We start from the raw sequence: 43,646 nt of genomic DNA on the forward strand, positions 1-43,646 counted from the left end.
ATATTTATTGACAGAATAAAGAATGCACAATACAATCGCGAACCTTTAGAAAAGATCAATTTTGGAGTTTCGATATGAAACGTACATTCCAACCATCTGAATTAAAGCGCAAGCGTGTTCATGGTTTCCGTGCTCGTATGGCTACTAAGGCTGGTCGTCAAGTATTAGCTCGCCGTCGTGCAAAAGGCCGTCATAGTTTAACTGTTTAATTTTTTAGACAGTTGATAGACGACTTGGGTGTTATGTCTCTTTATAGTTTCAGTCCAGAGGTGAGAATCCACTGCGCTGCTGATTACAAAGATGTATTTGATGGTGCGCTTTTTAAAGTGCATCAACCCCATTTTATATTCTTAGCAAAAGTTACCGAACAGCCTAAAAGCCGTTTGGGTATTGTTGTTGCAAAGAAGAAAGTGCGCCGTGCGCATGAAAGAAATCGAATAAAACGTTTAACGCGTGAAAGTTTTCGCTTAAACCAGCAAAATATAGATTTATTGGATATTGTGGTGATGCCTAAAGTTGGTATAGAAGCAGTTCCAAATGCTGAGCTTTTTCAGCAATTACAATTTGCTTGGTTGAAATTGCAGCGCATCGTTAAAAAGCACCATAAAATAGCTCAATCTTCCCCTCAAAAATAGAGGATACCAATGATTCGTTTATTGCATTGGTTGATTCGTTTCTATCAAATTGCGATTAGTCCTCTCATTGGACCTCGTTGTCGTTATATTCCGACTTGTTCTCAATATTCGTTAGAAGCGATCCATACGCACGGCGCATTAAAAGGTAGCTGGTTAGCGACCAAACGCGTGTGTCGTTGTCATCCTTGGGGTGAGTATGGTTATGATCCTGTGCCAAAAAAAACAATTCGTTTTATTTCATTTCAGCAAATAGATTCTCAAACGCTTCATGTTCCTGTACCCTTGCGTGAACGTTTATTGAACCAAAATCACTCTAACCACTTGGGGTAATAGATATGCAACAATGGGCCAGGTTTGCAATCCTTGGGGCCATGTTAGTCACCGCATATTTGCTCATTTTGGCTTGGCAAAAAGACTATGGTCATGACAATACATCGAAGGCTGCGACACCGCAGGCTGTTGTAGCGCATGATGTGTCTGCCGATCTGCCAAAAGGTCAAGCAACTGCGGCCACTAGCGATGTTCCACAAGCAAATATAGCTGCTGCACAACAGAATACAGCTGCACCAGCCACAGCAAATCAACAATTGATTTCAGTACAAACTGACCTTTATCATCTTTGGATTAGTCCTAAAGGTGGTGATATTGTTCGTATTGAATTACTGAATCATGACAAGAGCAAAGACAGTGATCAGCCTTTTGTTATGCTTGAAAGTGATGCAAAACGTACCTATGTTGCGCAATCTGGGTTAATTGGATTGAATGGTCCGGACAGTAAGCCAGATCGTCCAAACTATGCGTTTGAAAAAACTGCTTATACTATTGCAGATGCCAAAGCAGCCAAAGACAAAGATGGAAAAACATCGCAAGTTTTAGCTGTACCAATGGTATTTAAAACAGCAGATGGCGTTGAAATCATCAAAACATTTACCTTTAAACAAGGTCAATATCCAATCGATGTGAGCTATCAGGTTGTCAACCGTAGTGCGCAAAATTGGCAAGGACAAATGTTTGGTCAAATTAAGCGTGATAACTCAGATGATCCAGGAAAAACCTCTCAAGGGATTTTTACACTTGGAACATATTTGGGTGGCGCTTGGGGTACACCTGATGAGCATTATAACAAGCTAAAATTTGCAAATTTTACTGATGAAAAACTCAACACTGAAGCAAAAGGCGGATGGGTTGCGATTGTTCAGCATTATTTTGTAAGTGCTTGGATGCCTGGTCATTTTGGCGGTCAAGAATACACAGCAAAATTGGAATCTCGTAAATCTGCAGATGGTATGAATATCATCGGATTTACTTCTCCAACCATCAATGTTCCAGCTGGAAAAGCAATGAGCATTGATGCAACGTTCTACTCAGGTCCAAAAATTCAATCTGAATTAAAAGACTTGGCTGTTGGTTTAAACCAAACTGTAGACTATGGTTGGTTATGGCCAATTGCAAAATTATTATTTGCTGGTTTACAGTTCTTCCATAATCTTGTAGGTAACTGGGGCTGGTCAATTATATTATTGACTGTATTGGTTAAGCTTATTCTTTGGCCTTTGTCGTCTAAGAGCTATCGCTCTATGGCGAAAATGCGTGTGATTGCACCTGAAATGCAACGCATGAAAGAAGAGTTTGGTGAAGACCGCATGCGTTTCTCACAAGAAATGATGGCGCTTTACAAACGTGAGCAAGTCAATCCACTTGCGGGTTGTTTACCATTGTTGTTGCAAATGCCAATCTTCTTAGCATTGTATTGGGTATTGATGGAATCTGTAGAGCTTCGTCATGCACCATGGATGCTTTGGATTCAAGATTTATCTGCAATGGATCCTTGGTTTATACTGCCGTTGATCATGGGTGTAACGATGTTTGTTCAACAAATGTTGAACCCACAACCTACTGATCCAATGCAAGCTAAAGTCTTCAAAATCATGCCGATCATGTTTACAGTATTTATGCTGTTCTTCCCTTCTGGCTTGGTTTTATACTGGATTGTGAACAACTCGATCACGATTCTGCAACAATGGTTTATCAACAAAAATGTTGCTAAAGCCAAAGTCGCAAGCGAAGTGGTTTAATCTTCATAGATTAAGCAATAGCTGAAAAAATCCGCTTAAGATGGTAATCTTAGGCGGATTTTTTTATTGTCAAAGTTTGAGTAATTTAGATGAGTAACCCTGTAAGCCAAACCACAATTGCAGCAATTGCGACTCCACCTGGACGTGGTGGTGTAGGTGTGATTCGTCTATCTGGTCCTAAGGCTTATGCGATTGCACAAGCTTTAACTCAAAAAGCGCTTCCCCAAGCGCGCTTTGCTGGCTTTCGTCAGTTTTTTGATGAAAAAGGTGAAGTGATGGATGAGGGGCTAGCAATTTGCTTTCCAAATCCAAACTCGTTTACGGGTGAAGATGTGGTGGAATTGCAGGGACATGGTGGTCCTGTAATTCAAAATGCACTTCTTGCACGATTGTTCGAGCTGGGTGCTATTGCCGCCAAAGCAGGCGAGTTTTCCATGCGAGCCTTTGAAAATGGCAAAATGGACTTGGTTCAAGCTGAAGCGATTGCAGATTTAATTGATGCAACTTCACAAGCCGCTGCGCGTTCTGCAGTACGTTCTTTGCAAGGTGCATTTTCCAATAAAGTGAATACTGTATTGGAAAAACTGATTCATTTACGTTTGCATGTTGAAGCGGCGATTGATTTTCCTGAAGAGGAAATCGACTTTTTGGCAGATGGAAAAATTCTTCATCTACTTGAAGATGTGCAGGCTTCAGTCTCTGCTGTACAACACTCTGCGCGTCAGGGGCAGTTATTACGTGAAGGTCTGCAAGTGGTGATTGCAGGTAAGCCCAATGCGGGTAAATCTTCGTTATTGAATGCCTTGGCGGGAAATGACCGTGCCATTGTTACGGATATTGCAGGAACGACGCGTGATGTACTGCATGAGAAAATTACTTTAAATGGCTTGCCTATCACACTGACCGATACTGCGGGCTTACGTGAAACAGGTGATGTGGTCGAAAAAGAAGGCATTCGCCGAGCAATCAAAGAAATTGAGCAAGCGGATTTATTACTTTTGGTTTATGACCTGAGCCAAGGCGAAAATCCTTTAGCATTGGCTCAGCGCTATTTTGAAGATCATTTAGAAACTAAACGTTTGATGTTGATTGGTAATAAGTGTGATTTAACTGCGCAATCACCTGAATTAAGTGATTTTCAAGGTTTTCGCCATATTAGCGTGTCGGCCAAACAGGAAATGGGCGTACAAGCGCTTATAGATGCGATTACAGCGCATGCTGGCTTCCATCCTGAAGAAGATACCTTTATTGCACGGACACGCCATTTAGACGCAATGAAGCGTACTCAGCACTATCTTGCAGAAGCACATGAGCAACTTGAGGTCTATCATGCGGGTGAACTGGTCGCTGAATCGTTACGTTTAGCACAGAATGCCTTAGCTGAGATCACAGGCGATTTTAGTGCAGATGATCTATTAGGGGTAATTTTTGGCTCGTTCTGTATTGGAAAATAATCCTTTACTCTAAAAGCTTAAAAGAGGATATAAGTCCGCTTTTTTTGATGAAAAGTTGTGCTTTTGTAAGCTGAATTTACATCAATCTTAGAATTGTTTACTGTAAGATCAATTACATATTCAACAAAGGCTTCTTTTCATGAAAAAAACTCCTTTATTGCTTGCGATTGCTGTTTTAGTGATGACGTCAAATGTTTGGGCGGGTAAAGATGATCATGTGATTATTCAAGAAGCTGCCAAAAACAAGATCACCATTGGACAAGCAATACGTGCCAATGATGAAACAGCTGTCACCTTGACGGGGACAATTGTTCGTCAAATAAAACATGAACATTATGAGCTAAAAGACAGCACAGGAACTATTGGGATCGAAGTGGATGATGATCTTATCGATTTAAAAAAATTAAAACCGGGTACCAAAGTTAAAGTTGTGGGGGAAGTCGATACTCACCGCTATAAACCCACTGATATAGAAGTGGTTAAAATTGAGATTATTCAATAATTGCTTTTAACCAATATCTAGGCGCTGTGCGCCTAGATATTTGATCAAGCTTTAATTTTTAAATGACTGATCAATAAATAAATACATAAGATACCGATTCCTGCACAAAAGCCTAAAACACCAACCATTAAACCAAAATGATCAGATAAAAAGCCTGCGCTAATGATCGGCACAATGGTGCCAAAATAGGCAATAAACAAATAAGTAGAAACCACAGCTGCCCGATTTTCAACATTGGTCATGTGGTGAATCAATGCAAAAGCACTCAGTAACGTTAAACCATGCCCCATTCCGACCAAAACCACACTCAAAAAGAATAAGAAACTCCAATGCATGGTCATACAGATCGATAAAATAATATAGCTGGAAATCAATAAGACTAAGCCTGTATTCAATGCTTTATGCATATCAAAAGACTTTGCTATAAATTGGACGATCGCAGAAACCATTAAGATACTGGCAATGGTTGCACCACTGACCAATGGTCCATGCCAAGGAATCACATCTCGAATAAAGGAAGGTGCTAATGAAGCAAATAAACTAAATGAGCCAAAAGCACAGAATGCGGTAAAACTGGCGATATAAAACAGTTTTTTAAATTGAGCTTCTGGCAGTTGTAAGTGGGGTGCAATAGAAAATGGCTGCCTTTCAAACCTCATGGTTTTAATCGTAAATAAACTCATCAAACTGATGATTGCTGCAACAATTACGGGTAAATAAGGTGTGACAAGTGGGCGATCAGAAAATTGTGCGATTGCGCCACCAATAAACGGGCCCAGTCCAAAGCCAATCACGGTAATAATTGAACTTAACTGTGCGGCATTCTGTTTATGTGAGTCAGGAATGGTATAAATTAAACCTAACATTGCGGAGGTGCTGATCAATCCAGAGGCAATACCAATGATAAAGCGCCCAAATCCAAGCAAATAGGTGGTTGATGCAAACACCGACAGTGTTAAGCCAACCACAGCAAACAATAGCCCGATTTGTAAGGTACGAATAAAACCAAAACTATTACTGCTACGTCCTAAAAATAATAATGTGGTTAAGCAACCAAACATATAGGCCACGAAAATATAGGTGATCTGGCTTGGGAGTAATTGCCAAAGTTGTTGATAAATTGGATATAAGGGGCTAGCAAGCGCTGTACCAATCGTACCAATACATAAGGCTAGGCTGATCATTAAAAATGAACGCCATGATTGTTGATTCATAAATATAGGACTTCAAATGCAAATGTTTTGCAGATAAAAATGCCAAACCTGTTCAATACAAAGTTCGGCATGGAAGGAATTGAGTATGGAAAGATTAAAACTTAATCAGTAAAGGGTCAATGGAAACTTGAACATTCAAGCATAGATGACTGTGAATTGAGTTATGAATAGCGTTTTAGCAGCTTTAAAAATTCTTGTAATTCAGCTTCATCTACGGCTTGAGTGTCTTTAATCACATGCTCAGTTAAATGCTGCTCAATCAATTCATTCATTAAACCATTCACGGCACCTTTAATTGCCGCAACTTGCTGTAAAACGCTGATACATGAGCTGCTTTGATCATTCAAAGCTTCTTCAATCGCATGAATTTGTCCTTTTAGTCGTTTCACACGATTGAGGACTTTTTTATCTTGATGTAAATGACTCATAAATTAATCCGCTATTTTATATACTCCCTTATAGTATATTTTAAATTGAAATTATATACTCAGGGAGAGTATATAGGATCATGCCTCATGCAATTCAAAACCATTCAGCGAAAGCATAGCCATCAATTTGATCAAGGTAATCCTTTAGCACAAAAGAAAATCTTATGGGCGACCATTTTGACTGGATTGATGATGATTTTTGAGATTGCGGGAGGCTGGATTTTTAATTCCATGGCCTTACTCGCAGATGGTTGGCATATGAGTTCGCATATGCTGGCATTAGGTTTGGCTTATGCTGCTTATCGAGCTGCTCGTTATTATGCGCAGGATTCTCGTTTTAGTTTTGGCACATGGAAAATTGAAATTCTTGCTGGCTATAGCAGTGCAATTCTATTGATGGTGGTGGCCTTATTTATGGCCTTCCAGTCGCTAGTGCGTTTATTCCATCCTGTACAGATTCATTATAATGAAGCGATTTTGATTGCTATTTTAGGCTTATTGGTCAATTTGGTTTGTGCATGGTTATTACACGATCATGCTGACCATCACCATCACCATCACCATCATTCACATACGCATAATGACCATCATGGACATGATTTAAATCAAAAAGCTGCGTTTTTACATGTGGTTGCAGATGCACTGACCTCTGTCTTGGCGATTATTGCTCTTTTTGCTGCAAAGTATTTGGGGTGGGACTTTTTGGATGCTGTATTGGGTATTGTTGGGGCAATTTTAGTCGGACGTTGGTTATATGGTTTAATCAAAGAAACGGCGCAAACATTATTAGATGCGGAAATGGATCATCCTGTAGTCGATGAAGTACGTGAAGTGATTGAGCATCTAAATGCTGAAGCAAAAATAACCGATATTCATGTATGGAAAGTCGCTAAAGCCAAATTTTCAGTGATTTTAGCGCTTGAATCCAATGATAAAAATTTAAATGCTGATCAGGTACGCCACGCTTTATCTATTCATAAACAATTGGTGCATATTTCTGTTGAAATCAACAAAACCGCGATGTTTAGCTGGGTTTCACGTGAAACCTGAGCAAGAATAAAGTACAGTTTTTTTAACAGTTCAAGGTACTGTGATCGGTAGAGAACAATTGCGAACAGAGATAAGGATCAATCACAGTTTTTAAACAAGTCAGCTGATGAATTATGCTTTAATGCATCTCAATATTTATTTTGATTTTATCGATTTATGTTAAAGCAATTTATCGCATTGAGCTTAAGTCTGGCTTTTTGTACAGCTGGTTTTGCCAGTGTTGAGACTGTGAAAGCAAAATTAGCACAGCAGTATCCCAATGTAAAAATTAATAACCTGCAAACAACAGAAATGCAGGGTTTATATAGTGGGACCTTGGATAGTCAAATTGTTTATGTCAATGAGGATGCTCAGCATTTATTTATTGGTTCAATGATTCGTTTGAAAGATCAGCATAATTTAACCAAAGATTTAGCAGTTAAAGGAAATACGATAGATTTTAAAGCATTACCTTTGAATGATGCTGTAAAAACAGTCAGGGGGAATGGTAAGCGTCAGCTTGCAATCTTTTCTGACCCAAATTGCCCATATTGCAAGACGCTTGAAGGGAATTTAGCCAAGCTCAATGATGTGACAATTTATACATTTATCTATTCCATCAAAGCACAATCGATTTTGCCATCTAAGCAAGTATGGTGTTCTGCAAATAAAGAATATGCATGGAAAAATTTGATTCAAAATGGGATCAAACCAACTGCACCAGCAAATTGTGCAACACCCATCGAGCGTAATTTGGAATTGGGTAAAAAATTAGGTTTGCATGGAACACCTGCAATTATTTTCTCAAATGGTTATAAGGTGATGGGTGCCTACCCTGCCGAAGAAATTGAGAAAATATGGAAAAATTTTGGATTATAAACAGCGCTTAGAAACTGATAGCGTAAAAAAGCACCCATCGAGGGTGCTTTTTATATTGAGGAGAAAATTTAAGTACGTTTGGCAATCATGTTATAGATAAAGAGTACCACTATTGCACCAATGACTGAGGCAATAAATCCAGCTGATGCACCTTTTGGATATAGGCCGAGTAATTGACCTCCATAGGTTGCAACCAATGAACCTACAATACCGAGTGCTGTTGTTACAATGAAGCCAGCTTTATCATCACCTGGGTGAATTGCACGTGCAATCAAACCTGCAATAAAACCAATCACAATTGCACTAATCAGTGACATCATAATCTTTCTCCTTTTTCTTTATTTTGTCGTGAGTTACTGCATCGAATTAGTTTAATAATCAAATATTCTCTAGTGAAGTAAAAGCGCTTATTTGCTACAAGTTGTTGCATTTTTGTTCACTACAACAGCTAAAAAAATAAAAAAAGCGACCGAAGTCGCTTAACTCATTTTAGTTAAAATGATGTGATGAGGTCTCAATTAAAGACCAATTTCTCCAATAAATGGAATGTGACGATATTTTTGATCATAGTCTAAGCCATAGCCCACAATGAATTTATCTTCAACTTCAAAGCCAAGAAATTTCACATCTAAGTCGATTTCACGGCGAGACGGTTTGCTGACTAAAGTACACAGCTCGATCGAGTTGGGGTGACGTGTACTTAAAATTTCCAATACTTTGCTTAAGGTATTGCCAGAGTCAATAATATCTTCTACGACTAAGATATCTTTACCGCGAATTTCGCCGTCTAAATCTTTGAGGATTCTGACATCACGAGAAGATGTTGTACTGCCACCATAGCTTGAAACGGTCATAAAATCGAGTTCATGAGTCTTACTGATTGCACGACATAAATCAGCCATAAAAATCACTGAACCACGCAATAAACCAATTAAGACAAGCTCTTTATCGCTATTGGCATAATGCGCATCAATTTTTTTACCAAGTTCCTGAACTTTTGCATGAATTTCTTCAGCAGAAATCATCACTTTCATTTCAATAGTCATGGGAAATACCTAAAAACCTAAACATCAAATTCTAAAATTAAAAAAGGTGTTGACTAGCAACACCCTAAAAGATGGCATAATTTTAAAACATATCAGATCAAGATGCATCTTTTTTGACATTTGAAAATGTAAATGCCCTAATTTAAGCCGAAATGATCAATGTGCATCACGTTTTAAAACGAACGCACAGATCACAAAAACTGTACCAATCAAAATCAGTTTTTTCTTTGATTTACGCGGTTTTTGTTTGGTTTTGCTCATAGGCTTTTTGTCCATAAATATAGGTGGCTTGAATATTGCGATCATCCCCCATGGTAAATAAGGCAAATAATGCATCGTCTATGTTTTTAGCACGTTCCTGACGCAGTTGTTGTAGCGCCGTTGCTTTTAAATCTAGCACAACAAAATCGGCTTCTTTACCGATATTGAAATTGCCCAATTGCGCATCCAAATGCAGCGCTTTCGCTCCACCAAGCGTTGCATGGTAAAGTGATTCCATTGCCGAAAGTTTATCACCTTGGAGTTGTTGCACTTTGTAGGCTTCATTGAGGGTTTGTAATTGGCAAAAGGCTGTTCCTGCACCAATATCAGTTCCTAAGCCGACTTTGACCTGTTTTTCCCAAGATTTTTTTAATGGGAATAAACCACTTCCCAAAAATAAGTTTGATGTCGGGCAAAATGCAATCGCTGAATCAGTTGCATGCATGCAATCCCACTCATGCTCTTCTAAATGAACACAATGTGCAAAAACAGAACGCTCTCCTGTTAAACCATAGTGGTGATAGACATCCAGATAACCTTTCTGCTCTGGGAATAAGTCTTTGACCCATGCAATTTCATTTTTATTTTCACTAAGATGGGTATGCACATATACCGTTGGATACTCTGCTTTTAACTGCCCTGCTTTTGCCAATTGCGCAGGTGTAGAGGTTGGAGCAAAACGCGGAGTAATGGCATATAGGTTACGACCTTTACCATGCCATTTTTCAATCAGTGCTTTAGAGTCAATATATGCGCTTTCAGCAGTATCTGTCAGTGCTTCAGGTGCATGACGGTCCATCATGACTTTACCTGCGATTAAACGCATCTGATGCTGTTCTGCCGCTTCAAATAAGGCATCGACTGATTGGGGATGTACCGTACAAAAAACCAGTGCTGTCGTGGTGCCATTTTTAAGTAATTCTTGGACAAAAAACTGTGCGATTTTGTCGGCATAGGTTTTATCTGCAAACTGAATTTCTGTTGGAAAAGTATAGGTATTTAACCATTCTAAAAGTTGTTCACCATATGCACCCACCATTTCTGTTTGTGGAAAATGAATATGGGTGTCAATAAAACCAGGCACAATCAGTTGTTCTGGGTAGTGATCAATTTGAATATCATCTGTCAGGTGAGACTGTGCATCTTCCCAAGGGCCAAACCATGTGATTTTGCCTTGCTCTGTGATCAGTAAACCATCTTCGATATAACGAACTTGATCTAATATTTGAGCTGCTTGAGAAACGGTATTTTTAATATCAAGAAAACGCCCACGAACCGCTGTTTTCTGTACAACACAAGACATGTAGAACCTGCAATTTATCCTTTTTTCGATTGATTGTACCTGAAATTTGTATCAGATGCTGTATGCAGTTTTGCACGAAAGCATACTAAAAAATTGAATAACGTTATTTTTTATTGTTTTAGCACAGTGACGTTTTTATCGAAATATAACTAAAATTAGTGGCTAAAGGCATATTCTATATTGTGAGTTTATCTTGATAGCAACAATCACTACAGTCTTGGAAAATGGTGAAATAAGACAACAATGGATCATACCCGACAGTTAAAACAGATCATCTATTCATGTCCTGAATTGATGCTTCGGTTACAGTATTTGCGAGATATTCATGCACATGCATACTTGAGTGCAGGTGTAATTCGTAACTTGGTATGGTCTATTTTACATCATCAGAGTTATGGATTTGATCAGATTGAAATCGATGTCATTTTCTATGATTTAAATGATCAACAAGGCCTTAAAGAACAACATTTGACTGAATTGTTAAAGCAAAAATTTCCTAATAATGAATGGGATGTGGTCAATCAAGCCTATGTGCATTTGTGGTATAAAACAGATGATGCAAACTCTATCCCTCAATACCAATCCTTATTCGATGCTTTATCCGTATGGGTTGAAACGGCAACCGCAATTGCAGTACGTTTACTTGAAAATGATGATATCGAAATTATTGCGCCGTTTGGGCTAAATGATTTGTTTGAATTAAAATTGAGATGGAATAAACGTTTGGTCAGTTATCCAGTTTTTTTAGCACGGATTCAGGCTAAACAGTTTTTAACCAGATGGGAAAAGCTGCTTGTTGTGGATGATTAGGGGATCAGATTTAAATTAATCAAACCATAGTGAAGATCATACTCCAAGACAACAGATGACCATGGGGTGTCTAAAATTGAAATCTTCGTTTGATGTTGTATTTGGAGATTGAGTTGATGTTTATTTTTCAGTTTCTTAACAATATCAGAATCCAATAAATGACCATCATGTGTCGCTAAAATAATTGAAAATGCTAAACCTCGCCTATACTGATGGATAAAGATTTCATTTCCATAATGTCCAAATAATGTAAATCCTAAAGTTATTTTCCACTCTGTTTTTTGTTGATCAAATTGTGCATGAAATTCACCTTGCTGCACCATTACTAGACCAATGACTTTGCCGTCTATACAGACACGTTTTGTTTTAAAATTGATGGTTAAACATGCATTGCTCATTTTGGTCCTTTTAATCTGATTTAAATCGTTGAGTATTATTGGTCATAAAAAAGCCTTCCAATTGGAAGGCTTTATCTAGTGTTTACAAGGTTGTTTCATGGTGCTTTTTGCTATGGCGAATAGAGAGCCAAGCGGTAATTGCCAAGACAATCACAATGAAACCTAACGAAATCCAAATCGGCATATGGAAGACATCCAGCATTAACATTTTAAAGCCAATGAAGACTAAGATGATGCCTAGGCCATAAGGCAAATAATGCATCTTAGACGCGGCACCCGACAACAAGAAGAACATTGCACGTAGACCTAAGATCGCCATTAAATTTGCAGTTAAGACAATAAATGGGTCACTGGTCACCGCAAAAATCGCTGGAATAGAATCGACCGCGAAGATCACATCGGAAGCTTCAACTAAAATTAAGACTAGGAATAACGGGGTTGCCCACAACACGCCATTTTGACGAACAAAGAATTGAGCACCTTCTAATTTTGGGGTGATTCGCATGTGTTTACGCAACCACTTTAGAATAGCCATATCTTCGATATTGGTTTCTTCTTCATCCTGTCCTTTAAGGAATTTGTAGCCTGTATAAACCAAGAAAGCACCAAAGAGATAAAGCACCCAAGAGAATTCTTGAACGAACCATGCGCCAATAAAAATAAAGATGGTACGTAAAATAATTGCACCTAATACACCATAGAGCAGAATTTTACGTTGTAAGCCTTGTGGAATCGCAAATGCAGCAAAGATCATCAACCAGACAAAGACATTGTCGATCGCTAATGATTTTTCAAGTAGATAACCTGCAAAGTATTCCATGACTTTGCTATTGGCAATTGAAACACCCGCGGTTTGTTGTAGATACAGCCATAAACCACCACCAAATAACGCTGCAACACTGACCCATGCAATGCTCCAGTAGGCAGCAGTTTTAATTTTGACTTCTTGCCCTTCTTTTTGTTTAAAGCCTAAAAAGTCGATCAGTAGCATGACAATAACAATAGCGAAGAACGCTAGATACAGCCATGGATTGCCAATAGTTTCCATAAAACTCTCCGAATCTGGCAATCAGGCATAAAAAAACCTTGACCTGTTGCCAGATGATTAAACATCTGTGTCAACATGATCAAGGTCTTGCCTACATTTGAGTTATGTACATCAATCTCAAATGCTCAGATACCGGCTTTTTTCAAAGCGTAATGACGATATTCTGATAAAGGAGGCTACTCCCCTTGTTCAATATACTGTGTAAGAAATCTTTCATTTCTTAATATCTAGTGAGAATCGCATATTTATTAAAAATGTGCAAATTTTGAATGTATTTTTATGTAGTTTATTTTATGTACAAAATTCAGCGCTGGTTTTTAGTGCAACAAAAGCTTGATTGAGCGTTGAATTATGATGCTGAATAATACGGTCAGCATTGAGAACCTTTGAATCTATTGTGCTGTGCGCATCTGAAATTAATGTCACTTTATAATTTAAGTCTTTTGCTGCACGGCTTGTGCTATCGATACAAAATTCAGTTTTTAAACCACAGATGATCACTTCTTCAACATTTAAAGATTCTAGTTGTTGTGATAAATCTGTTTGGAAAAAGCAATTTGGCCGTGTTTTTTCTAAGATGTAATCTGTATTGGGATCAATATTTAATTCAGCAATGAGTTGAGTCATTGGACTATTTGGTGCGAGTCCTGTGCCAGCTAAACCAACATGACGTATCGCAAAAATCGGAATGTGTTTAACACGCGCATATTCAATGAGCTGATTGACGTTTTTCAACAATTGATCAGCTTGAAATGGAGGATGCTGTGCATGAAATAGGCCATTTTGTAGATCAATAACGAGTAAGGCTTGTTTATTGTGATACTCAGACATGAGTTTCTCCGTAAATATTGACCAAATCACGGAGCAAAAAATAACCCCGCTCATTGGCAGGGTTGGTTTCTACATTTTATTTTAATGTATACGTCCACACTGCCGATGCAGTGTGGTGGTTAATAATTTAAATAAAATGATTGGTTGCATTGCAGTTATTGCCTATATCGGACTTTACGTCCGCACTGGGTTAATTGTGTCGACGGCGCAGTTCAGCTTGTGCCCACGCAATTGACTGCTTCATGTCTTGTCGTAGTGCTGTGATCTCAGATTGGGTCAAGACTCGAGGCTTTTCTGAAGTATTCGGTTTTTCCTTGGGTGAGGTGGTCAATGCCATCGAATTGCTCCTTAATACTTACATACACCTTTACTGTTCGCACGATGTCTTTTTTGACCTTAAAGCAAAGCCAAGTTAACTTTTATCAAATTAAAGTTTTTAACTCAGCATGTCACTTTAAAACTTGTAAAAAGATATTTAGGGTCTGTTGGCATTTCATAAATGGCTTGCGTTGTAGGTTAAAATTGAGCAGGCAAGGCATTAAACGAAGAGAATAGTGGGTCTATTTTCGAGTTTCATAACGAAGGCTGAGATAATTTTAACCACAACCCTTCGGGACTAGTGTTTTTTTTGCCGCTACGTGTTACCTTGCGAAACGATGTTTCTCATTATTTAGAATGACTAAATTTCGTATTTCGCGCCTAGTATCGCCTAAAAAACACGCGTAGTCGCAAACGTAGACGAATTGTCAACAGACCCTATTTTTTTGAATAAAATCTTTACGTTGTACAAGCACTAAAGCTAACAGGGTCCCAAGAACAGCGATTATACCGCCAACGATGCCGATATGATTGAGCCCATAACTGGTGGTCACTAGGCCACCAAGCAAAGCGCCGCCACCAATACCCACATTATAGAGCCCTGAATAAATCGCCATTGCGACATCAGTGGCATCAGAAGCTAAAGCTAAGGTTTTGGCTTGTTGAGCTAAGCTAAAGCAAATAATCGCCATGCCCCAAAATAAACTCAGTAGACTAAAACTGGTAAAATCAGTACTCAGTGAAGTCAACAATAACATCGAAACAGCCAATATCGCACTACTTAACGGTATCGGAAATTTTGGATATTTTTTGGCAAATTTACCGAATAAATAAGAGCCAAAGAAACCCGCTGCGCCATAGATCAATAATAAGGTTGTGGTCTGTGTCGAGCTAAAATGCGCAACATTCAAAGCAAAAGGTTCGATATAACTGTATGCGGTAAATTGCGCGGTAATCACAATAATGGTTAGAGCAAAAACAATCATCAGGCTTGGGCGTTTTAAAAATACCTTTAAACTACTCAGAGAGCCTGAATTGACGCTCGGTAAGCGTGGCAATGTTTTGGCTAAGATGACGCAAACTATAGCCGCACCAATTGCAATTAAAGCGAAAGTATTACGCCAACCATAAGATTCACCAATCATTCGTCCAAATGGAATACCTAAAACCATCGCCAATGCTGTACCTGTGGCCAATAGCCCCAAAGCTTGAAATTCTTTACCTTTGGGTGCGACTCGCACTGCCAGTGATGCAGTGATTGACCAAAATAAAGCATGAGAAAATGCGATACCAATTCGACTGATCAAGAGTACATCGAAACTCCATGCAAAATAAGATAATGCATGACTGGCCACAAAAACCATAAATAGAATGATCAGTAAAAAGCGCCGTTCAATATTTTTGGTCAATAACATGATCGGCAATGAAATGGGTGCAACAACCCATGCATATAGAGTAATCATGATACCAACATCAGTTGCAGGCATCGCAAAGCTTTTTCCAATGTCACTCAGCAAAGCAACAGGAACGAATTCTGTGGTATTGAAAATAAATGCTGCGAAAGCAAGGCTAATCACACTGATCCATTGCTGGGATTCACTGGGGGCAGATTGTGGTGCTGGAGTTTGGGGAGATAAGGCAGACATGGTCAATATTAAAAGAGGTTAGCACTAAATTTTAGGCTGAATTGTGGATAAAGTTAAGCTAAGTTTGTTGTATCAAAAATAAAACTGTCAGACAAAATTTAACAATAATTCAAATATAGTTATGGCATTTTGAATAGGCCTATAAATTTAAACGTATATAAGAGTAAATAAAATGTTAGAAATCAGACATAAAGATGATGGTAAAAAAGGTGAATTTTATATTGGTGAAGAAGGTCACCATTTGGCTGAAATGGCATACACATGGGCGGGTGAAAATATGTTGATTATTGACCATACAGTTGTAGAAGATGAATTGCGTGGTCAAAGTGTAGGTCGGAAATTATTAGATCAAGTTGTAGAGATGGCTCGCTCAAAGAATGTGAAAATTATTCCACTCTGCCCTTTTTCAAAATCAGTGTTTGATAAAGATCAATCGATTCATGATGTTTTGAAATCTTAAGTTTGCTTTGCTACAGTGGAATTGTGTTATAGAAAATCCATGAGAAAGAATATATGCAATTCCAACATGTAGATAATCGACAAAAAGGTGAATTTTACTTCGATAATGAGCAAGGTAAGCGAATTGCTGAGATCAGTTATTTATGGCATGGTGAGCATCAGATCATTGCGAACCATACTTGGGTAGATGACTCCTTGCGTGGTCATGGAATTGCGCGTCAGTTGTTGGATACTTTGGTTGAATTTGCGCGTGAAAAGCAGCTTAAAATTGTACCAACTTGTTCCTATGTCGAAGTCATGTTTAGACGTGATAAAAGTTTTGTTGATGTGAAAGCTTAGCTTTATTATTGTGTGCCCAATGTTCATTGGGCCATTCAGATTCGGTTAGAAGATTAAACATGTTTAAAAAAATGATAATCACTGGATTGTTATTGAGCAGTTCATCGTTCAGTTTAGCAATGAGTTGTTTTGAATTAAATTTGCAAACCTATAAAAAAGAGCAAGAAATACAGCCCAGTTGGGAGTTGTTAGGCAAATCTAAACATCGTATTTATTTTTATTCAGCACCCAAAAACATCTGTAAGATGAATGATACTTTTGTGCTTCAAAATGATAATGTCACGGCTTATTCAATCTATAAAGACAAGAAAAAACAAGACTGGGTTTATGTGATATTTAATGATCCAAATCAAAATATAGAAGATGATCTGATTGAAGGTTGGGTCAAGCTTAAGGATTTTAAATTTATTGAAAGAACACCCTCCGTAAATCAATAAAAAAAACCCACAAATTTTTGTGGGTTTTCTACACTTTATTTCGACTTATTTTGCTTTTAATGCTGCAATCAATTTTTGATGTAATCCACCAAAACCACCATTGGACATAATCACCACAGCATCGCCCTCACCTGCTTGTGTAACAACGGTACTGATAATGTCATCCAGTGTACGAGCCACAACGGCTTTATTGGTTGCAGCGTCAATGACAGGCTGTAAATCCCAGTCCAAACCTTCAGGTTGATACCACATCACTTCATCTGCAAGACGTGCAGAATGTGCCAAGCCATCTTTATGACTGCCCATACGCATGGTGTTTGAACGAGGTTCAATAATCGCCCAAAGCTTACGTTCACCTAAACGTTTACGTGCACCTTCAAGTGTTGTATCAATCGCAGTTGGGTGGTGGGCAAAGTCATCATATACTTCAATACCATTTACCGTATCAAGTAATTCCATTCGACGTTTCACCCCACCAAAATTCGATAAGGCTTCACATGCTGTTTCAATTGAAACACCGACATGTTCAGCAGCTGCAATGGTTGCTAAAGCATTGGCAACACTGTGTTGCCCTGTCATATTCCACTTCACTTCACCTTTTACTATGCCGTGTTGAAGCACTTTAAAATGTGAACCATCCGTAGAAAGCTGTTCAGCATAAACTTCAGCATTGTTATTGGCGTCAAGTGAAGTCCTTACGACAGGTGTCCAACAACCCATTTGCAACACTTCATCAATATTGGTTTCGCTAATTGGGGCAATGATACGACCTTCACTTGGAATGGTACGGACCAAATGATGGAACTGTTTTTGAATCGCTGCTAGATCATCAAAAATATCGGCATGGTCAAATTCAAGATTATTTAAAATCGTAGTTTTTGGATGGTAATGTACGAACTTAGAGCGTTTATCAAAAAAAGCAGAGTCATATTCATCTGCTTCTACACAGAAGTATTTTCCACCCCCTAAACGTGCGCTTTCACTAAAGCCTAAAGGTACACCACCAATTAAAAAGCCAGGATTTAAACCTGCTTGATCCAGTACCCAAGCCAGCATTGTTGTTGTTGTGGTTTTACCATGGGTACCTGCAACACCAAGCACATGTTTGCCTTGTAATACATGGTCAGCAAGGAATTGCGGACCTGAAATATATGCTAAACCTTCATTGAGCATATATTCGACCGCATCTATACCACGCTTCATTGCATTGCCTACAATGACAAGATCTGGATGTGGCTGTAAATGGCTACGGTCATAGCCTTGCATTAAGGTAATGCCAGCATTTTCGAGTTGGGTCGACATCGGTGGATAAACGTTCGCATCTGAACCGGTGACCTTATGTCCTAAATCACGCGCCAATAGCGCCAATGAACCCATAAAGGTGCCGCAAATACCCAAAATATGCAGATGCATTCGTGTTAACTCCAGTGCTTTTATAGACACATCACTTTGTTGTTGTGGTGTAGCCGTTTCATTTGATTTGAAAGCAACGATAGCAAGGGTTAAGGCGAAAAGATAGTTTTTCTTGTTACGATTTTAAAGGTGGGTTTTTATTGAAAATAATGAACTCTCACTTGGTATTTTTATTCTTCTATCAATGCTAATATCGATTGAACACTCTGAATTATCTATTAAAAATGGATATACATGATTTTATCTTTCTGCTGATTAAAAATATCGCGTATTTTATTTTTTTGCTTATTGTTTCTGCTTTGATAGCAGGCATTGCAAAAATAATATCCATACATTTAATGGTCGCAGCTGTAATTTTAATCTTCTTCCAATATTTTGCGTTTATTTGGATGGGATACCTCAATACAAAAGACTCAAAAGATCACAAATTAAAAAATGGATTAATTTTTCATCTCATTTGGGTTGCTTTAATTGGTCTATTGAGCTCATTTTATGATGATCAATCGCTATTGAAACAAGTATTCGATACTGTATTGTTGTTTGGTACTTTGGAAATAGGCTCGCTCATTTATTATTTCAAAAAACGTAAAAAAATTGCCTTAGCGCTTTAATGTTCAGACATTGAATGTTCAAAAATATATCTTGATAATTTAATTGGTATCAATATGGCTTTATCTCTCCCCCTTTTATTACTAATTATCTCCAACTGTTTTATGACCTTGGCTTGGTATGGGCATTTAAAATTCTTACATGATGCACCTCTGTGGCAAGCGATCTTGTTTGGTTGGATCATTGCCTTACTTGAATACAGCTTTATGATTCCCGCAACACGTCTATTGGCGCAACATGGTTGGTCGTTGGGGCAAATGAAAATCACCCAAGAAGTGGTGACACTGTTGGTGTTTGTTCCATTTATGATTTTCTTGTTTAAACAACCATTTAAATTAGATTATTTATGGGCGGGTTTATGTTTAATGGGCTGCGTGTTTTTTGTGTTTAGAAGCCAGTAGATGAGCTGTGATGATGTGAATTAACAAGGATTTTACTCAGACAGCATATTCATCTCATGTCCCAATCTTTAGCAATTTTTCTGTTATTTACGGGGTCGAGACCATATTTATTCTCAAGTCAAACGGCTTTTAGGCTGCTCCTTTAAAAAAAATTGACTTCCTACGTCTGTTAAATTTTCGTGAGATGAAAAATCAGTCTATAATAGCGAGCTTCTTGATATTCATTTAAACACTGATCACCAGTATTTAAACTTCCTTACATTCGTTTATGGAATATATGCAATGAATGCGGCCGCTGTACAAGACGCTCCTCTCGTTGGAATTATTATGGGTTCTCAATCAGACTGGGCAACTCTCGAAAACACTGCCAATATGCTGAAACAGCTTGGTGTTCCTTTTGAAGCCGAAGTTGTTTCTGCGCATCGTACGCCAGACCGCTTATTTGAATATGCTGAAACAGCACGTGAACGTGGTATTCAGGTGATTATTGCTGGTGCTGGTGGTGCAGCACATTTACCAGGAATGTGCGCAGCAAAAACAGATTTGCCTGTATTGGGTGTTCCTGTGAAATCTTCAATTTTAAATGGCGTTGATTCATTGTTGTCTATTGTACAAATGCCTGCAGGTATTGCAGTTGGCACATTGGCAATTGGCCCTGCGGGTGCAACCAATGCAGCAATCATGGCCGCTCAAATTTTAGGTTTAACTCGCCCTGAAATCGCAAAAAATGTTGCAGATTTCCGTGTCGCTCAAACTGATAAAGTGGCAAGTAAAAATATTCCGGGTCAAGCTTAAAAACGGGACACAGGTTATGAATAAAACCATCGGTATCTTTGGTGGTGGTCAACTCGGCCGTATGATGGCGCAAGCTGCGCTCCCATTAAATATCCAATGCACATTTTTTGAAGCTGATGCGGATTGTCCATCTGCAATATTGGGACACGTTTTTAGCACTAAAGCTGAAAATGGGTTACAAGATTTTATTGCCAGTGCAGATGTTTTTAGTCTGGAATTTGAAAATACGCCATTGATTGATGTTGATGTATTAACCAAGCAAAAAGATCTGTATCCGCCACGCCAAGCTTTAGCAATCGCACAACATCGCCTTTCTGAAAAAGCTTTATTTGATGAGCTGGAAATTCCTGTTGCGCCGTATAAAGCAGTCGATTCATTGGAGACGCTTAAGCTTGCAGTAAGCGAATTAGGCTTACCAATCGTACTTAAAACTGCGACAGGTGGTTATGATGGTAAAGGTCAATTTGTACTGCGTTTAGTGGATCAAATTGATCAGGCATGGGCTGAGTTGGGGCCAGCAGGATCATTAATCGCTGAAAGTTTTGTGATTTTTTCTCGTGAAGTGTCAATTATTGCAGTGCGTGGTATTGATGGTGATGTAAAAACTTGGCCTTTGGCTGAAAATCATCATCACAATGGTATTCTCTCGCATTCAATTGTTCCTGCTCCAAACAGTGCTGATTTACAGCCCGTTGCGCAGGAATACATCACCCGTTTGTTAAACCATTTGAACTATGTTGGTGTGTTAACACTTGAATTGTTTGTGACTGAAAAAGGCTTATATGCCAATGAGATGGCACCACGTGTGCATAACTCTGGGCATTGGTCAATTGAAGGCGCAGTATGTTCGCAATTTGAAAATCACATTCGCGCAGTGGCAGGTTTACCACTCGGTTCAACCGAAGTGGTTCGACCAACAGTGATGGTAAATATCATTGGGCAACACCCTAAATCCGAAGATGTTTTAGCGTTAAAAGGTGCACATTTACACCTTTACAATAAAACAGAACGTGAAGGTCGTAAAATTGGTCATATCACCCTGATGCCAAATGATGCTGCTGAATTATCGACTTTATGTCGTCAATTGGCGAAGATTTTACCGAATCCATTGTCATTAAGCGAAGATATGAACATTTAAGCTCGATTTTGTATGTAAAAAAAGCGGTCAAACTATTGCCCGCTTTTTTCTACTCTGCTGTTCTGTATCATGATGCTCCCCCTATTTTATCGCTAAGCAATGACCCAAAAATGGATCATTTTCTGGGGCTATAAAAACAAGAATGATGAAAAAAACAGCTTAAATAAACAGAAAAACAAGCATCTATTTTTAAATTCAAAGTTCAAATTTAAAGGGTTTAGAACATTTGAATTCAAAAGTATTAACAGCAAAACCCAAAAAGTTATCCACTTTGAATTTAAATTAACTTGAGGGTGTTTTTTGAATTTAAAACTTTAAATTTAAACTTTTGGTTGCTCGAAGTGAAAATAACGACTGTGGATAAGTTTTGACTCACCAATCCAAAATCCAAATTGTGGATAAAAATAAACACTTAAGCGAGTTTTGATGGGATTGAGTGGAATTTTAAATTTAAATCTAAGGTTGCTAAAATAATGATGTTTTTGAATTCAAATTTGTGTGAAAGTTTTGAATTTAAAAAATGATAAGTTTACTGGGGTGTGGATAACTATATTTAAATTCAAAACAGTGAACTGTGGGTTATGAATTTAAAATCGAAAAATGAATTCAAAATTTACGTTTTTACATCTGTCATTTTATTCACAGACTGCTATGGTATTCACATAATTTAAATTTAAAACCATTTTGTGGATATTATGCGTCATTTAACTTTGATTTGTGGATCTGTTTTGTTGGCAGCATCGCATGCCAATGCTGAATTAATCATTAACGGTCAGGCTGTATCTAGCTCACCAATCACAACAACACCGAATACAAGCTATACCCCCAATTCTAATTTTCAAAGCTGTATTGCAAATTTACGTTCGCAAGCGATCAGTTCAGGTGTTAGTGGCACAACCTTTGATCGTTATACGCAAAATCTAACGCCTGATTATTCGGTCATCAGTAAACTGGATTATCAACCTGAGTTTTCAACACCGATTTGGGATTATCTTTCAGGTTTGGTCGATGAAGAGCGGGTAGAGAAAGGCCGTCAAATGCTGGCTCAGCATCGTGAAGTTTTAAACCGTGTCTCAGCAGCTTACGGCGTTCCAGCAGAAACGGTTGTTGCTGTTTGGGGCGTGGAAAGTAATTTTGGTGACATTTCAGGAAAATATCCTTTATTACAAGCGTTGGGAACTTTAAGTTGTGAAGGGCGTCGACAAGGTTATTTCCGAGGTGAATTCTTTGCCACAATGCGTATTTTACAACGAGGTGATTTACGCGAAGAACAGTTAAAAGGTTCATGGGCAGGGGCATTTGGTCATACTCAATTTATGCCTTCAACGTATGAAGAGTTGGCCGTAGATTTTGATGGTGATGGTCGACGTGACTTGGTTTCAAGTACTTCAGATGCTTTAGCATCAACAGCAAACTTTTTGAAAAAACGTGGCTGGCAAACGGGAATGCCGTGGGGCTTTGAAGTAAAAATTCCAGCTGGTGCCTCTGTAGGTGGCGAAAGTCGTCGTAATAAAAAATCGTTGAGCACTTGGGTAAATCGTGGTTTTACTCGTGTTGACGGTACTCCAATTATTCAAGGCAATTTATCGGAAGGCACTCAGGCCGGTTTAATGATGCCTGCGGGTGCAAATGGTCCAGCATTCTTGGTGTTTAAAAACTTCGATGCAATTTATTCGTACAATGCTGCGGAAAGTTATGCACTGGCAATTGCACATTTGTCTGATCGTTTACAAGGCAAGGGCGGTTTTCAAACCGCATGGCCTACTGACGATGCAGGAACATCTCGTACAGAACGCCGAGAAATTCAAAATTATTTATTGAAAAAAGGCTATGCGATTGGCGATGCAGATGGCTTGATTGGCGATAAAACGCGTCAGGCCATTCAGCAAGAACAAGTGAAGTTAGGATTGAGTCCAACAGGTCGAGCAGGGCAACAGATTTTAAAAGCTTTTAGAAATGAAGCTGCAAAGAATATGATGCGTTAATCAAACAGTTTTGCATGATTTTTGCGAAAAACCTGATGAATAATCAGGTTTTTCTTTTATGATGTAATTTATAAATTTTAGAAAGTCATAACAATGAATAATGAACTTTTAATCAGAAGATTTAACAAAATCAAGCTTCCACAGGGACAGTCGAGTCAGTCTATTCATAAATTAATCAATTTATTGGCAAACTTTGAAAGAATTGGTTTTAGTTGCTCTGAACAGCTCTGCACTGAAATATTAAAATTGTCTGATACGCAATTTGATGAATTTTATAAAAATACTTTGGGTTGTATTAAAAAGATGTATGGGGCACATGTGAAATATAAACCCATGTATCCAAATTTTCCGCAACAAGTATATGAAATGTCGGAGTCAGAATTATATCAAAATGCATTTGCCCATTATCTTGGTGATTTTTTGGGAATACGCCTCTTACCTGAATATCAAATTGAGCCTAGAAAAGCATTAAACAAAAGGATTCTCAATGTATTGGATCTTGCTGATGGCACTGAATTAACCACATTATTTTCAAACCTGTTAAATACAAAAAAATCGTTAAATCAGCAGGATCATGCAGATCTTATCTACTTAATAAGAGATTTTGGATCTAAAGGGTTGCAATATTTGCCTGAAAAATTTCAACATAAAGAAGTACAGGCGATCGTCAGCGCTCAATATTTGAGTTTGCAATTATGGGCTGTGCAACAGTTACAGCTTCATGTACAGACTTCAACTGATGTCTTACGGATTTATGTTGCATTGTCAGATGGTGATGTCAGTTTAGCAGAACCTTGTAAATTGATTTCTTTGAAAAAGTCTCAACGACGAATATTACTAACTTTGTTGGAAAACAGCCTAAATATTCAGGAAGATTTATTTCGTTATCCAGAACCGTGGAAACGTGTGATTGAGCGGATACATCCGTTTAGTTATCAAAAGCATTTTCCTAAAACCTGTATAGCATTTCAGCATATTCTTGAAAATAAAAAGCCTGAACGGTTCAGCCAAAAGATAGAAATTGCATTACAAAGCCATCAATTTGAAGATGTGGTGAAACTTTTAAAACAAAGACCAGGAGAGTTTGCGCGTAGGCTGCAGCACTGTTTAAAGCAATTTCCTGTACAACAGCAACAATTGCTTGATGCATTTAAAACAGTTATAGATGCAGTGCCGATCGCTTTGCTGTTTCAGATCAAGCACTATTTTCTGCAAAATCGAACTTTAAAATATCGAACCTTTTTCCCAAAAGGTCAGTCTGCCAAAGTATTTGCAATCAAAAATAATTTAGCGCCTTTGTCTGCAGTCATAACGACACAAATAACAACCCTATGTGAGCAAAGTATTATTCAGCGTTTCAGTAAACTCTCACCATTAGGTGCTTGCTATCTGGATGATCAGTTGAAAAATTATAGTGTACCTTTTGCGCAACGAGCAGCAAGTAAAGCATTGAAAACCATTGCAGCAGGGAGCCGTTTAGCTTTGGATATTGGCAATACTGTTCGGTTTTTTATTTATTGGAAAGATACTGACTCAGAAAGGGTGGATATAGACTTATCCGCATTGGTTTTTGATGCAGAACATACAGTAAAAGCAACTATTGCTTTTTATAATTTAAAAGAAAGTTTTGCAGTGCATAGCGGTGATATTACTTCAGCACCACAAGGTGCATCTGAATTTATTGACATTGATATTTCAAAGGCATTATCTCTGGGAGTTCGCTATGTGATGATGAGTATCAATAGTTATACCCAGCAAAATTATTGTGATTTACCTATTTGTTTTGCTGGTTTTATGATGCGAGAGGATGCACAACAAGGTCAGATTTATGAACCAACCACGGTTCAGCATAAATTTGATGTGACTTCAAAAAGCAGTTTTACCATTCCACTGATCATTGACCTAGAAAAGCGTGAAGTGATTTGGACAGATTTGGCGATGACAGCTACGCCAAGTATCGATAACACCGTTTTTGGTCATTTATCCAGTATGTCGCTGATGCAGTATACCATGACAGAAAAAACTTTCCCGAACCTCTATGATCTATTTGATTTACATATTCGAGCTAGAGGGCAACGTGTCACTGAACGAGTTCGAGCAGAACATATTTTTAGTGTAGATGAAGGAATTCGTCCTGTAGATATTGACAATATTTTAGCCAATTATTTATAGTGTTGCTGAGGGCTATTTCGTTGCTTCCTTCTACTCTGAAATTAGTGACAAAGCTTTCCCTCACCAAATGTTAAAAGGTCTGCATAAGCAGACCTTTTTTTATGTGGATTATTCAATTGCGAAAGGATCAATTTTGACTGCTTCTAGGACATCTAAAATGACGGCGGTAACATCCTGCGTATGATCACGATCATTAAAGATTTCATAGGCTGTAATGGTCACATCGGTATCGCTAGGTAACTGTTTTTGTTCTTCTTCAATTAAATGTTGAATTGGCAATAAGGTCTGTTTAATTTCAAGGTGTAGAACATCTTTAAACTCGACATTGTCGTCTTCTAGTTCAATGATTTGTTCGTTGAAATAAGGCAGCAGAATTGAATGGAGATAAGGTTGAAGTTCAGTAATATCAAAAATTTCAATATCACGAGTTTGCTCAATCGTGCTGATATGATCATTTACTTCTAAAATAATATGATAATAGCTCACAGTCATCTCCTCAATTTATTGCTTCAGGGATTCACAATAACATGATTTTGCATAAAACTGATTTAAATACATAAATAAATTATGGATTTAAAATTGATAATCATCGCTAAATTTTGCTTATCGTTGTCTTGAGTTTAGCATGGCTAAATCCGCTGTGGTTAATCTAAAATTTTTCAAATCTTGTTCTTTCATCATTGGGTACATGAGTGCTTTAGGATCATTATTGTGTGCTAAGCCCAAAGCATGCCCAAGTTCATGTGCAATCGTGACACGCAAGTCTGCATCCGAAGCAAATTCATAGATATTAATGGTTTTACCATCGAATACGCCTTTATCAAATTGGCGTGGTTGGAAACGGCTATTAAAGTGATCCACAGATTGATTGTATTGTTGATTGACAGCGTTGAGCTGTCCAACTTGACGGTTTAATTCATAGACTTTTTGATTATAAATATCTAACTGTTGTTTGAGTTGGTTCTGCTCGATGATCAGTTGATTTTTCTGCTGATCTAACTGCAATCTCGCTGAGGCATCTAAATTTTGATGGGATTGATTAAGGGTGTTGATCAACTGATTATACTGGTCAACTTTACTTTGATAATTGGTTTTTTGCAGATCCAATTCATCATTGGTACGATCTAATTCAGCGTGAAGTTGCTGAATTTTTTGTTTTTCACTTTGTGTATATTGTTGAGTATTTTGCAAAATACGCAACTCTTGGTTTCTGGCGCTAGATTCCGCTTGGCGTTCATCATAAATTAAGTTAATCGTCAGTTTGGCATGATCATCATAAACAAAGAGACTTTTCATGGTTCCTAAATGCCAAATATCGGTGGCTTGTTGTGCCAAATTTTGTACTTGCTGTTTACTGACATGAAAACGCGGATCTATTTCGCCAATACGATAACGTAAACGGGTATCTAAAGGATGCGTGATACGATCAATGGCAGAATTATGATTCAATTGCGGATACATCATGCGTTGTATCGCAAAATAAGCAGTAAAGGCAATTACACAGAGTAGAATCCAAAAACGCATGATTGATTTAAAAATAATTGTTGTAGTGGATAATTTATCTGAAAATATAAGAATCGCAAATGCTTAAGCAAGTAAAGCTTGCGTGATCAATACAAATATTGATTTCAATTGATGATGTTTTTAGCAGTCAGCTTTAGGTGGAAAGCAGTAATATGAATGGAACGCTGATTTTAGGCTGGATTTCTCTAATCCTTGGTATCGCTTTTTTGATAAGGGCTTTCTACAGTCTATTTCTTATATTTCGATCACGTTTAGTGCTGGACTTAGCCTTAAATCAAAAAATTAAAAATTTTGAAATCAGCAAAAAGGGTGGCTATGCAATTTGGCAAGAGGGTCCATTATTTAAACTTGCACCTATGCTATTGATTCATCCACAAATCACCAACACAGATCTTCAGCAGATTGTGAAGCTATCACCAAGTATTGCAAGAGCAAGTAAAAATGGTTTTTCTCGTGCTTCAATGCTAATGTTTTATTGTGAGTTGGATGTTGGACACTATTGTTTAGAGGTACTCGACGGTTCGTCATTAAATCCTATCGAAGATAAAATTTCTCAGGCGATCACCGATCATTTATCCATTCAAAAACAACCTGACAGTCTATACAATTTACAGATACGTGAAAGCCTGAGCAAAAAGCAAAGAATCATCATGATCATTTGCATATTTGCAGGATTATTTTTGTTGATGAAAGGATTATTTACCATCATAACGCTGAGTTTGGGCATCGCGATGGAAGGTTCATTCACATAATCAGTTTATTTAAACGTTAAACAGGACTTGGATATCAATAAATAAGAGAATAAAAGCAAAAACACTGAGTAATCGATTCATCCAAACAGATCTTTTTAAATATTCAGGGCTGATATATAAAGCTTTGAATTGTAAAGGATGCAACATGATATAGCTGATTTTCTGTTTAAATACCAGAGTGACAGATTGTTGTTGTTGCTTTAAAACCACTTGGCGCAGAATAAAAGCATTTAGCCACCAGAGTATAAACAGAATGAGTAAAATAATGCTGATACTCAATGTCAAACGAATCCAACCATTCTGTTCAAAATAGGCAATTTCAGTATAGAAATGGCTCATCAATACAATGCTGACCAGTAACATGGTGCGATAAAAAGTTTGCCGTGTAAATTCAAGGTGCAGAGGATGATTGAGCTTTTGTTTATCCGCTTTACTCACGATTTTCCCTGCAAAAAATGCAAAACCATGACATAGAATCTCTAAAAAGAGATATAAGCCAATGCTGATGGCAAGCGTTTTATACATGATTAATCATGTTCAAAAATAGGTCGATATAGTGATGGAGTCACTAAAATCATCAATAGAATTCCAGAACAAACAAAGGCCAGATCGTTAAAAATAGCTGCATAACTGGTCATGTAAATCCAGTGCATAAAGGGCATAAAATAAATCAGAAATATTGGGAAAAATGTATAGAGATAAGCTTTTCTTGCCCATTCTTTTTTTAAACATAAACCAAAAGTGATGATGAGGATGATTAAACCTGCAATCGACATAACTCCCAATTCCCAAGCTTGCGGGTCTTGGTAAAGTGTTTTATCCAGAAGTTCTAACTCGGGTTCAGTACTGTATATATCGATGACTGCTGCAATGATAGGCAATATAAATTGCGCTATGATCAAGCTGTAATACACAGTATTGGATACAGCAGGAGAGTTTTTCATCATTTGACTCATTATTATTGTGATAATTAAGATAAAAGATTTAGTGAAGATTGGCAATTGATCAATAAGAAAAACCACTCAATGACTTGAGTGATTTTTCGAGCTTTTTTATAGCACAATATCACTGACGAAATGTTGCACCACTTCGGTTAAATCTTTGGAAAGATAGTGTTGTGTATAGGGCTGTTTAAAATGGGCATGGTAAGCCTGTTCCGAGTCGAAGCGTTCCCAAAGTAGTAAACGGGTTGGCTCTTCTTGACATTGATGCAGTTGAAATAAGCTACATCCATGTTCTTGTTGAAGAGTGAGCTTACATAATGCTTGTAAGGCTTCACGGGTTTCTAAGATTCTGTCTTTATCTTTAATTTTTAATTCTGCGGTGATGTAAAAACCTGAACTTAACATTGTCTACTCCTAACTCAAATCGTGAGTCAAAAATATTAACTGCTCGAGTTCACTCTAGCTCAAGCATTTTTTGTGCATATATTTCAATTTTATAGTCGACAATACTTTGTTCTTGTTTGAGTCTTTGAATTTCTTGTTTTAATTGAACGGAATGGGCAATAAGAAGTTCTTGTCTTTGTTTTAAGGTTTGTTCTCCTTGTAGCCGAAATTGGGCAAAATCTTGCATTTTTTCTAAAGGCATGCCTGTTGATTTTAAGCGTTTTACCCATTCAAGCCATTCCAGATCAAGTTTGGTATATACACGTCGCCCAGATTGATTACGATGGATATTTTTCAGCAAGCCTATTGTTCATAATAACGCAAGGTATGGATAGAGAGTCTAGTTTTTTTAGAGATATCAGAGATAAACAAAAGTGACTCCATAGCTTTACGGATAAAAATAGATCATATAAAAAAACCGCTCAATCTCTTGAGCGGTTTTTTAAGATTAAAGTGACAAATTATTTTTTGTCATCTTTAACTTCAGTGAATTCAGCATCTACAACGCCATCATCAGCTTTTTGCTGTTGTTGGCCTGCATCACCACCGAATTGGTTAGGATCGAAGCCTTCAGCGCCGCCTTGACCTTGAGCTGCTTCATAAGCACGTTGAGTGATCGGCATAATGATGTTTTGTAAAGCTTCAGTTTTAGCTTTAATTGCATCAACATCATTTTCTTTTGCAGTCACTTCTAACTCAGAAACTGCTGCTTCAATTGCAGTTTTTTCATCAGCAGTGACTTGTTCGCCAAGATCTTTCACAGCTTTGTTTGCAGAAGCAACTAAAGCATCAGCTTCGTTACGTGCTTTTGCAAGCTCTTCAAACTTACGATCTTCTTCAGCATTTGCTTCAGCATCTTTGATCATTGCTTCGATTTCAGCATCAGACAAACCAGAGTTTGCTTTGATCTGGATCGATTGTTCTTTACCAGTGCTCTTGTCTTTTGCTGATACTTTTAAAATACCATCAGCATTGATGTCGAACGATACTTCAATTTGTGGCACACCACGTGGCGCAGGTGGAATGTCGCCTAATTGGAAGTTACCCAACAATTTGTTTTGTTGAGCCATTTTACGTTCACCTTGGTAAACTGAAATATCTACCGCTGGTTGGTTATCTGCTGCTGTAGAAAACACTTGAGATTTCTTCGCAGGAATCGTGGTGTTTTTCTCAATAATAGCAGTTAATACGCCACCCATGGTTTCGATACCAAGTGTTAATGGTGTTACGTCAAGTAAAAGTACGTCAGTTTTGTCACCAGACAATACCGCACCTTGAATTGCAGCACCAATTGCAACAGCTTCATCCGGGTTCACATCTTTACGAGGTTCTTTACCAAAGAACTCTTGTACTTTCTGTTGAACCATTGGCATACGTGATTGACCACCAACCAAGATCACGTCAGAGATGTCAGAAGTCGAAAGACCTGCATCTTTAAGTGCGATACGGCAAGGCTCAATTGTACGCGCAACTAAATCAGCAACTAAACCTTCTAGTTTGGCACGTGTTACATTCATCACTAAGTGTTTAGGACCAGTTGCATCCGCAGTGATGTATGGCAAGTTAATTTCAGTCGAATTAGATGAAGAAAGCTCAATTTTAGCTTTTTCAGCTGCTTCTTTTAAACGTTGTAATGCAAGTGGATCTTGTTTCAAGTTGAAGTTTTGCTCTTTCTTGAACTCTTCAACCAAATAGTCGATCAATGCATTATCAAAGTCTTCACCACCAAGGAATGTATCACCATTGGTTGACAATACTTCGATTTGTTGGTCGCCATCTAAGTCAGCGATTTCAATGATTGATACGTCAAATGTACCACCACCTAAGTCATATACAGCAACTTTACGGTCGCCTTCTTTTTTGTCCATACCGAACGCAAGTGCAGCAGCAGTTGGTTCGTTAATGATACGTTTAACTTCTAGACCAGCAATACGACCAGCATCTTTTGTTGCTTGACGTTGTGCATCATTGAAGTAAGCAGGAACTGTAATAACAGCTTCTGTTACTGTTTCACCTAAATAATCTTCCGCAGTTTTTTTCATTTTTTTCAAAATTTCTGCAGAGATCTGTTGCGGCGCAAGTTTTTTGTCGTTTACTTCAACCCAAGCATCACCATTATCAGCTTTGATGATTTTGAATGGTGCAATACCGATATCTTTTTGTACTGCTTGGTCTTGATACTTACGACCAATTAAACGCTTGATTGCGAATAATGTATTCTTAGGGTTGGTCACTGCTTGACGTTTAGCAGATTGACCCACAAGAATTTCGCCATCTTTATATGCAACGATAGAAGGTGTTGTACGGGTACCTTCAGCATTTTCAATCACTTTAACTTTATCGCCTTCAAGTACAGCAACACATGAATTCGTTGTACCTAAGTCAATACCAATAATTTTAGCCATAAATCAAATTCCTCTAAATTCTTTTGAATCCCTGGTTTCCTCTTTTTGCAAAGGGGAGTTAAAAGGGATTTTCTTGTTATCCGATATGAGAGCCATTCAAAAATTTTCAAGTCATGATTTGTGAAAATTCATGAAAATATTTTTAAAAAGCTCCTATTTATTACGCTTATTGACCAACCATCACCATTGCAGGGCGAAGTAGTCGACCATTTAATGTGTAGCCTTTTTGCAAAACTGTGCCAATTTGGTTGGCTTGTGCATTTGGGTCGATCCCGACAGCTTGATGTAAGTCAGCGTTAAAACCATTGGTTGTGTCTGCTTCAACAACACCGAATTTTTCTAAAGTGGTGAGAAGTGATTTCAAAGTCAGTTTTACGCCTTCGAGTACAGGTGTTTCTTCATCACCACCTGCAAGAATTGCACGTTCAAGGTTGTCGACAGAATTTAATAATTCTTTGGCAAACTTTTCTAACACAATGTCTTTATGCTTTTCAGCATCACGTTGAATACGTTCTACACTTTTTTGTGCTTCATAAACTGCATTTGCAGTACGTGCTTTTTCGAGTTTTAAGCTCTCTTCAAGATGACTGATTTGAGCCTGTAAAGCTTCAACGGTAACTTCAACCTGTTCATTTTCAGCCTGAGTTTGCTGTTCGGCTTGCTCGTTTTGAATATCTTGGGCTTCTTGATTCTGCTCAGTTGCCATTGATTTACTCCGTTTAAATGGGTTCTTAAACATGTACAGTCCTTATCGGCAGCAGTTTTGCACTGTGTTCATTTTTGAACTGCCATGATCGTTTAATTCATTAATGAATAAGAAATGTGGGCGAGCCGCTAAAATTCAAGCAGTTTTAGACATTATTTAATGAAATTCAGTGAAAAAAGCGGATCTAAGAGAGAAATCTTAAAATTTAAAGATATTTTTGTTGGAATAATCATCAAATCAATGATTATTTTTTTAGATTAAAAATTTAAATTTATGAGGAATTGATGCGGTTATTGCTTAAAAATGATGAGTAAATTCAAAAATTAAAATTGAATGAATAGATCAAAATACTTAACTCACATGTAAAACCGATTAAACTTATTGAAAATAAGGCTTTGCGAAAAAGCAATAATTTAATTATCATGCTTCATAGATTCTATGGCTGTAGTTTCTTTTTTTAGTTTGAACAATGTTTTCATCGCTTATCCAATCTTCTTGGGTAAGCTTTTTTTTGTCTTGTAAAAACCATTAACAATGTAAGTAATGCGAAACTTTTATGGTAAAAGTATATCTTTTATTAGATAGACTTTTGCCTAATCGCATTCAATCCCATCAAAAAATCCAGCGAAATGAAACAAGTATAATGAAAAATAAAATCGGTCAATCTAAATCATTGATTTAATAAACTTTGCATAACTTATACGGCAATACCTTAAAAGTCTAACCAAGCTTCAACGAAGTTTGCAGAAAAAATAGCAATCATAGTCAGCACGACAACGCAGTCCTGTGTTGCCGTTTTTTGATAGAGTGATAAAGGAATTTATGATGAAAAAATCAGGTCTTATTTTTATGCTATTGGCTGGTGTTGCGGTCATGAGTACGGCGTGTACATCAAGTGAAACAACACAAGCACCTGAAACGACCCAATCAGCACCAATGAGTTCTACAGATCAACAACAATCGGCACAAACTTCGACGGTAGATCCGACTCAACAAGGTACTGCTGTTGAGGGTGATGCGACGATTCAGCAATCACAACCTGCTCAAGCAACCAATGACCCAAGTTTAGTTGAACAACCTTCAGCTCAGTAAATTTTAAAATAAAAAATCAGGCAATTTATGGATGCCTCCATTGCCTGATTTTTTATCAATAACTTTTGAAGAGATGTTATTCACCCGCCAAAGAACATTCAAAATTGGTTCGATCTACAGTACAACGTGCCCGTTTAAGCACTGACATCATGGTCGGATCGTAAATACCTTGTCGGGTTAAATCCATACGTCCATCTCGTAACAGCTTTTGATATTTTTCAGTATCTACTTTACTTAAATTCAAACGATATTTAGCAGGAATGCCTTCTTCTAAACGTTTGACCATACTGAATTGACGCGGAAGTTGCTTGATAAACCAGGTTCTAGAATCATTGCCAAAAGTAGCTGGGAATTTTTGAGATCTAAACACCAGATCAGCAGTAACATTAAGCACTGGAAAATTGATCAATGCACCTTTAGAGCCAAGCCCTTTTTCCATTTCTAAAGGTTTAAATGCATAGGCTGGTGCCCCCACCATTGGTACTTCACCTGTATTAAACTTCTTAATAAAATTGGAAATATCGGATGGAACAGGAATTGCTCCGACACGTTCAACCATTGCAATCTGTGCTTTGTCATACGCCAATACCGCAAATTTTTTACCTTTACCTTTTTCAATGGTATTGATGGCTCGATCATTCACAAAGATATAGGCAGGGCCAATTTGACCGATTCCACCAATTTCTATTTCTTCATTGTCTATCTTGGTTTTTAAGCGTTTTACATTACGTTTATCCAAGACAAAGGTAATCGCTTTGAGCGCAATGGCATTGGTTGGAACACCACCCAACGCATCAATAGATCCTGCGAATTTATTGTATTGGCGTGCACGCATTGTGGTGATATAGGCAGCATCACATTTGCCATTTTTAAAATCTTTATCAGCAAGCTCTTCATTTTGGTAAGCAATGAGCTGGACATCGGTATTCCATGTTTTTGCAGCGAGTGCCCACTCTTCCATCATTTTATAGGATTCACCAGCTTTCCCTAATAAATCAAAAACACAGATTTCTTGTTTTGCTTGAGAGGTACTTGATATTCCTAATAATACGATTGTAGTAAGGGCAAGAAATTCCTTTTTCATGTTATATCCTTATACTTAAAACGCGTTTTATTTATACTAAATATAGTAATTTTATTTGAATAAAAATAGAGTTTTTACTCTATTTCCGATGAATAAACCATTGAATAGCTTACTTAATGTGATTTATTTATCTTAATAAAATATTATTGTGATGTTGTTATGGTTGTTGGTGTGGGTTTAGTGGCTTAATTAAAATCTTGTTAATTTTGATCGATCTAGAAAAATAAAATAGATTTCAAGTTTTGTTAATCAATAAAACATATAAGTAAATCTAAAAAACGTATTTTTAATAATATACAAAAAAACCGTACCATGAGGCTGATTCCCATCTCTTTTTATTTATTCTAGTCCATACATTGATCATGAAATTTCAGCAACTGATTTTGCTTTGCTCAGCTATAAGTTTATATAGCTATAGTGGTTTGGCAAATGCTCGCCCTATCGTCATTGGTTATCAAACCAACATAGAACCTGCAAAAGTTGCACAGGCTGATGGTGTGTATGACAAAGTGATTGGGGAAAAACTGGATTGGCGCTTATTTAATAGTGGTGCAGAGGTTTTAACTGCATTGGCTTCTGGTTCTGTAGATATCGCACTGATTGGTTCAAGTCCGTTAGGGGCAGCTGTTGCCAATAATTTGCCCATAGAGGTGTTTTTAATTTCTACCGATCTGAAAAGTGCGGAAGCCTTAGTGGTGAGAAATGGCTCAGGAATTAATAGTCCTCAGGACTTGATTGGGAAAAAGGTGGCCACGCCATTTGCTTCGACTTCCCATTACAGTTTATTGGGGGCTTTGCAGCATTGGAATATTAAAACCAATCAAATACGGTTGTTGAACCTAAAACCAGCTGAAATTAATGCAGCATGGCGCAGAGGCGATATAGATGCAGCTTTTGTCTGGTCACCTGCACTTGCCAATATTAAGAAAACCGGCAAGGTCATCACTGATGCAGGGCAGGTTGGGCAATGGGGATCTCCTACATTTGAAGTTTGGGTAGCACGTAAAGATTTTGCACAGAAGCATCCTGAAGTCTTAGCAAAGTTTTCAACAGTGACACTGAACTATTACCAATCTTATAACCAGAATAAAAGTCGTTGGACTGCCAACTCGGCTGAAGTGCAAAAAATTGCCAAAATTACCGGCGTAGATGCTCAAGATGTGCCAGCGCTTCTTGCTGGCGCCGCCTATCCAGATCGTCAGGCGCAATTAAGCACTCAATACCTTGGTGGGCGGACCACACAAAATATTGTCAACTCAGTGAACTTTTTAAAAGCACAAGGTCTGGTGAGAAAGGTTTCTCCAAATTATCAACAGTTTATTAACACGCGTTTTATTCAAACATCGAAATAGAGATCGGAAGTATTCATCATGGCTGTATTGACTGTAGAACATGTACAAGCACAGTATCCGGGTGCTGAACAACCGGTTTTGAAAGATGTGTCATTTCAACTGGGTTCTGAGCAACTGATGGTTGCATTAGGTGCTTCAGGCAGTGGTAAAACATCCTTATTAAATCTGATTGCTGGATTTACTCAACCACAAGCAGGCACTTTAAAACTGGATGGTGAAGCAATCGTTGCACCTAGCCGAGACCGTGGTGTGGTGTTCCAAGATGATGTTTTATTGCCTTGGCAAAATGTAGAAGACAATATTGCTTTTGGTTTAGAGCTTGCAGGGGTTGATAAAAAAACACGTCAAAACCGTGCACAAGCATTACTCAAATTGGTGAATTTAGAAGGCTTTGGTCAACGCCATATCTGGGAACTTTCAGGCGGGCAACGTCAACGGGTTGGTTTAGCGCGTGCTTTGGCTTCTGACCCTAAAATATTATTGATGGATGAACCTTTTGGTGCTTTGGATGCGTTTATTCGTGAACAAATGCAGTGCTTATTATTAGATGTTTGGAAGAGCACGTCCAAACCTACTTTCTTAATTACCCATGACATTGAAGAAGCTGTTTTTCTGGCTACAGATCTGATTATTCTTGCACCAAATCCTGGGCGAATTGTGGAAAAGCTGGAGTTGGATTTTGCTAAACGCTATGCCAATGGCGAGCCAGCACGAAGTATTAAATCAGATCCCAAGTTTATTGAAATGCGAGAGCATGTGTTGAGTTGTGTATTCATTCAAAATAATCAGGATCAATACCATGTTGCTCAGAGCGACCAAGCTCAAGTGGAAAAGGTGGAGTAATGACAGCACAATTAGACCCTAAATTGATCCCTCGTACAGTTGAATCTCAGACTGTGGAGGTGAAGGTTCCACGTGAAGTCAATATTACTTTGATCAGTAGTATCACGATCATTACTTTGATTGCAATTTGGTGGCTGGTCACCACTTTAGGCTGGATTGATGCTTTATTCTTACCATCACCAACCGCCGTGTTGCAGCGTTTCAATGATTTGTTCAGCAATGGCTATATGAGTATTAGCTTGTGGAGTCATATTGGCGCAAGTTTGGGTCGTATCGGCACGGCATTGATTGCTGCGGTTATCACTGCGATTCCAGTGGGGATTGCGATTGGTCGCAATAAAATTGTGCGGGGTATTTTAGATCCTATCATTGAGTTTTATCGTCCGATTCCACCACTGGCGTATTTACCTTTGATTGTAATTTGGTGTGGTATTGGTGAATTGTCCAAGGTACTACTGATTTATCTGGCAATTTTTGCACCGATTGTTATCGCAACAGCAACCGGTGTCCGTTCAGTCGACCAAGCCAAAATTCGTGCTGCACAGTCTTTGGGTGCAAGCCCAATGCAAATTATTAAACATGTGGTTTTACCAAGTTCTTTACCGAGCATTTTAACCGGTATCCGTATTGGTCTTGGGGTGGGATGGTCGACTTTGGTGGCAGCAGAGTTGGTTGGTGCTTCTGAAGGTTTAGGCTTTATGGTGCAATCATCTTCACAGCTTTTGGCTACGGATGTTGTGATTGTCGGGATTTTAATTATCGCTGTGATTGCCTTTATTCTGGAAATTGGTTTACGTCGTTTGCAAAAGAAATTAGTCCCTTGGGATAAGCAATCTCAGTAAGTTATTTTTCGCTACATTTTTCGATAGCATATCGCCATATTTAGTTTTAACGTTTTAATGATGCATTGCCTTTAATACATCGTGAGATGATCGAGGAAGAAATGAACGCTGTTGTTTCAAATATTTTTAAAGTTACCCCATTAAATCCAACGATTGGTGCGCTGATTGAAGGTGTGAATTTCAATCAGCCTTTAACACCTGAACAAAAGGCTTTGATTGAAGCAGCTTTATTGAAACATCAGGTGATCTTTTTCAGAAATCAGCCGATGACTGCACAGCAACATGCAGCTTTGGCGCGTCAATTTGGTCAGTTACACATCCACCCAATTTACCCCAATATTCCAGAACAACCAGAAATCATGGTTTTAGATACGGAATTAAATGATTTACGGGATAATGCACTGTGGCATACCGATGTGACTTTTCTTGAAACACCAGCAATGGGCGCAATTTTAAGTGCAAAAAAAGTCCCTGCATGGGGTGGAGATACGCTTTGGTCAAGTGGAACAGCGGCGTTTGAAGCATTATCCAAACCGATGCAAGCGATGTTGTCTGGTTTAACTGCAACACATGATATTGCGCGTTCATTTCCAGTAGATCGTTTTGGTGGTGATCCTGCTGAATTAGAAAAGCTAGAACAGGCTAAGAAAAAACATCCTCCGATTAGCCATCCTGTGATTCGTACTCATCCTGTCACAGGTCGTAAAGCTTTATTTGTGAGTGAGGGTTTTACCACACGAATTAATGAACTCGAAGCCAAAGAAAGCGATGCTGTCTTGAAAATGTTGTTTGAACATATTCAGAAACCAGAGTTTGTAGTGCGTTGGTCATGGCAGGCCAATGATGTGGCATTTTGGGATAATCGTTGTACCTTCCACTATGCTGTTGATGATTACCGTCCTCAGCACCGTGTTATGAATCGAGCCACTTTGATGGGTGATAAACCTTTTTATCAAGCAGATTAAGGTTTAACTTGTTATAAAAACCAATCAAATTTGATTGGTTTTTTATTTTTGAAACAACTGAATTTGAATACAACTTTTTGAAACTTCAATATTTAAAAAATACATTAAAGAAAAAATCATAAAATGAGCTGTTGGTAAAAGTATCGGTATGCTGTGTTTGTCGGTGTTCACAAAACAATTTGAATATTCAAGCTCTGATGAAACCTTGTTGCTGAGCAATAATGTTTAATTATTCATCAAAATTAAACAAATGATCAACATACTAGGCCATAAATATTTATTGCTTGTTGGAAATATCATGTTGATTAATAATAAAAAGCAAATCATTTTGCTGAGTGTACTGTCTACGCTGTTGGTTGCTTGTAATGATGATAATGATCATTCAAATACTGAAAAACCAGTAGAGGCAAAAGCTTTAGAACTGAATATCTTGCATATTAATGACCATCATTCACATTTAGATGAAGAAAGCATTAAATTTAAAAGCAATGTGGGGACAGGGGATGAAGAGTTTAGTGTTGCAAGTGGTGGATTTGCACGTGTTGCAAGCTTAATTAACCAACTTGCAGTAGAAAAGAAAAATGCTTTAAAAATACATGCTGGTGATGCGATCACTGGCGATTTGTACTATAACTTAACGGATGGTAAAGCAGACGCAGATGCAATGAACACCGTTTGTTTTGATACATTTACGCCTGGTAACCATGAGTTTGATTCTAAAGATGATGGATTAAAGAAATTTATTGGTTTCTTGGATCAAAGTTCTTGTAAAGACAAAACCCAAATTTTAACGGCCAATGTCAGTTTTGGTGCATCTTCACCGTTGTATAAAACCAATCGCATTTTGAAGTCACAAGTGTTTGAAAAAGAGGGGGTTAAATTTGCAATCATTGGTTTAACGGTTGCTAAGAAAACCAAAAACTCTTCTCAACCAAATGCTGATACATTGTTTGCAGATGAAATTGAAACAGCACAAAAAGAAATAAATCAATATAAAGCACAAGGTATTAAAAATATTATTCTTCAAACCCATGTGGGATATGACTTAGACCAACAGCTGGCAAAATCACTTACCGATGTTGATGTGATTATTGGGGGTGATTCACATACCTTGTTGGGCCCTGACAGTCTTAAAAAATATGGCATGACACCTGAAGGTGCTTATCCAACACAGCTGAGAAACAAAGATGGTCAATTGGTCTGCGTCGCGCAAGCTTGGCAGTACAGTTATATCGTGGGCGATTTAAATGTGAAGTTTGACAAAAACGGGAATGTCGAAAGCTGTAGTGGAACACCACATGTACTCATTGGGAATAACTTTACCCGTACCGCCAAAGACGCAAAAGCAGTCACCGAAACTGAAAAACAAGCAATTCTGACGCAATTTAAAACAGATCAGGCCCCATTTACTGTTGTAACACCACTACAAAAGACCTTGGATGTTTTAAAACCGTATCAGGAACAAAAGAAAAAATTTGCTCAGGAAATCGTAGGTCAAGCCACAGATAATCTCTGTTCTCGTCGAGTCCCTGGTACACAACGTGATGTAAATCGTTCAACTCTCGGCGATATCTGTAATAAGAATACCCATGTCGATCAACATGGTGGAGATATTCAACAAATTATTGCTGAAGCGTTTTTACAACAAGGAAAGACCTTCTTTGGCGCTGATATCTCATTCCAAAATGGTGGTGGTGTCCGTGAAGATGTTGCTTTAGGGGATGTGACAGTTGGTAAAATTTATAATGTCTTACCGTTCAAGAATACATTGTTGCGTTTAGATCTGACGGGTGCTGAAGTTAAAGCCACCTTAGAAGATGCAATAGATGGTGTGATTACCCAGAATAATACGGGTAGCTACCCATATACCGGTGGTATGCGTTGGAATGTTGACTTTACCAAAGACAAAGGCCAGCGTCTTAACCAAATACAAGTACGTAATGCATCTGGGCAATATGAAAATCTAGATCTCAATAAGACTTACAAAGCGATCACGATTGATTTTCTTGCCAATGGTGGTGACTACTATACTACCCTGAAAACCATTACTGGTGAGCGCCGTGTGAATGTTGGCTTAGACTATGCGGAGGCTTTCCTCAAATATGCCCAAGGTTTGGCTGGTCAGACAGGTCAAAAGAAAATTAATAAATTAGCAACGGCTGAATACAGTACCCAGCTATTTATCGATAAAGCAAAATAAACTGAAACAGACAATCAAAATCCCGCTTCGGCGGGATTTTTTTCGTTGGGTCGTTGGTGAAAACTGACAAAATCCTATGTTGGTGGTGAATAAATAATTGCAAAAATCCCTGCTTAACTTTAAAATGAGCCAAAATTTAGCCACGATGGCTTAAATAATCACAATGACAAACCCAATTTTCTTTTCACTTGCCTCAATTTGATCTTGTAACGTTGCCTTTTGACAAGATTGTTTACAACCACTGACTGGTTGCAGGATAACCATAATATCTTGATTGAACCCATCATTTTAAGCAGGGTGCTTAAAATGTGATTTGAATCAGCTGTTAAATTCAATATTCGGGAGAAAAATCATGTTGTTTAACGTATTTCTCATTTTGGGCTTTAAATAGACCCTATACATTTTTAATCGTTTAAATTAAACGAAAATAAACCTTATTTTAAAGAATATAGATGTTCTGAGGGATGACTTTGCTTGCAGAAAATGCAAATTGGAAAAAGTTTAGCCTTCGGCATGAAAAGAAAAAAGTGAATATATGAACGAATATATTAATCAACCTTTTGCACAAAATATGCATCAGGTTGACGTAGAGGATTTTGCTGAAATTTCTCTGATTGTAAAACTTTGGGCTTTTCGATTTTTGGTCGAGTTAGGTGGTGCAAAAGAATTTATTTCTGATCATTGCTTCAGTCATCAATGGATTGCAAAAAAGTTAGGTTTTTCTGAAGCATTACTTGCAGATAAGTTCGATGAGCAAGCTGCTTATCAGGAACTCAACCATTTGCATAAAAATAGCCAACAGCAAAATTTATTAGATAATTTTCAGTTCAATGCTGAGTTGCAATATAACCTAAAGTTAATACAGCAATTACTGGATTTAAATGCTGTTGAAAGCACGATTTTAGGCTTTATCGTGATGTTAAACAGTGAACAACTTTTAGATGATATTGCGGATACCATCGGTGAATTGACTGCGTCTAAAACCATACGTGCTTTGGCTGTGGTTTTAGATTTGCCTTATGAAGCAATTCGGCAGGCTTTGTCTGTACAAGGGCGTTTACATCGCAGTGGCTTAATCAGTGTGCAACAACACTATCGTAATTATTTACGTGGCAAATTGAATCTGGTGTCAAACCAATTGGCCGATAAGTTATTGGTGAAAACCAATGATGTGATGGATCTGTTTGTTGGAACCATTAATAAAAGTCAGCCTGCTGAATTAACCTTAGAGGATTATCCTCATTTACACACTGAATTGACTTTACTCCTAGCTTATTTAAAGCAAGTCAAAATGAGTAAGCAACAGGGGGTAAATATTTTCCTTTATGGCAGTTCAGGTACAGGAAAGACACAGCTGTGTAAGACCCTTGCAGATGAAATGTCGGTGCAACTTTTTGAAATCTCCTGTGAAGATGAAGATGGTGATGCAATTTCAGCCACAGGGCGTTTATGTGCGTATCGTGCAGCGCAGTGCATTTTCGACAGTCAATCTGCTTTATTGATGTTTGATGAAGTTGAGGATGTGTTTAATGACACCGAAAATGGCGTGGGGATGAAAAGCACTGCGCAAAGTCGTAAGGCTTGGGTCAATCGTATTTTAGAGCAAAATCGTACACCAACGATTTGGGTGTCTAATTCTGATCAACTTGATCCTGCGTTTATACGCCGTTTTGATATGGTGCTTGAAATTAAAGTGCCACCTAAAAAGCAACGCAGAAGCTTTATCGAACAACATTGTGGTCAAGAACTTAATCCTTTGTATCAGGAAGCCTTGGCCAATGTTGAACAATTATCTCCAGCAATTTTACGCCGTAGTTATCGTGTTGCCAAAGCGGCTCAAATGCACAATGAGCATTTAGTGATACAGGAAAGCATGACCAAATTGGTTTCCAATACCTTAAAAGCACAGGGTTACCAAGGTATTAAATTGCAAGATAGTAATGCTTTGCCCAAGTTCTATGATTTGAACTATATCAACTGTAAGGTGAATCTTGCGGAGATCGCATCAGGTATCCAGCAACATGGTTTTGGCCGGTTATGTCTATACGGAGCATCAGGAACAGGTAAAACTGCATTTGCACGATGGTTATCTGAAACCATCAATCGACCTTTACTGATTAAGCGTGGTTCAGACTTAATTTCTGCTTGGGTCGGTGAAACAGAACAGAACCTTGCTAAAGCGTTTCATGAAGCCGAAGACTTACAGGCAATTTTATTGCTGGATGAAGTAGATGGTTTATTACAAGATCGCCGCCAAGCAACCCGCTCTTGGGAAGTTTCTCAGGTAAATGAGTTTTTGGTTCAAATGGAAAGCTTTAATGGCATCGTGGTGGCGACAACCAATCGCTTTGATGAACTTGATCAAGCTGCATTACGCCGTTTCGATTTTAAAATGCATTTTGATTTTCTAAATTATGCACAGCGTTTGGCTTTACTGGAAAATGTCTGCACACAACTCAAACTTGTTGTTCATGAAGCCGATATAAAAGTAAAACTGCAATCTTTAGATCGTTTAAGTGCTGGAGACTTTGCGGTGATTGTACGACAGTCCTGTTTTCATCCTTTTGAAAATGTGGATTCTATTCTGCAGCATTTAACAGATGAAATGACTGCAAAATATAAAAGTGCACAAAGTATAGGATTTACCGCATCAAATTGATGCGGTTTTTCTTTTTGAATCCTGATTCAGTTGAATAATGCTCAGATTTTGTGATTCGAGAGTGGAAAACAAAGTATAAAAATAACTTTAATATGAAAAAAATAATGAAAAATGCTTAAAAAATAGATAAAAAGCATAAAAAAACACTGATTTTGAGGAAAAAACGCACATCCGATAAGAAAGTTTAAAAAAAGGGGTTGTGTTGGTTA

Annotated in this window: 46 protein-coding genes; 26 read left to right on the forward strand and 20 right to left on the reverse strand. The window is 38.0% G+C overall.

Going from position 1 to position 43,646, the window contains the following annotated elements; genetic code table 11:
- Positions 1-74: 74 nt before the first annotated feature.
- The 6 genes from rpmH to GJV03_RS15370 all read left to right on the forward strand — a co-directional run bounded on the left by rpmH (position 75) and on the right by GJV03_RS15370 (position 4,666).
- Complete coding sequence (rpmH, locus tag GJV03_RS15345) at positions 75-209, forward strand: 50S ribosomal protein L34 (protein WP_000831329.1); 135 nt, start codon at positions 75-77, stop codon at positions 207-209.
- Between the two features lie 33 nt (positions 210-242).
- Complete coding sequence (gene rnpA / locus GJV03_RS15350) at positions 243-635, forward strand: ribonuclease P protein component (RefSeq protein ID WP_004718937.1); 393 nt, start codon at positions 243-245, stop codon at positions 633-635.
- 9 nt (positions 636-644) lie between these two features.
- Complete coding sequence (yidD, locus tag GJV03_RS15355; RefSeq protein ID WP_154130474.1) at positions 645-965, forward strand: membrane protein insertion efficiency factor YidD; 321 nt, start codon at positions 645-647, stop codon at positions 963-965.
- A 5-nt stretch (positions 966-970) separates the two neighbouring features.
- A complete protein-coding gene (gene yidC / locus GJV03_RS15360; protein ID WP_004718941.1) occupies positions 971-2,710 on the forward strand; it encodes a membrane protein insertase YidC in 1,740 nt (579 codons plus the stop codon).
- Between the two features lie 89 nt (positions 2,711-2,799).
- A complete protein-coding gene (gene mnmE / locus GJV03_RS15365; protein WP_034613331.1) occupies positions 2,800-4,164 on the forward strand; it encodes a tRNA uridine-5-carboxymethylaminomethyl(34) synthesis GTPase MnmE in 1,365 nt (454 codons plus the stop codon).
- A 139-nt stretch (positions 4,165-4,303) separates the two neighbouring features.
- Positions 4,304-4,666 carry a NirD/YgiW/YdeI family stress tolerance protein gene (locus GJV03_RS15370; RefSeq protein WP_004818181.1) on the forward strand — a complete coding sequence of 121 codons (363 nt, stop codon included), beginning with the start codon at positions 4,304-4,306 and terminating at the stop codon, positions 4,664-4,666.
- 44 nt (positions 4,667-4,710) lie between these two features.
- On the opposite strand, the gene GJV03_RS15375 is transcribed toward GJV03_RS15370, so the two are convergent.
- Positions 4,711-5,880, reverse strand: a complete 1,170-nt coding sequence (locus GJV03_RS15375) for an MFS transporter (RefSeq protein ID WP_154130475.1) — start codon at positions 5,878-5,880, stop codon at positions 4,711-4,713.
- Between the two features lie 161 nt (positions 5,881-6,041).
- On the reverse strand, positions 6,042-6,308 hold the full coding sequence (locus tag GJV03_RS15380; RefSeq protein ID WP_004818177.1) for a metal/formaldehyde-sensitive transcriptional repressor: 267 nt from the start codon (positions 6,306-6,308) through the stop codon (positions 6,042-6,044).
- An 87-nt stretch (positions 6,309-6,395) separates the two neighbouring features.
- Here GJV03_RS15380 and dmeF point away from each other — a divergent pair, with 87 nt between their 5' ends.
- Together dmeF and GJV03_RS15390 are read left to right on the forward strand one after the other, a co-directional pair.
- Positions 6,396-7,358 (forward strand): CDF family Co(II)/Ni(II) efflux transporter DmeF, encoded by a 963-nt coding sequence (dmeF, locus tag GJV03_RS15385; protein ID WP_154130476.1) that lies wholly within the window; start codon positions 6,396-6,398, stop codon positions 7,356-7,358.
- Positions 7,359-7,514: 156 nt separating this feature from the next.
- Positions 7,515-8,216 carry a DsbC family protein gene (locus GJV03_RS15390; protein ID WP_154130477.1) on the forward strand — a complete coding sequence of 234 codons (702 nt, stop codon included), beginning with the start codon at positions 7,515-7,517 and terminating at the stop codon, positions 8,214-8,216.
- A 68-nt stretch (positions 8,217-8,284) separates the two neighbouring features.
- Here GJV03_RS15390 and GJV03_RS15395 read toward each other — a convergent pair whose 3' ends face one another.
- The 3 genes from GJV03_RS15395 to guaD form a co-directional block, all read right to left on the reverse strand.
- Positions 8,285-8,536, reverse strand: coding sequence for a GlsB/YeaQ/YmgE family stress response membrane protein (locus GJV03_RS15395; protein WP_004718955.1), 252 nt, complete (start codon positions 8,534-8,536; stop codon positions 8,285-8,287).
- Between the two features lie 198 nt (positions 8,537-8,734).
- Entirely contained in the window at positions 8,735-9,262 is a 528-nt protein-coding gene (gene hpt, locus GJV03_RS15400) for a hypoxanthine phosphoribosyltransferase (RefSeq protein WP_004718958.1), read from the reverse strand.
- Positions 9,263-9,494: 232 nt separating this feature from the next.
- A complete protein-coding gene (gene guaD, locus GJV03_RS15405; RefSeq protein WP_154130478.1) occupies positions 9,495-10,826 on the reverse strand; it encodes a guanine deaminase in 1,332 nt (443 codons plus the stop codon).
- Between the two features lie 243 nt (positions 10,827-11,069).
- Here guaD and GJV03_RS15410 point away from each other — a divergent pair, with 243 nt between their 5' ends.
- Positions 11,070-11,636, forward strand: a complete 567-nt coding sequence (locus GJV03_RS15410; protein WP_154130479.1) for a nucleotidyltransferase family protein — start codon at positions 11,070-11,072, stop codon at positions 11,634-11,636.
- On the opposite strand, the gene GJV03_RS15415 is transcribed toward GJV03_RS15410, so the two are convergent.
- The 5 genes from GJV03_RS15415 to GJV03_RS15430 all read right to left on the reverse strand — a co-directional run bounded on the left by GJV03_RS15415 (position 11,633) and on the right by GJV03_RS15430 (position 15,877).
- Positions 11,633-12,034 carry a hypothetical protein gene (locus GJV03_RS15415; RefSeq protein WP_154130480.1) on the reverse strand — a complete coding sequence of 134 codons (402 nt, stop codon included), beginning with the start codon at positions 12,032-12,034 and terminating at the stop codon, positions 11,633-11,635. The two genes, GJV03_RS15410 and GJV03_RS15415, sit on opposite strands and share 4 nt — an antisense overlap.
- Before the next feature lie 82 nt (positions 12,035-12,116).
- Positions 12,117-13,082 (reverse strand): TerC family protein, encoded by a 966-nt coding sequence (locus tag GJV03_RS15420; protein WP_004718969.1) that lies wholly within the window; start codon positions 13,080-13,082, stop codon positions 12,117-12,119.
- A 291-nt stretch (positions 13,083-13,373) separates the two neighbouring features.
- Positions 13,374-13,913: a cysteine hydrolase family protein gene (locus GJV03_RS15425; protein WP_004718970.1), complete on the reverse strand. Its 540-nt coding sequence runs from the start codon at positions 13,911-13,913 to the stop codon at positions 13,374-13,376.
- A gap of 190 nt (positions 13,914-14,103) precedes the next feature.
- The gene (locus GJV03_RS21515; protein ID WP_171501865.1) at positions 14,104-14,250 is read right to left on the reverse strand and encodes a hypothetical protein; all 147 of its coding nucleotides are present in this window, start codon (positions 14,248-14,250) and stop codon (positions 14,104-14,106) included.
- A 409-nt stretch (positions 14,251-14,659) separates the two neighbouring features.
- Complete coding sequence (locus tag GJV03_RS15430; protein ID WP_154130481.1) at positions 14,660-15,877, reverse strand: sugar transporter; 1,218 nt, start codon at positions 15,875-15,877, stop codon at positions 14,660-14,662.
- Positions 15,878-16,049: 172 nt separating this feature from the next.
- Here GJV03_RS15430 and GJV03_RS15435 point away from each other — a divergent pair, with 172 nt between their 5' ends.
- Genes GJV03_RS15435 through GJV03_RS15445 form a run of 3 tightly spaced genes read left to right on the forward strand, consistent with a single transcriptional unit; the run spans position 16,050 to position 17,112 of the window.
- Entirely contained in the window at positions 16,050-16,337 is a 288-nt protein-coding gene (locus tag GJV03_RS15435; RefSeq protein ID WP_004718974.1) for a GNAT family N-acetyltransferase, read from the forward strand.
- Positions 16,338-16,390: 53 nt separating this feature from the next.
- Positions 16,391-16,675, forward strand: a complete 285-nt coding sequence (locus GJV03_RS15440; RefSeq protein ID WP_154130482.1) for a GNAT family N-acetyltransferase — start codon at positions 16,391-16,393, stop codon at positions 16,673-16,675.
- 59 nt (positions 16,676-16,734) lie between these two features.
- Positions 16,735-17,112 carry a hypothetical protein gene (locus GJV03_RS15445; protein WP_154130483.1) on the forward strand — a complete coding sequence of 126 codons (378 nt, stop codon included), beginning with the start codon at positions 16,735-16,737 and terminating at the stop codon, positions 17,110-17,112.
- A 45-nt stretch (positions 17,113-17,157) separates the two neighbouring features.
- Here GJV03_RS15445 and mpl read toward each other — a convergent pair whose 3' ends face one another.
- On the reverse strand, positions 17,158-18,525 hold the full coding sequence (mpl, locus tag GJV03_RS15450; RefSeq protein ID WP_154130484.1) for a UDP-N-acetylmuramate:L-alanyl-gamma-D-glutamyl-meso-diaminopimelate ligase: 1,368 nt from the start codon (positions 18,523-18,525) through the stop codon (positions 17,158-17,160).
- A gap of 224 nt (positions 18,526-18,749) precedes the next feature.
- On the opposite strand from mpl, the gene GJV03_RS15455 reads away from it, so the two are divergent.
- The 6 genes from GJV03_RS15455 (at position 18,750) to GJV03_RS15480 (ending at position 25,625) form a co-directional block, all read left to right on the forward strand.
- Positions 18,750-19,136, forward strand: a complete 387-nt coding sequence (locus GJV03_RS15455) for a hypothetical protein (protein WP_154130485.1) — start codon at positions 18,750-18,752, stop codon at positions 19,134-19,136.
- A gap of 54 nt (positions 19,137-19,190) precedes the next feature.
- The gene (locus tag GJV03_RS15460; RefSeq protein ID WP_034613299.1) at positions 19,191-19,535 is read left to right on the forward strand and encodes a DMT family protein; all 345 of its coding nucleotides are present in this window, start codon (positions 19,191-19,193) and stop codon (positions 19,533-19,535) included.
- A 282-nt stretch (positions 19,536-19,817) separates the two neighbouring features.
- Complete coding sequence (gene purE, locus GJV03_RS15465) at positions 19,818-20,330, forward strand: 5-(carboxyamino)imidazole ribonucleotide mutase (RefSeq protein ID WP_154130486.1); 513 nt, start codon at positions 19,818-19,820, stop codon at positions 20,328-20,330.
- Positions 20,331-20,346: 16 nt separating this feature from the next.
- Positions 20,347-21,468, forward strand: a complete 1,122-nt coding sequence (locus GJV03_RS15470) for a 5-(carboxyamino)imidazole ribonucleotide synthase (protein ID WP_154130487.1) — start codon at positions 20,347-20,349, stop codon at positions 21,466-21,468.
- Positions 21,469-22,163: 695 nt separating this feature from the next.
- Positions 22,164-23,453, forward strand: a complete 1,290-nt coding sequence (locus GJV03_RS15475; protein WP_154130488.1) for a lytic murein transglycosylase — start codon at positions 22,164-22,166, stop codon at positions 23,451-23,453.
- Between the two features lie 93 nt (positions 23,454-23,546).
- The gene (locus GJV03_RS15480) at positions 23,547-25,625 is read left to right on the forward strand and encodes a TerD family protein (protein ID WP_154130489.1); all 2,079 of its coding nucleotides are present in this window, start codon (positions 23,547-23,549) and stop codon (positions 25,623-25,625) included.
- Positions 25,626-25,733: 108 nt separating this feature from the next.
- Here the strand turns inward: GJV03_RS15480 and GJV03_RS15485 are convergent, their stop codons facing one another.
- On the reverse strand, positions 25,734-26,117 hold the full coding sequence (locus tag GJV03_RS15485) for a hypothetical protein (RefSeq protein WP_154130490.1): 384 nt from the start codon (positions 26,115-26,117) through the stop codon (positions 25,734-25,736).
- 111 nt (positions 26,118-26,228) lie between these two features.
- Positions 26,229-27,149, reverse strand: coding sequence for a matrixin family metalloprotease (locus GJV03_RS15490; RefSeq protein ID WP_154130491.1), 921 nt, complete (start codon positions 27,147-27,149; stop codon positions 26,229-26,231).
- Between the two features lie 152 nt (positions 27,150-27,301).
- Here GJV03_RS15490 and GJV03_RS15495 point away from each other — a divergent pair, with 152 nt between their 5' ends.
- On the forward strand, positions 27,302-27,901 hold the full coding sequence (locus GJV03_RS15495; RefSeq protein ID WP_154130492.1) for a hypothetical protein: 600 nt from the start codon (positions 27,302-27,304) through the stop codon (positions 27,899-27,901).
- A gap of 9 nt (positions 27,902-27,910) precedes the next feature.
- On the opposite strand, the gene GJV03_RS15500 is transcribed toward GJV03_RS15495, so the two are convergent.
- From GJV03_RS15500 to grpE, 6 genes are all read right to left on the reverse strand, one after another.
- A complete protein-coding gene (locus GJV03_RS15500) occupies positions 27,911-28,426 on the reverse strand; it encodes a hypothetical protein (RefSeq protein ID WP_154130493.1) in 516 nt (171 codons plus the stop codon).
- A gap of 2 nt (positions 28,427-28,428) precedes the next feature.
- The gene (locus tag GJV03_RS15505; RefSeq protein ID WP_004719005.1) at positions 28,429-28,845 is read right to left on the reverse strand and encodes a hypothetical protein; all 417 of its coding nucleotides are present in this window, start codon (positions 28,843-28,845) and stop codon (positions 28,429-28,431) included.
- A gap of 108 nt (positions 28,846-28,953) precedes the next feature.
- On the reverse strand, positions 28,954-29,250 hold the full coding sequence (locus tag GJV03_RS15510) for an antibiotic biosynthesis monooxygenase (protein ID WP_154130494.1): 297 nt from the start codon (positions 29,248-29,250) through the stop codon (positions 28,954-28,956).
- A gap of 49 nt (positions 29,251-29,299) precedes the next feature.
- Positions 29,300-29,590, reverse strand: a complete 291-nt coding sequence (locus tag GJV03_RS15515) for a MerR family transcriptional regulator (protein ID WP_252720721.1) — start codon at positions 29,588-29,590, stop codon at positions 29,300-29,302.
- A 160-nt stretch (positions 29,591-29,750) separates the two neighbouring features.
- Positions 29,751-31,694 carry a molecular chaperone DnaK gene (gene dnaK / locus GJV03_RS15520; RefSeq protein ID WP_004719012.1) on the reverse strand — a complete coding sequence of 648 codons (1,944 nt, stop codon included), beginning with the start codon at positions 31,692-31,694 and terminating at the stop codon, positions 29,751-29,753.
- A gap of 166 nt (positions 31,695-31,860) precedes the next feature.
- A complete protein-coding gene (gene grpE / locus GJV03_RS15525) occupies positions 31,861-32,400 on the reverse strand; it encodes a nucleotide exchange factor GrpE (protein WP_004719014.1) in 540 nt (179 codons plus the stop codon).
- A gap of 825 nt (positions 32,401-33,225) precedes the next feature.
- On the opposite strand from grpE, the gene GJV03_RS15530 reads away from it, so the two are divergent.
- Positions 33,226-33,492: a hypothetical protein gene (locus tag GJV03_RS15530; protein ID WP_154130495.1), complete on the forward strand. Its 267-nt coding sequence runs from the start codon at positions 33,226-33,228 to the stop codon at positions 33,490-33,492.
- 76 nt (positions 33,493-33,568) lie between these two features.
- Here GJV03_RS15530 and GJV03_RS15535 read toward each other — a convergent pair whose 3' ends face one another.
- Positions 33,569-34,576 carry a putative solute-binding protein gene (locus tag GJV03_RS15535; protein ID WP_004719019.1) on the reverse strand — a complete coding sequence of 336 codons (1,008 nt, stop codon included), beginning with the start codon at positions 34,574-34,576 and terminating at the stop codon, positions 33,569-33,571.
- Between the two features lie 362 nt (positions 34,577-34,938).
- On the opposite strand from GJV03_RS15535, the gene tauA reads away from it, so the two are divergent.
- The 6 genes from tauA to GJV03_RS15565 all read left to right on the forward strand — a co-directional run bounded on the left by tauA (position 34,939) and on the right by GJV03_RS15565 (position 43,437).
- On the forward strand, positions 34,939-35,928 hold the full coding sequence (gene tauA, locus GJV03_RS15540) for a taurine ABC transporter substrate-binding protein (protein WP_056515465.1): 990 nt from the start codon (positions 34,939-34,941) through the stop codon (positions 35,926-35,928).
- Between the two features lie 18 nt (positions 35,929-35,946).
- A complete protein-coding gene (tauB, locus tag GJV03_RS15545; protein WP_056515461.1) occupies positions 35,947-36,771 on the forward strand; it encodes a taurine ABC transporter ATP-binding subunit in 825 nt (274 codons plus the stop codon).
- Positions 36,771-37,613, forward strand: coding sequence for a taurine ABC transporter permease TauC (gene tauC / locus GJV03_RS15550; protein ID WP_056515459.1), 843 nt, complete (start codon positions 36,771-36,773; stop codon positions 37,611-37,613). The genes tauB and tauC overlap by 1 nt, the downstream gene beginning before the upstream one ends.
- A gap of 101 nt (positions 37,614-37,714) precedes the next feature.
- Complete coding sequence (gene tauD / locus GJV03_RS15555; RefSeq protein ID WP_056515455.1) at positions 37,715-38,578, forward strand: taurine dioxygenase; 864 nt, start codon at positions 37,715-37,717, stop codon at positions 38,576-38,578.
- A gap of 298 nt (positions 38,579-38,876) precedes the next feature.
- Positions 38,877-40,778 (forward strand): 5'-nucleotidase C-terminal domain-containing protein, encoded by a 1,902-nt coding sequence (locus GJV03_RS15560; RefSeq protein ID WP_154130496.1) that lies wholly within the window; start codon positions 38,877-38,879, stop codon positions 40,776-40,778.
- A gap of 535 nt (positions 40,779-41,313) precedes the next feature.
- The gene (locus GJV03_RS15565) at positions 41,314-43,437 is read left to right on the forward strand and encodes an AAA family ATPase (RefSeq protein WP_154130497.1); all 2,124 of its coding nucleotides are present in this window, start codon (positions 41,314-41,316) and stop codon (positions 43,435-43,437) included.
- The last annotated feature ends 209 nt before the right edge of the window (positions 43,438-43,646 follow it).

Origin of the sequence: Acinetobacter sp. RIT698 (genome assembly GCF_009668065.1) — a bacterium.
Taxonomy (GTDB): domain Bacteria; phylum Pseudomonadota; class Gammaproteobacteria; order Pseudomonadales; family Moraxellaceae; genus Acinetobacter; species Acinetobacter guillouiae.

Bases quoted from the DNA above. Each gene is read 5' to 3' on its own strand.
- rpmH (WP_000831329.1), top strand. From the start codon at position 75: ATGAAACGTACATTCCAACCATCTGAATTAAAGCGCAAGCGTGTTCAT.
- rnpA (WP_004718937.1), top strand. From the start codon at position 243: ATGTCTCTTTATAGTTTCAGTCCAGAGGTGAGAATCCACTGCGCTGCT.
- yidD (WP_154130474.1), top strand. From the start codon at position 645: ATGATTCGTTTATTGCATTGGTTGATTCGTTTCTATCAAATTGCGATT.
- yidC (WP_004718941.1), top strand. From the start codon at position 971: ATGCAACAATGGGCCAGGTTTGCAATCCTTGGGGCCATGTTAGTCACC.
- mnmE (WP_034613331.1), top strand. From the start codon at position 2,800: ATGAGTAACCCTGTAAGCCAAACCACAATTGCAGCAATTGCGACTCCA.
- GJV03_RS15370 (WP_004818181.1), top strand. From the start codon at position 4,304: ATGAAAAAAACTCCTTTATTGCTTGCGATTGCTGTTTTAGTGATGACG.
- GJV03_RS15375 (WP_154130475.1), bottom strand. From the start codon at position 5,880: ATGAATCAACAATCATGGCGTTCATTTTTAATGATCAGCCTAGCCTTA.
- GJV03_RS15380 (WP_004818177.1), bottom strand. From the start codon at position 6,308: ATGAGTCATTTACATCAAGATAAAAAAGTCCTCAATCGTGTGAAACGA.
- dmeF (WP_154130476.1), top strand. From the start codon at position 6,396: ATGCAATTCAAAACCATTCAGCGAAAGCATAGCCATCAATTTGATCAA.
- GJV03_RS15390 (WP_154130477.1), top strand. From the start codon at position 7,515: ATGTTAAAGCAATTTATCGCATTGAGCTTAAGTCTGGCTTTTTGTACA.
- GJV03_RS15395 (WP_004718955.1), bottom strand. From the start codon at position 8,536: ATGATGTCACTGATTAGTGCAATTGTGATTGGTTTTATTGCAGGTTTG.
- hpt (WP_004718958.1), bottom strand. From the start codon at position 9,262: ATGACTATTGAAATGAAAGTGATGATTTCTGCTGAAGAAATTCATGCA.
- guaD (WP_154130478.1), bottom strand. From the start codon at position 10,826: ATGTCTTGTGTTGTACAGAAAACAGCGGTTCGTGGGCGTTTTCTTGAT.
- GJV03_RS15410 (WP_154130479.1), top strand. From the start codon at position 11,070: ATGGATCATACCCGACAGTTAAAACAGATCATCTATTCATGTCCTGAA.
- GJV03_RS15415 (WP_154130480.1), bottom strand. From the start codon at position 12,034: ATGAGCAATGCATGTTTAACCATCAATTTTAAAACAAAACGTGTCTGT.
- GJV03_RS15420 (WP_004718969.1), bottom strand. From the start codon at position 13,082: ATGGAAACTATTGGCAATCCATGGCTGTATCTAGCGTTCTTCGCTATT.
- GJV03_RS15425 (WP_004718970.1), bottom strand. From the start codon at position 13,913: ATGTCTGAGTATCACAATAAACAAGCCTTACTCGTTATTGATCTACAA.
- GJV03_RS21515 (WP_171501865.1), bottom strand. From the start codon at position 14,250: ATGGCATTGACCACCTCACCCAAGGAAAAACCGAATACTTCAGAAAAG.
- GJV03_RS15430 (WP_154130481.1), bottom strand. From the start codon at position 15,877: ATGTCTGCCTTATCTCCCCAAACTCCAGCACCACAATCTGCCCCCAGT.
- GJV03_RS15435 (WP_004718974.1), top strand. From the start codon at position 16,050: ATGTTAGAAATCAGACATAAAGATGATGGTAAAAAAGGTGAATTTTAT.
- GJV03_RS15440 (WP_154130482.1), top strand. From the start codon at position 16,391: ATGCAATTCCAACATGTAGATAATCGACAAAAAGGTGAATTTTACTTC.
- GJV03_RS15445 (WP_154130483.1), top strand. From the start codon at position 16,735: ATGTTTAAAAAAATGATAATCACTGGATTGTTATTGAGCAGTTCATCG.
- mpl (WP_154130484.1), bottom strand. From the start codon at position 18,525: ATGCATCTGCATATTTTGGGTATTTGCGGCACCTTTATGGGTTCATTG.
- GJV03_RS15455 (WP_154130485.1), top strand. From the start codon at position 18,750: ATGGATATACATGATTTTATCTTTCTGCTGATTAAAAATATCGCGTAT.
- GJV03_RS15460 (WP_034613299.1), top strand. From the start codon at position 19,191: ATGGCTTTATCTCTCCCCCTTTTATTACTAATTATCTCCAACTGTTTT.
- purE (WP_154130486.1), top strand. From the start codon at position 19,818: ATGAATGCGGCCGCTGTACAAGACGCTCCTCTCGTTGGAATTATTATG.
- GJV03_RS15470 (WP_154130487.1), top strand. From the start codon at position 20,347: ATGAATAAAACCATCGGTATCTTTGGTGGTGGTCAACTCGGCCGTATG.
- GJV03_RS15475 (WP_154130488.1), top strand. From the start codon at position 22,164: ATGCGTCATTTAACTTTGATTTGTGGATCTGTTTTGTTGGCAGCATCG.
- GJV03_RS15480 (WP_154130489.1), top strand. From the start codon at position 23,547: ATGAATAATGAACTTTTAATCAGAAGATTTAACAAAATCAAGCTTCCA.
- GJV03_RS15485 (WP_154130490.1), bottom strand. From the start codon at position 26,117: ATGACTGTGAGCTATTATCATATTATTTTAGAAGTAAATGATCATATC.
- GJV03_RS15490 (WP_154130491.1), bottom strand. From the start codon at position 27,149: ATGCGTTTTTGGATTCTACTCTGTGTAATTGCCTTTACTGCTTATTTT.
- GJV03_RS15495 (WP_154130492.1), top strand. From the start codon at position 27,302: ATGAATGGAACGCTGATTTTAGGCTGGATTTCTCTAATCCTTGGTATC.
- GJV03_RS15500 (WP_154130493.1), bottom strand. From the start codon at position 28,426: ATGTATAAAACGCTTGCCATCAGCATTGGCTTATATCTCTTTTTAGAG.
- GJV03_RS15505 (WP_004719005.1), bottom strand. From the start codon at position 28,845: ATGAAAAACTCTCCTGCTGTATCCAATACTGTGTATTACAGCTTGATC.
- GJV03_RS15510 (WP_154130494.1), bottom strand. From the start codon at position 29,250: ATGTTAAGTTCAGGTTTTTACATCACCGCAGAATTAAAAATTAAAGAT.
- dnaK (WP_004719012.1), bottom strand. From the start codon at position 31,694: ATGGCTAAAATTATTGGTATTGACTTAGGTACAACGAATTCATGTGTT.
- grpE (WP_004719014.1), bottom strand. From the start codon at position 32,400: ATGGCAACTGAGCAGAATCAAGAAGCCCAAGATATTCAAAACGAGCAA.
- GJV03_RS15530 (WP_154130495.1), top strand. From the start codon at position 33,226: ATGAAAAAATCAGGTCTTATTTTTATGCTATTGGCTGGTGTTGCGGTC.
- GJV03_RS15535 (WP_004719019.1), bottom strand. From the start codon at position 34,576: ATGAAAAAGGAATTTCTTGCCCTTACTACAATCGTATTATTAGGAATA.
- tauA (WP_056515465.1), top strand. From the start codon at position 34,939: ATGAAATTTCAGCAACTGATTTTGCTTTGCTCAGCTATAAGTTTATAT.
- tauB (WP_056515461.1), top strand. From the start codon at position 35,947: ATGGCTGTATTGACTGTAGAACATGTACAAGCACAGTATCCGGGTGCT.
- tauC (WP_056515459.1), top strand. From the start codon at position 36,771: ATGACAGCACAATTAGACCCTAAATTGATCCCTCGTACAGTTGAATCT.
- tauD (WP_056515455.1), top strand. From the start codon at position 37,715: ATGAACGCTGTTGTTTCAAATATTTTTAAAGTTACCCCATTAAATCCA.
- GJV03_RS15560 (WP_154130496.1), top strand. From the start codon at position 38,877: ATGTTGATTAATAATAAAAAGCAAATCATTTTGCTGAGTGTACTGTCT.
- GJV03_RS15565 (WP_154130497.1), top strand. From the start codon at position 41,314: ATGAACGAATATATTAATCAACCTTTTGCACAAAATATGCATCAGGTT.